This window comes from Shinella sp. GW821-FHT10F02, from assembly GCF_058809275.1.
In genome coordinates, this window is the sequence record NZ_JBXASL010000011.1 from 113029 (window position 1) to 161817 (window position 48789).

38 protein-coding genes (1 of these 38 only partly in view) are annotated in these 48789 nt (G+C 65.1%); 23 read left to right on the top strand and 15 right to left on the bottom strand.

Features of this window, described 5'->3' with window-relative positions:
* Positions 1 to 2139, top strand: the 3' portion of a protein-coding gene (locus AC1RWL_RS29450) for a TonB-dependent siderophore receptor (protein WP_493096910.1). 306 nt of this gene lie to the left of the window's left edge; the window shows 2139 of its 2445 coding nt (coding positions 307–2445); its start codon lies beyond the left edge, outside the window; it ends in the stop codon at positions 2137 to 2139.
* Here AC1RWL_RS29450 and AC1RWL_RS29455 read toward each other — a convergent pair.
* The 4 genes from AC1RWL_RS29455 to AC1RWL_RS29470 all read right to left on the bottom strand — a co-directional run bounded on the left by AC1RWL_RS29455 (position 2111) and on the right by AC1RWL_RS29470 (position 6376).
* Complete coding sequence (locus tag AC1RWL_RS29455; protein WP_493096909.1) at positions 2111 to 3109, bottom strand: acyltransferase family protein; 999 nt, start codon at positions 3107 to 3109, stop codon at positions 2111 to 2113. The genes AC1RWL_RS29450 and AC1RWL_RS29455 overlap by 29 nt on opposite strands.
* Positions 3106 to 4368, bottom strand: a complete 1263-nt coding sequence (locus AC1RWL_RS29460; protein ID WP_493096908.1) for an O-antigen ligase family protein — start codon at positions 4366 to 4368, stop codon at positions 3106 to 3108. Before AC1RWL_RS29460 ends, AC1RWL_RS29455 begins: the two co-directional genes overlap by 4 nt.
* A 7-nt stretch (positions 4369 to 4375) precedes the next feature.
* The gene (locus tag AC1RWL_RS29465; RefSeq protein WP_439629556.1) at positions 4376 to 5593 is read right to left on the bottom strand and encodes a polysaccharide biosynthesis/export family protein; all 1218 of its coding nucleotides are present in this window, start codon (positions 5591 to 5593) and stop codon (positions 4376 to 4378) included.
* 102 nt (positions 5594 to 5695) lie between these two features.
* Positions 5696 to 6376, bottom strand: coding sequence for a sugar transferase (locus tag AC1RWL_RS29470; RefSeq protein ID WP_435268136.1), 681 nt, complete (start codon positions 6374 to 6376; stop codon positions 5696 to 5698).
* Positions 6377 to 7087: 711 nt separating this feature from the next.
* Here AC1RWL_RS29470 and AC1RWL_RS29475 point away from each other — a divergent pair.
* On the top strand, positions 7088 to 7399 hold the full coding sequence (locus AC1RWL_RS29475; protein ID WP_493096907.1) for an exopolysaccharide production repressor protein: 312 nt from the start codon (positions 7088 to 7090) through the stop codon (positions 7397 to 7399).
* A 108-nt stretch (positions 7400 to 7507) separates the two neighbouring features.
* Positions 7508 to 8512, top strand: coding sequence for a glycosyltransferase family 2 protein (locus AC1RWL_RS29480; protein ID WP_493096906.1), 1005 nt, complete (start codon positions 7508 to 7510; stop codon positions 8510 to 8512).
* Here AC1RWL_RS29480 and AC1RWL_RS29485 read toward each other — a convergent pair whose 3' ends face one another.
* Both AC1RWL_RS29485 and AC1RWL_RS29490 read right to left on the bottom strand, forming a co-directional pair.
* A complete protein-coding gene (locus AC1RWL_RS29485; RefSeq protein ID WP_493096905.1) occupies positions 8513 to 9448 on the bottom strand; it encodes a polysaccharide pyruvyl transferase family protein in 936 nt (311 codons plus the stop codon).
* A gap of 42 nt (positions 9449 to 9490) precedes the next feature.
* The gene (locus AC1RWL_RS29490; protein ID WP_493096904.1) at positions 9491 to 10450 is read right to left on the bottom strand and encodes a glycosyltransferase family 2 protein; all 960 of its coding nucleotides are present in this window, start codon (positions 10448 to 10450) and stop codon (positions 9491 to 9493) included.
* A gap of 121 nt (positions 10451 to 10571) precedes the next feature.
* Here AC1RWL_RS29490 and AC1RWL_RS29495 point away from each other — a divergent pair, with 121 nt between their 5' ends.
* The 9 genes from AC1RWL_RS29495 (at position 10572) to AC1RWL_RS29535 (ending at position 21797) form a co-directional block, all read left to right on the top strand.
* The gene (locus tag AC1RWL_RS29495; RefSeq protein WP_493096903.1) at positions 10572 to 12050 is read left to right on the top strand and encodes a lipopolysaccharide biosynthesis protein; all 1479 of its coding nucleotides are present in this window, start codon (positions 10572 to 10574) and stop codon (positions 12048 to 12050) included.
* Positions 12051 to 12423: 373 nt separating this feature from the next.
* A complete protein-coding gene (locus AC1RWL_RS29500) occupies positions 12424 to 13542 on the top strand; it encodes an acyltransferase family protein (RefSeq protein ID WP_493096989.1) in 1119 nt (372 codons plus the stop codon).
* A gap of 3 nt (positions 13543 to 13545) precedes the next feature.
* Positions 13546 to 14319 (top strand): endo-1,3-1,4-beta-glycanase ExoK, encoded by a 774-nt coding sequence (gene exoK, locus AC1RWL_RS29505; protein WP_493096902.1) that lies wholly within the window; start codon positions 13546 to 13548, stop codon positions 14317 to 14319.
* A gap of 13 nt (positions 14320 to 14332) precedes the next feature.
* A complete protein-coding gene (locus AC1RWL_RS29510) occupies positions 14333 to 15538 on the top strand; it encodes a glycosyltransferase (protein ID WP_493096901.1) in 1206 nt (401 codons plus the stop codon).
* The gene (locus tag AC1RWL_RS29515) at positions 15528 to 16526 is read left to right on the top strand and encodes a glycosyltransferase family 2 protein (RefSeq protein WP_493096900.1); all 999 of its coding nucleotides are present in this window, start codon (positions 15528 to 15530) and stop codon (positions 16524 to 16526) included. Before AC1RWL_RS29510 ends, AC1RWL_RS29515 begins: the two co-directional genes overlap by 11 nt.
* The gene (locus tag AC1RWL_RS29520; protein WP_493096899.1) at positions 16523 to 17434 is read left to right on the top strand and encodes a glycosyltransferase family 2 protein; all 912 of its coding nucleotides are present in this window, start codon (positions 16523 to 16525) and stop codon (positions 17432 to 17434) included. The genes AC1RWL_RS29515 and AC1RWL_RS29520 overlap by 4 nt, the downstream gene beginning before the upstream one ends.
* The gene (locus AC1RWL_RS29525; RefSeq protein WP_493096898.1) at positions 17431 to 18444 is read left to right on the top strand and encodes a glycosyltransferase family 2 protein; all 1014 of its coding nucleotides are present in this window, start codon (positions 17431 to 17433) and stop codon (positions 18442 to 18444) included. Before AC1RWL_RS29520 ends, AC1RWL_RS29525 begins: the two co-directional genes overlap by 4 nt.
* 6 nt (positions 18445 to 18450) lie before the next feature.
* Complete coding sequence (locus AC1RWL_RS29530; protein WP_493096897.1) at positions 18451 to 19356, top strand: UTP--glucose-1-phosphate uridylyltransferase; 906 nt, start codon at positions 18451 to 18453, stop codon at positions 19354 to 19356.
* A gap of 95 nt (positions 19357 to 19451) precedes the next feature.
* Positions 19452 to 21797 carry a polysaccharide biosynthesis tyrosine autokinase gene (locus AC1RWL_RS29535; RefSeq protein ID WP_493096896.1) on the top strand — a complete coding sequence of 782 codons (2346 nt, stop codon included), beginning with the start codon at positions 19452 to 19454 and terminating at the stop codon, positions 21795 to 21797.
* Between the two features lie 186 nt (positions 21798 to 21983).
* On the opposite strand, the gene AC1RWL_RS29540 is transcribed toward AC1RWL_RS29535, so the two are convergent.
* On the bottom strand, positions 21984 to 22916 hold the full coding sequence (locus tag AC1RWL_RS29540; protein ID WP_493096895.1) for a LysR family transcriptional regulator: 933 nt from the start codon (positions 22914 to 22916) through the stop codon (positions 21984 to 21986).
* 143 nt (positions 22917 to 23059) lie between these two features.
* Between AC1RWL_RS29540 and AC1RWL_RS29545 the strand changes: the two genes are divergently transcribed.
* The 3 genes from AC1RWL_RS29545 (at position 23060) to AC1RWL_RS29555 (ending at position 28427) form a co-directional block, all read left to right on the top strand.
* Positions 23060 to 23857 (top strand): alpha/beta hydrolase fold domain-containing protein, encoded by a 798-nt coding sequence (locus AC1RWL_RS29545; RefSeq protein ID WP_493096894.1) that lies wholly within the window; start codon positions 23060 to 23062, stop codon positions 23855 to 23857.
* A gap of 58 nt (positions 23858 to 23915) precedes the next feature.
* The gene (locus AC1RWL_RS29550) at positions 23916 to 25106 is read left to right on the top strand and encodes an efflux RND transporter periplasmic adaptor subunit (protein ID WP_435268121.1); all 1191 of its coding nucleotides are present in this window, start codon (positions 23916 to 23918) and stop codon (positions 25104 to 25106) included.
* A 120-nt stretch (positions 25107 to 25226) separates the two neighbouring features.
* A complete protein-coding gene (locus AC1RWL_RS29555; protein WP_435268120.1) occupies positions 25227 to 28427 on the top strand; it encodes an efflux RND transporter permease subunit in 3201 nt (1066 codons plus the stop codon).
* A gap of 73 nt (positions 28428 to 28500) precedes the next feature.
* Here AC1RWL_RS29555 and AC1RWL_RS29560 read toward each other — a convergent pair whose 3' ends face one another.
* Both AC1RWL_RS29560 and AC1RWL_RS29565 read right to left on the bottom strand, forming a co-directional pair.
* Entirely contained in the window at positions 28501 to 29754 is a 1254-nt protein-coding gene (locus AC1RWL_RS29560) for a D-tagatose-bisphosphate aldolase, class II, non-catalytic subunit (protein WP_493096893.1), read from the bottom strand.
* On the bottom strand, positions 29751 to 30740 hold the full coding sequence (locus AC1RWL_RS29565) for a tagatose kinase (protein WP_493096892.1): 990 nt from the start codon (positions 30738 to 30740) through the stop codon (positions 29751 to 29753). Before AC1RWL_RS29565 ends, AC1RWL_RS29560 begins: the two co-directional genes overlap by 4 nt.
* A 306-nt stretch (positions 30741 to 31046) precedes the next feature.
* Here AC1RWL_RS29565 and AC1RWL_RS29570 point away from each other — a divergent pair, with 306 nt between their 5' ends.
* The 5 genes from AC1RWL_RS29570 (at position 31047) to AC1RWL_RS29590 (ending at position 36354) form a co-directional block, all read left to right on the top strand.
* Positions 31047 to 32357 (top strand): ABC transporter substrate-binding protein, encoded by a 1311-nt coding sequence (locus AC1RWL_RS29570; protein ID WP_493096891.1) that lies wholly within the window; start codon positions 31047 to 31049, stop codon positions 32355 to 32357.
* A gap of 121 nt (positions 32358 to 32478) precedes the next feature.
* Positions 32479 to 33249 (top strand): L-iditol 2-dehydrogenase, encoded by a 771-nt coding sequence (locus AC1RWL_RS29575; protein WP_493096890.1) that lies wholly within the window; start codon positions 32479 to 32481, stop codon positions 33247 to 33249.
* Entirely contained in the window at positions 33249 to 34259 is a 1011-nt protein-coding gene (locus AC1RWL_RS29580; RefSeq protein ID WP_493096889.1) for a zinc-dependent alcohol dehydrogenase family protein, read from the top strand. Before AC1RWL_RS29575 ends, AC1RWL_RS29580 begins: the two co-directional genes overlap by 1 nt.
* Positions 34260 to 34375: 116 nt before the next feature.
* Entirely contained in the window at positions 34376 to 35386 is a 1011-nt protein-coding gene (locus AC1RWL_RS29585) for a LacI family DNA-binding transcriptional regulator (RefSeq protein ID WP_493096988.1), read from the top strand.
* Positions 35387 to 35481: 95 nt separating this feature from the next.
* Positions 35482 to 36354, top strand: a complete 873-nt coding sequence (locus AC1RWL_RS29590; protein ID WP_493096888.1) for a hypothetical protein — start codon at positions 35482 to 35484, stop codon at positions 36352 to 36354.
* A gap of 63 nt (positions 36355 to 36417) precedes the next feature.
* Here the strand turns inward: AC1RWL_RS29590 and AC1RWL_RS29595 are convergent, their stop codons facing one another.
* Positions 36418 to 37746 carry a dicarboxylate/amino acid:cation symporter gene (locus AC1RWL_RS29595; RefSeq protein WP_439629203.1) on the bottom strand — a complete coding sequence of 443 codons (1329 nt, stop codon included), beginning with the start codon at positions 37744 to 37746 and terminating at the stop codon, positions 36418 to 36420.
* Between the two features lie 222 nt (positions 37747 to 37968).
* On the opposite strand from AC1RWL_RS29595, the gene AC1RWL_RS29600 reads away from it, so the two are divergent.
* From AC1RWL_RS29600 to AC1RWL_RS29610, 3 genes are all read left to right on the top strand, one after another.
* The gene (locus AC1RWL_RS29600; RefSeq protein ID WP_493096887.1) at positions 37969 to 39807 is read left to right on the top strand and encodes a sensor histidine kinase; all 1839 of its coding nucleotides are present in this window, start codon (positions 37969 to 37971) and stop codon (positions 39805 to 39807) included.
* Positions 39804 to 41153 carry a sigma-54-dependent transcriptional regulator gene (locus tag AC1RWL_RS29605; RefSeq protein WP_493096886.1) on the top strand — a complete coding sequence of 450 codons (1350 nt, stop codon included), beginning with the start codon at positions 39804 to 39806 and terminating at the stop codon, positions 41151 to 41153. Before AC1RWL_RS29600 ends, AC1RWL_RS29605 begins: the two co-directional genes overlap by 4 nt.
* 127 nt (positions 41154 to 41280) lie before the next feature.
* On the top strand, positions 41281 to 42585 hold the full coding sequence (locus AC1RWL_RS29610) for a tetratricopeptide repeat protein (protein WP_493096885.1): 1305 nt from the start codon (positions 41281 to 41283) through the stop codon (positions 42583 to 42585).
* Between the two features lie 3 nt (positions 42586 to 42588).
* On the opposite strand, the gene urtE is transcribed toward AC1RWL_RS29610, so the two are convergent.
* From urtE to urtA, 5 genes are all read right to left on the bottom strand, one after another.
* On the bottom strand, positions 42589 to 43284 hold the full coding sequence (urtE, locus tag AC1RWL_RS29615; RefSeq protein WP_435268110.1) for an urea ABC transporter ATP-binding subunit UrtE: 696 nt from the start codon (positions 43282 to 43284) through the stop codon (positions 42589 to 42591).
* A 229-nt stretch (positions 43285 to 43513) separates the two neighbouring features.
* On the bottom strand, positions 43514 to 44278 hold the full coding sequence (gene urtD / locus AC1RWL_RS29620) for an urea ABC transporter ATP-binding protein UrtD (protein ID WP_435268109.1): 765 nt from the start codon (positions 44276 to 44278) through the stop codon (positions 43514 to 43516).
* Positions 44279 to 44283: 5 nt separating this feature from the next.
* The gene (gene urtC, locus AC1RWL_RS29625) at positions 44284 to 45447 is read right to left on the bottom strand and encodes an urea ABC transporter permease subunit UrtC (RefSeq protein ID WP_493096884.1); all 1164 of its coding nucleotides are present in this window, start codon (positions 45445 to 45447) and stop codon (positions 44284 to 44286) included.
* The gene (gene urtB, locus AC1RWL_RS29630) at positions 45444 to 47075 is read right to left on the bottom strand and encodes an urea ABC transporter permease subunit UrtB (RefSeq protein WP_493096883.1); all 1632 of its coding nucleotides are present in this window, start codon (positions 47073 to 47075) and stop codon (positions 45444 to 45446) included. Before urtB ends, urtC begins: the two co-directional genes overlap by 4 nt.
* Before the next feature lie 85 nt (positions 47076 to 47160).
* The gene (urtA, locus tag AC1RWL_RS29635) at positions 47161 to 48453 is read right to left on the bottom strand and encodes an urea ABC transporter substrate-binding protein (RefSeq protein ID WP_023512565.1); all 1293 of its coding nucleotides are present in this window, start codon (positions 48451 to 48453) and stop codon (positions 47161 to 47163) included.
* Between the last annotated feature and the right edge of the window lie 336 nt (positions 48454 to 48789).

A 48789-nucleotide genomic window follows, 5' to 3' on the forward strand; every position in this document is an offset into this window, starting at 1 on the left:
ACCGGGCTAAACTATGCCTTCACCGACCCCTCCTCCATCCTCGTCACCGCGGGAGGCGCCGATATGGGTGGTGTGCCCGCCGATGGCTCGACGGTGCTGGAGCGCATCACGGTCGATGGCGACGGCGAGTCCGCCTTCGGGGCGGTGGACGGCTATGTCGCCAAACGCACGGCGACCGCCTCCAAGACCGACGCTTCGCTGATGGAAACGCCGCAGGCCGTCAACATCGTCACGGCCGACCAGGTGGCCGACCAGAGCGCGCAGACCCTGACGGAAGCGCTGCGCTACACGCCCGGCGTGCTCGGCGGCCTGGAAGGGGCCGGCGATACGCGGCGCGATCCGATGACGGTGCGCGGCTTCGAGCCGGTGCTCTATCTCGACGGCATCATCGCAACGTCAGGCGGCGCCTTCACCGCCGTCACCAAGCCCGAGCCCTACAATTTCGAGCGGCTGGAAATCCTGAAAGGCCCCGCTTCCGTGCTCTACGGCGCCAATTCGCCGGGCGGCCTGGTGAACGTCGTCAGCAAGCGGCCGACAGAGGAGGCGCGGGGCGAGGTCGTGCTGGAGGTCGGCAGCCATAACAGGATCCAGGAGCAGATCGACATTTCCGGCCCGCTCGATGCCGACGGCACGCTGCTCTACCGGCTGGTGGGCGTCAATCGCAATGCCGATACGCAGGTCGACTTCCAGCCGGACGACCACCGCTTCCTCGCGCCGAGCCTCACCTGGAAGCCGGACGAGGACACGTCGCTGACCCTGCTCGGGCAATATTCCAAGGACGACGGCGGCGTCTACCAGTCGCTGCCGATCCAGGGCACGCTGCTGCCGAACCCCTTCGGCAAAATCCCCCGCCACCGCACCGGCGGCGACAAGGAGTTCGACCACTACGACAGCGAATACTGGAACGTCGGCTATGTCTTCGATCACCGTTTCAACGACGTGGTCACCTTCAGCCAGACGGTGCGCTACGGTGAGCACGACAACGACTATGCCGGCGCCTACATATCCGGGCTGCGCGAGGACATGCGCACGGCCGACCGCGTCGCCTATATCTACCGCAACCAGGTGCAGTCCTTCGCGATCGACAATCGCCTGGGGTTCGAGTTCGATACCGGGCCGGCCTCGCATTCGCTGCTGGTCGGGCTCGACTACAACCGGCTGAAGAGCGCGAACCAGAACGGCGAGGTGGCGACCGACCCGATCGATATCTTCAATCCGGTCTATGGTGATATCGACCCGGTCGCGATCGCCTTCCGCAGCAACAATCTTTCCGAACAGACGGGCATCTACCTGCAGGACGTCGTGCGCCTGGACGCGCTGACCCTGATGGCCGGCGTGCGCCACGACTGGGCGCGAAGCGACGCCAAAAACGCCTTCTATGCCTATGACACGACCGACGAGGCGACGAGCTACCGCGTCGGCGCGACCTATCAGTTCGACAACGGCATTGCGCCCTATGCGAGCTATTCCGAATCCTTCGCGCTGAAGGACGGCATGCGGGCGGATGGCGGCACCTGGAAACCGACGACCGGCCAGCAATACGAAATCGGCATCCGCTACGAAATCCCCGGCACCGATACGATGCTGACGCTCTCGGCCTTCGACCTGAAGCAGCAGAACATCGTCTCCGCCATCCCGAACACGCCCTTCTCCGTGCAGACCGGCGAGGTGAGGGTGCGGGGCATCGAGGCGGAGGTGAAGGCGAGCCTCGATTCGGGCTGGGACCTGACGGCCAGTGCCGCCTATCTCGACGGCGAGATCACCAAGGACGAGGACCCGAGCCTTGTCGGCGACCCGGCGCCCAACACGCCGGATGTCACGGCCTCGCTGTGGGTCGACTACACGTTCCAGGAGGATGGCGTGCTCGGCGGGCTGACGCTCGGCGGCGGCGTGCGCCACATCGGCAGCTACTTCTCCCAGCAATATGAAAAGCCCTATCGCAAGACGCCGGCCGCAACCCTCGTGGACGCGCATGTGAAATATGATTTCGCGGCCCTCGGGAAGGACTATGAGGGGCTGAGCCTCAGCCTCAACGTGTCCAACCTCTTCGACAAGCGCCATTACAGCTATGTCGACAATGCCTTCACCACCGACGCGCCCGGCCGCGAGATCAGCGCCCGGCTTGGCTATAAGTGGTGATCTTCGGTGCCCTGCCGGCTTTGCCGGCCGGGCGCTCGATCAGGATATAGCCGCACAGGCCGACCAGCGTGCCGACGGCGATCGACGTGACGAAGATCAGCGGTGGGGGAAGGCCGAGCATGGCCCCCGCCTTGGCCGCGACGGAAATCGCGAAGGTGTGCCAGAGATAGATCGAGTATGAGGCGTCGCCGAGCAGCGCCGGGAGCCTGAAACGGGCGATCCGTCCGTGTTTTTCCAGCGCTACGGTGCCGTAGACCAGGGCTATGGCGAGTGGGCCGCAGGTCCATTCGTCGAAGGGCAAGCGTAAAATGCCGATCGCGGCGAAGCCCGCCAGTGCCGTGCCGATCAGGGCGATTGACACGGTCCGGTTCGGCAGCCAGCCGGCGAGCGAGAGCCGGCCGATCAGCATGCCGGCAACGAATTCCAGGATGACTGGGCGGGTGTAGGTGAGGAAGAGCGGGTTGTCGCTCTCGACGGCAAAGCCGATCCCGACGAGCGCGATGAAGACCGTCGCCATCACCGGCAGCCGCAGGCGCGCGGGCAGGAGCAGGCAGGCGGCGAAGACGGCGTAGAAGAACATTTCGTAGTTGAGCGTCCAGCCCTGCACGAGCACCGGCCAGACCTCGCCGCTGCTCGGCGAGCGCCAGGGCACGAAGAACAGCGATGCGGCGACATGCTCCGCCGTCAGCAGCAGGTTGGGAAAGAGGCCGGCGAGTGCCCCGGCCACCATGACGGCGGTTGCCAGCCAGTAGACGGGCACGATGCGGCGGATGCGGTCAGCGAGGAAGCGGCCGGGCGAGACCGGGCGGCGCGCGACGATCACCCACATGATGAAGCCGCTGATGACGAAGAACACGTCGACGCCGGCAGCCCCGATGGCGAAGGCATAGCCGCTGCGCTCGGCCGCGTGGAAGACGACGACCGCGAGCGCCGCAAACGCCCTCAGATACTGGATGCCGTAGAGCGTCATGCGGGCACGGCTTCATGGCGGCGCAACGCCACGGGATGGCGGGCGAGGTTGCGGCGCGTATCGGCCAGCTTGCCGGCGGCGAAATAAAGCAGGAACGAGCCGACGTGATAGGGGTTGAGGATATCGATTTCCACGAAGGTGCGCACCGCCAGCAGCGCCGCGACGGTGAAGAGCACCAGCGCCTCCAGGTCGTGCGCGGTCGAGAGCAGCCGGCGCAGGTGGCCGGCCATGGTGACGAGCAGCACCATGGTCAGCAGCAGGCAGCCGATCAGCCCCGTCTCGACGGTGGCGGCGATGAAGGTGTTGTGGAAGTGGAAGCCGCTGCGAGTGCCGATGAAGAAGGCATCCCACAGCCGTTCGGCTTCCGCGAAACCCTGCACCCAGAAGGCCTGGTAGCCGAGGCCCACGGCGGGCGCCTGGTGCGCCGCCTCGATGCCCTGCTGCCAGAGATAGGTGCGGCCGGTGAGCGTCGCATCCTTGCCGAAGGCGCCGAGCACCATCTCGTATCCGCCGCCATAGGCACCGGCGACCAGCACCAGCACGGCGGTGACGGCGAGCACTAGGAACAGCGTCTTGCGCTGTTTCGGCGCCAGCATTTCCAGCGCGCGCAGCGCCAGGCACAGGCCGGCAATGGCGACGGTGGTCAGAACCGATGTCGCCGACTGCGAGGCCTTCAGGCAATAGAGCGCGATCAGCACCGAGCCGCCGGCCCCCAGCTTCCAGATGCCGCGCTCCGCCCCGAGGAAAAGGGCCGAGAAGGCGAAGAGCACGGCGAGCGAGGCATAGAAGCCGAGCTGGTTCTTCGACGCGAAGGCGCCGACGAAACTGTAGGTGCCGTCGAGCGGATCGAGATGGTAGACGCCGAAGGCCAGCGAAAAGAGCAGCACCAGCCCGGTGCCGATCAACCCGCCGCGCACCAGCGTCCTGGTATCGACGACGCGCATGGCGATGAGCGCGCAGACGACATGCGAGAGATATTGCAGCCCGGCCCGCGCGCTGACGCCCGGGGCCTGCGACCAGAAGACCGAGAGGCAGGCGAAGATCGCGAAGGCGAAGATCCAGCCGTAGCGCGTATAATTGCCGAGCACGCGCCGGTAATCGACGGCGACGAGCGGCAGCCACAGCGCATAATAGGCGAGGATCGACACTTGCCCGAAGCGGAACGAATAGGCGAAGACGAAGAACGACAAGGCGACGGCGGTCGCGGCATAGGCCTCGTTGCCGATGGGTCCGATCAGGCGCGCCCTGGCGATCTTCACGAGCGCCTCACTGCGTGCCGAGGTTCAGCTCCACCTTGACGATATCGCCCGGCAGGACCGGCGTCGTCTCGGTGGCTCGGATGAGCTCGGCCTTGCCCTCGACCGTGCGCAGGATCGAATAGCCGATATTGTCGGCCGAAAGACCGCCCTTTAGCGCCGCCGCATCGGCCGACTGCATCAGCGCCTCCGACATCAGGTCGCGGCTCGTGCCGAGCTTCAGGGTCAGCGTGTCGAGCTCCTGCTCGGTGTTCTGCAGCTCCTGCGCCAGCTGGGCGTCCCAGTCGTTTTGCAGGTTGGTCTCGTCCTGCGTCGCCTTGTTGATGTCCTGCTTGGCCTTCAGCGACGATGTGTCGATGTCGAGCAATGCTGCTTGCAGGTCGGCGGTGCGCTGTTCGAGTGCCAGCCGCCTTGAGCTGATGGCCAGGCCCTTTTCGGCAAGCGAATCGACCTTGTCGAGATCGCCCTGCACCAGTTCGAGCTGGCGTGTCTGGGTTTCCGCTTTCTTGCCGAGCGAGGTGATCTCGCTGTCGAGCAGCGCCTTGAGGTCGGCAAGTGCCGTCAATTGCAGCCGGAGCCGCTTTTCGCGCGAGGTCATCAGCGCGGTCTCGCTCGCCATGATGGCGCGGGCCTCATCCGCCTTGCCGAGTTCCTTCGGCATCTCGATGTCCTTGGCGCCGCTCATTTCCGCGACGATGCGGGCGCGGCGGATCAGCAGGCGGTTGCGCTCGGCGAGATAGACGGCGGCATCGCCTTCCGAGCGCAGGAAATCGCGGGCAAAGCGCTGCCCGGCCTCCGCACGGCGAAGCCCGCCGCCGAAGCTGACGGCCTTGAGCACCGTGAGGCCCGGCGCAAAGGGATAGGCACCCGGCGTCTGCACCTCGCCGGCCAGATAGACCGGCCGGTATTCGGCAATCTCCACCGAGGCGGAGGGACGATCGCGCAGGCCAAACAGGATCTGCATCTTCTTGCCGATCTCCTCGGCAAGTTCGCCCGACGTGCGGCCATCGGCCGGAAGCTGGCCGATGAAGGGCAGCGAGACGGAGCCGTCGGCGCCGACGCTGTAGTCGCCGCTGACGGCGCTCCAGTCGCGGATGGCGCCCTCGGCCGTCTGCCATTCCGCGACGCGGATGCGCAGCTTGTCCATCACGCCCAGCCGGTATTCTGCGGCGAACGCCGGCCCTGCCGCCAGCGTCAGAGCGAGGCAGAACGGGGCGAACAACCGCATGGACAAGGCAATCGCGGCCACCCGGGCCGCGTTCGAAATTCTCTTCATGGGAATCCCTCTCTCTGGCCGCCCGCCACCCTTGGATCGCGGGCGTGCCTAGGATCAGTAGCTGCCGCGTGACAGGCAGACGGCCGGGATGGTGCGGGCAACGATGACCAGGTCGCTGACCAGCGACCAGTTGCGCACATAATGGGTGTCGAAGGCGACGCGGCTCTCATAGGAGACGTCGTTGCGCCCGCTGACCTGCCAGAGGCCCGTCAGGCCGGGACGCGTCTGGAGGTAGTAGACGGCGGAAGCCTCGTAGAGCTCCAGCTCGTCCTCGACCACCGGGCGCGGTCCCACGATGCTCATCTCACCCCTGAGGATGTTGAAGAGCTGGGGCAGTTCGTCGAGGCTTAGCTTGCGCAGCACGGTGCCCACCACGGTGACGCGGGGATCGTGTTGCAGCTTGCGCGTCGTGCGCCATTCCTCATAGGCCGCCGGGTTCTGCTCCAGGTACTGGTGCAGAAGGGCATCGCCGTTTTCCGCCATGGTGCGGAATTTCAGGCACCGGAAGGTCGTGCCGTTATAGCCGATGCGGCGGTGGCCATAGAAGATGCTGCCGCCGCCATCCGAATATTTCACGAGCGCCATGATCAGCACGAAGATCGGGCTGAGCACGACAAGGGCGGCCAGCGCCACCAGAATGTCAAAGCTCCTTTTCGATATTCCCCCTACCGGTGGAGCACCGGTCGTTACAGAACTAAAAAACGGCGAGATGGCCGATCGACTCGCGGACTTCATAGAGGTCGCTCCATTGGCTTGCGATTAGGTCGGGTCCTTCGGACGCGTTCTGACATCCAATGCGGAGTGTATGGTCACAGTTTGTTTTTTGAAGCGTGAAGAATCGACCAAAAAACAGGCAATGCGTATATCAGAAGATTTGAATGTCCTAATCTGAAGTTCTTTTGGAGAAAAGGCGGGCGGCCGGCGCTTCTATAGAGACAGCAAAACGCAAATGTTTCAGCCGAAATACGCCGGATAACACTTTGTATCACTTCTTCTGACGACGGGCACCCGGCATGGTTACAGGGATTTTGGACGTTTCTATGTAATCGGTCCGTCTATGCGGGGCCATATACCTCTGGCGGGCGTAAATTTTTGCACTGCAATATTATTTTGCAGCGCACATTTTTTCGTGAAGCGTTGCTGATATTGTAACAAAAGTTGATCGGAAGCCCCCCAACGCGCAACCCATCGGGTGCGACCCTCATCGACAAACTCGCGTCATCGGCGTAACCGCAGGTTTTTGAGGCAGAAAGCATGGCTGAATCTGGGCAGGAAGATGGCGGCGATTCTGTCTGGAGCCTCTTCCGGCGCCTTAACGGAAGCACAAGACAAATGAACGAGGATCGGAACCGGTCCCGCATTCGACTGGTTAATACCAATGATTGCACGGACCAAAATGGCACCCTATAGTCCGACGGAGCCTCAGAGGAGAAGGCGGACCCACCGATGAAACGCGCGCCCGAAACCAAATCGCGGGATAGCCTGGCCTACGCGCCACGCTTCTTCCTCAGCATGCTTCTTGCGCTCGTCGCCTTTGCGGTCGTGACCTATTTCGCCACCGGTTCCTTCGTCACGACCGCCATCCAGACGCTGGTCTGTGCGGTGCTCATCCAGGTCGGCTATTTCCTCACCATGCTCTACCTCGTCCGCCAGGAAGCCAAGGCCCGCAAGAGCGAGCTCGACGGCAAGCAGGAGCTCGACAAGGCGAAGCCGAAAGTCCCCGTGACGATGAACGAGCCCGGCCACTCGAAATTCTGATCGCGCGCGCCGCTTTTCCGCAAAGCCGTTTTTGTGCCCTTTTCGCCTTTCATGCTGCATTGCAGCGTGGGTTCGCCCGCACTGCGATGTTCAACGCGTGAAAGGGGTATGATCGTGACCGAGGACAACAGGGTCTGCGTCATCATTGCCGCGAAGAATGCGGAAGAGACGATCGGGCGGGCCGTGCGCTCAGCGCTGGCGGAGCCCGAAGTGGCGGAAGTCGTGGTGGTGGACGACGGCTCGAACGACGGCACGCTGGCCGCCGCACAGGCGGTCGACGACGGCAGCGGCCGGCTGGAGCTCATCCGCTTCAAGGTCAACCGGGGGCCATCCGCCGCCCGCAACCACGCGATCGCCATTTCCCGCGCGCCGCTGATCAGCATTCTCGATGCGGACGATTTCTTCTTTCCCGGCCGCTTCCGCCAGATGCTCGCCTGCGAGGGCTGGGATTTCATCGCCGACAACATCGCCTTCATGGAGAAGGCCGACCTTTCCCGACAGCCGGCGCAGTTTGCGCCCCGCCCAAAAAAGCTCGATCTGAAAACCTTCGTGCTCGGCAATATTTCGCGCCGCGGCGCGCCGCGCGGCGAACTCGGCTTCCTGAAGCCCGTCATGCGCCGGGCCTTCCTCGATACGCACGGGCTGCGCTACCGCGAGGAGATGCGGCTTGGGGAGGATTACGAGCTTTATGTGCGCGCCCTCGTCGCCGGTGCGCGCTATACGGTGATCGAAAGTTGCGGTTATGGTGCGGTGGTACGCGCCAATTCGCTGAGCGGCCAGCACCGCACGAAGGACCTGGAGGCGCTGCGCGATGCGGAACGTGCCATCCTCGCCACGGGCGACGTGCCCTCCGAGGCTGCCGCCGTCATGCGCCGGCACTGCCGGCAGATCGCCGACCGCCATGCGCTGCGCCACTTCCTCGACAGCAAGCGGGAGGCCGGCGCCGGTGCCGCCCTCGGCTACGCCTTCGCCAACCCCGCCGCCATGCCGGCCATTGCCGGCGGCATCCTGCGCGACAAGCTGGACGCGGCGCGCCGGCGCGTGCGGCCGGACAAGCGCGTGGCGCCGGGCGACGGGCTGCGCTACCTGCTGCCCGCGCCCTCGGCCGACTGACTAGAGGTAGTCGCGCCGCACGTCTTCCAAGACGGCGTAGAGCCGTGCCTTGCGCTCGGCGAGACGCGCATCGCTGCTGAGCTGCGGCGTGGCGCGGCTGGCCTGCCAGAGCGCCAGCGTCGAGGGTGCGGCGAGCACCTGCTTGGCGGCGAGGCGCAGGCCGGATTGTTCCTCCACCTTCACGGCGACATCGCCCTCGTCGGGTCTGCGCGGTGCCGCGGCACTGGACCGGTCATAATCGACGCCCCAGAAGCGGGCGCCCTTGACGATCGCCTCCGCGCGGCTGGAGATCGGGATGCGCCGCGGGCGATGCTCGACGCCGACGGTCGCGGCCCAGTCGCGCCATTTGAAGCTGTTGATACTGTCCGATGTGGCGACGGCGACCCACGGCACGCGAAAGGCATCGGCGAGGATCGCGCCATGCATGGATTCGGCGACGATCAGCTCGGACTGGGCGATCTCGCGGATCACGTCCTTCGCCTCGCCGCGCGGATCGATGTAATGCATGCCGACCGTGGCGCAGGTGACCGGCCAGAGGCCCGCCACCGCGGATTCCCAATGGGGCACGAAGGTGCGCTTGTGGCGCTTCGGCAGGTTTTTGAATTCCGGCATGTCGGGCACCAGCACGGCCGGATCGACGATGCCGAGCGCCTCCGGCACGCCGACCTTTTCGGCCGTCAGCGGCCCGCGCACGCAGCGGATGTCCCACAGGCTGCGGTCGGCCATATCCGGCAGCGCGCCATAGCCGAAGCCGCTGCCGAGCACGAGCTTGCGGCCCTCCTCCGGCAGCAGCGCCTTGTTCAGCACCGTGCCGACGCCGACGAGAAGCACGTCCGGATGCACATCGCGAAAGCCCGGCAGCAGGAAATCCCAGAGCCAGAGATTGAGGTCGTCACCGAAATTGCCGTGCTGCGATTCCCAGTAATAGGGCTTCATGTCCTGCTCCTTCGAAAGGGCCGATGGGGAAAGGGCTGATGGTCAGCGGGAGAATTTGCCGACGGCAAGGCCGACGGCGCTGGTGAGGATGCGCGGATCGCGCATCGCCCAGCGCGCCAGCATGTCGAATTGCGGCAGCTTGCGGCGCTTGAGAAGCCGCGCCTGGCTCCACAGCGCCTGCCGCCGCGCCGTCTGCTTGTAGGCGCGCAGCGACTGCACCTCCGCCGGCCGTTCGGCAAAACGCGATTCGAGCCGGTCGAGCGCCACCCAGGTGTTGAACTGCTGGCGCAGGAATTGCGGCGAATCGTTATCGACACCGTGGAAGATGTTGAGCCCCTCGCCGCGCAGGGCACCCGCCGTGCCGCTCAGCACCGTGCGGCGCGACGCCAGCACGCAATCGCAGAAGAACAGCACGTCTTCCGCCGCAAGCCGCAAGGCCGCATCGAAGCGCACGTTCTCGAACAGCGGCCGGCTGATGACCATGCAGGAGAGGTGCAGGAAACTCCAGTTCTTGAGCATGACCTGGGTGAGATCCGGGATCTCGATGAGCAGCGGATCATCGTTCAGCCGCGTAACCGCCTCGGTCTTTTCGAGGTCGGCCACGCCGAAATGGTAGTAGAAGGCATCGCCCCCGGTGATCGAGGCGAAGTAGCAATCGGCGCCGAAACGCGTCATCGCGTCATGGGCGTTGGCGAGGTGGTCCGGGGTGAACGTATCGTCCGAATCGAGGAAGGCGACGAAGTCGGTTTCGGGCGACACATGGTCGAGCCCGGTGTTGCGCGCGCCGCCCGGCCCGGCATTCTCCTGGCGGATGATTCGCACGCGCGCCTGCTCCTCGTCCGAAAAAGTCACGATGTCGCCATCGGCCGGATAGGGCGATTCGTCATCGACGACGATAACGTCGAAGTCCTTGAATCCCTGGGCAAACACGGAGGCTAGCGCACGCGTGAGGATGCCCGGCTCCTTCTGGTAGAAGGGGATGATAACTGTCAGCTTCGCCATCTTTTCGTCCCTGTGGTTTCTCTAGAAAGAGTTTCGTCTGGTCTCCTCCCACCGGGGCGCGGCCGTTTCCGGCGCAGGCTTTTGGTCTCGTCAAAGCTCCTTTTTGCAGCAGGAATCCGCCATGTCCCAGCACGTCAACGCGAAGTCGGTTACCCGAAACGTCGGCTGGAGCGTCCTATCCAAGACAAGTACATTCGGGCTTAAATTTGTCACGGTGCCCATTCTGGCAAGGCTGTTGACGCCCGAAGAGTTCGGCGCGGTGGCCGTGGCACTCGCTGTCGTGCAGTTCCTGGCGATGATCGGCGGGGCCGGTCTTGCCTCCGCCTTGATCCTCGAACCGAACGAGGACGAGGAGACGATCCACTCGGTTTTCTGGGCGAATCTGGCCTTCGCCTGCCTGATGGCGGCGGGGCTCTACATCTGGGCGGAGCCGCTCGCCGGCTGGTTCGGCGCGGCCGACGCCGCCTATCTTCTGCGCCTCATGTGCCTGCTCATTCCCTTGCAGCTTGCCGGTGACGTCGCCTATGCGCTGGTCGCGCGCCGCATGCAATTCAGCAAGGATGCGCTGTGGAGCATGATCTCCGAATCGATCGCGGCGATTGCCGCCGTCATCCTGGCGCTGGCCGGTTTCGGCGTGTGGGCGCTCGTCGCACAGCTGTTCGTGTCGGGCGTCATCCGCCTTGCCGGCCTGTTCTTCGTGTCGCGCTACCTGCCGCGGTTCCGCTTTCGCCTTGCCGGCGTGGTGCGGCTCGCGCGCTTCAGCCTGGGCCTGATGGGCTCGGAGATTGCCAATTTCGTCACCTTCCAGTCGCCGATGGTGGTCATCTCGCGTTTCCTTGGCCTTGCCGATGCCGGCGCCTATTCCGCCGCCAACCGCTTTTCCAGCATTCCCAACCAGGTCGTGCTGTCGGGCGTCATGGGCGTGCTTTTCCCGGCCTTCAGCGCGATGATGCACGACCGCGAACGCCGCTCGCAGGCGCTGATGCTGAGCACGCAGGTGACGACGCTGCTGCTGGCGCCGATGATGTTCGGCCTCTGGGCGCTGGCGGAACCCTCCATGCTGCTGCTCTTCGGCCCGCAATGGGCGGCCGCCTGGCCGGTGCTTGGCCTGCTGGCGCTCTCCAAGGGGCTCTTGACGCCATGCAGCACCTTCATCCCCTATCTCAAGGGCTCCGGCCATGGCGGCGCGCTGTTCTGGTGGGCGGTCGGGCGCGCGATCGTCACCACCGCCGCCGTCGCCTATGGCGCCTATGACGGCACACTGATCGAGGCGATGGTGGCGCTCTGCCTCGTCAATGCGGCGATCCTCGTCGGTTATTCCTGGGTGGTGTTCCGTGCCGACGGCACGCCGTTCCTCTCCGGCTTCTACCGCTCGATCCGCCCGATGCTGACCGCGGCCCTGATGGCGCTCGCCGTGCGCTACGCGCTCGAACACTACCTCGCGCAGCATTTTCACCCGGTCTTGCAGGTCGGCCTCGGCATGGCGCTCGGCGGCGTGATCTACACCGTGCTCGTGCTCCTGACCGAACGTCCACTCATCAGAAAACTCGTCGATCTCGTGCGCCGTCCCAAGGCGGCGCCCGCTGCCGCATTGCCCTGACCCTGCCCCAATTCGGCATCGCCCGGGCCGAATCGCCGCCGCGACCGCATAAATCGATTAAGCAGATCGAAAAAAGTTTCGGGGTCCTTGCAGCCAGCAATTGCAGATAGATCAGTATATTCGAATGTTATGCAAAGTATTGGTGGACTAGCGCCTGAACTTCCCCGGCGGCGCCGTTCACGACACTTTTCCGGACCATCCGTCCACATCGCCTATGCTGCAATGCAACCAAACCATCACGAAAATTTGCTGCGTTGCCATATTTTCCTCCGTACCGTCACCCACACTCGGTTCCCGTAGGCTCGAGTCTGCTCTTGTTTGAATGGCCGTCCGGGGGGAACGGCCCACTAGAGGGGTGACATACACCGTGGATATCGACGCGACCGTTTCCGCGCGCATCAACATGATGCGCATCGTGCTGATTACCGGGATCATCTTCGTGCATGTTCCCTATGATCCGGCGACCAGTCCCTATCTCGGCCAGTTCGGCGGGCTCGACTGGCTGCGCGTGTTCCTGGCCGACAGCCTGTTTCGCATCGGCGTTCCCTGCCTCAGCGCGATCTCGGGCTTCCTGCTGTTCCACCGCGGCTGGCAGGCCTTCGATTATCGCAAGACGCTGCGCACCAAGGCTTCGACCATCCTCGTGCCGTTCCTGCTGTGGAACACGGCCTTCCTCGTGCTGGTTTATGCCGCGCAGTCGCGGGGCATCGGCTTCGGCTACCTGCCGGATGTCGTCAACGCCACGCCGCGCGACTGGATGAACCTTGCCCTCGCCATCGAGACCTGGCCGATCAACATCCCGCTCTATTTCCTGCGCGACCTGCTGCTCTGCCTGTTGCTGTCACCGCTGATCGCGCTTGCCATCCTGCACTATCCGCGCACCGTGCTGGCGCTGATGCTCGCCTATGCGGTGCTTCCGCTGCCGAACGGCATCTTTCTCAAGAAATCCATCCTGTTCGGCTTCAGCTTCGGCGTGGCGATGGCCCTGCACCGCGTCGATATCAAGCGCCTCGATCGCTTCGCCGCTCCCGTCGTGGCCGCGGTTCTGGCCATAGCGGTGGCCCTGTCGCTGGCGCTCTATGCCTTCGGCCCGGAATTCCCGGCCTGGCTCGACATGCTGCGAAGCCTCGCCGCGATTGCCGGCATCTTTGGTGCCTGGGCGCTTTCGGCACTGCTGATCCGGACGAATGCGGGACAGGCGCTGTCGCGCATGGGCGGCCTCAGCTTCTGGATCTTCTGCGGGCACTATCCGCTGCTCATCCTGTTCTGGATGGTCTGGAACCGGCTCGGCATTGCCGATTACCCGTTGTTCTACGCCGCAAGCCCCATCCTGGCACTCGCCATCCTCGTTGCGACCCATTCCGCGGCGCGGCGCTTCCTGCCGTCGCTGCACGCCATCCTCACCGGCCGCCGCATCGGCGGTCCGAAACGGCTCGCCACAGAGCCCCACCCGCCGATGAAGCCTGCCGGCTCCATCGCGCAACGGAGGTGACCCATGAAAAACACCCTCAGCGCCACCGCGCTTATCGCGGTCCTTGCCGCCGCCGGCCCGCTCGCCGCGCAGGAAGGCGCCAACGGCACGTCCTTCGTGGAAGAGTTCGACACGCTCGACAAGGCGATCTGGTACGTCTCCGACGGCTGGAACAACGGCGCGCACCAGAACTGCACCTGGTCGAAGGACCAGGTCGCCGTCACCGGCGGCAAGCTGGAACTCTCGTTCGACGCGAAGAAACTCGGCGAGCGCGACTATGCCTGCGGCGAGGTGCAGACGAAAAAACGCTTCGGCTACGGCACCTATGAGGTGCGCATGAAAGCCGCCACCGGAACGGGCCTGAACTCCGCCTTCTTCAGCTATATCGGCCCTGCCGACAAGAAGGCGCATGACGAGATCGACTTCGAGGTGCTCGGCAAGAACACAGCACGCGTGCAGCTCAACCAGTATGTCGCCGGCAAGGGCGGCAACGAGAAGCTGGTGGATGTGGCCGGCGGCGCGGACGCCGATTTCAACGACTATGCCTTCGTCTGGCAGAAAGAGCGCCTGCGCTACTACGTCAACGGCGCGCTGGTGCATGAAGTGACCGACCCGAAGGCGCTGCCGGGCAACGCCCAGAAGATTTTTCTCTCGCTCTGGGGCACCGACACGCTTTCCGGCTGGATGGGCAAGTTCGCCTTTGCCGGCCCGACGAAGCTGGAAGTCGAGCGCCTGGCCTTCACCGCGGAAGGGGACGCCTGCCAGTTTTCCGATTCCGTCGCCTGCCTGCTGAACTGATCGGATCGTGCCGATGCTGCGTGTCCTGTATCTCGTCCACGACCTTTCCGACCCGGCGGTACGCCGCCGGGTACTGATGCTGCAGGCCGGCGGCGCCGAGGTGGTGCTCGCCGGTTTCCGCCGTGGCGAAAACCGGCTTGCCGATATCGAGGGCATCGCGCCGGTGGAGCTTGGCGCGACCAAGGACGCGCAATTCGCCCAGCGCCTGCTTGCGGTGGTGGATGCCTCAATGTCGCTCGGCCGGCGGCTCAAGGGCATGGCGCGGCCGGATGTCATTCTCGCGCGTAATCTCGAAATGCTGGCGCTGGCCGGCCGGGCGGCGGCGCAGTTCGGCGGCGCGGTGCCGGTGGCCTATGAATGCCTCGACGTGCACCGCCTGCTGCTGCGCAAGGACGCTGTGGGCCGGGCGCTGCGGGCGGCGGAAAGCCATTTCGGCAAGCGGGCCAAGCTGCTCGTCACCAGTTCGCCGGCCTTTGTCGAACACTATTTCAAGCCGCTCTCCGGCATCCGCGCGCCAACGCATCTGCTGGAAAACCAGGTGCTGGAGCTCGACGGCACCGACGCCGGCCCGCCCGCCCGGCAAAGGTCGGAAGGCCAGCCCTGGCGCATCGGCTGGTTCGGCGCGATCCGCTGCCGCAAGTCGCTTGCTCTGCTCTCCGAATTCACCCGCCGCATGGACGGCCGCTTCGAAGTGGTGCTGCGCGGCCGGCCGGCGCGCTCGGAATTCGAGGATTTCGACGGGCTCGTCGCCCGCGAACCCTTCATCCGCTTCGAAGGCCCCTATCGTAACCCGGAGGACCTCGCGGGCATCTATGCCGAGGTCGATTTCGCCTGGGCGATCGATTTCTTCGAGGAGGGGCAGAATTCGCACTGGCTCTTGCCCAACCGGCTCTACGAAGGCTGCCGCCACGGCGCGCTGCCGATCGTGCTGTCCGGCACCGAGACGGCGCGGTTGGCGGGCGAGCGCGGCGTCGCCGTCACGCTCGACGATGCCCGGCTCGAAACCCTGATGACCCGCTTCTCGGCCTTCGACGACAGCGCCTACCGGGCGCTGCACGCCCATCTCGTGGCCCTCGGCCCCCGGCCCTGGATCGTCGACCGTGCCGATTGCGCCGCCTTCGTCCAGCGCCTCGCCGCCCTCCGCCAGCCGGGCGTGCAGCCGGTGGCGCATCCCATTCCCTCCCACGTCACAAACAAGGTGGATTGCCATGACCGTTGACGCTGTAACGTCCGTGCGTTGCCTGATCGTGATCCCGTGCCTCAACGAGGCCCGCTACCTGGAGCCGCTGGTCCGCCAGCTCGAACCGACGCTGAACGCGCTTTCCGCGACGCTCGTCGTGGTGGACGGCGGCAGCACGGACGGCACGCGCGACATCGCGGCAAGCCTTGCCGCGAGCGTGCCGAACATGCGCGTGATCGACAACCCGAAGCGCATCCAGAGTGCGGCCGTCAATCTCGCCGTCGCGACCTTCGGCATGGATCACGACTATCTCATCCGCATCGACGCGCATGGCACCTATCCGGAGGACTATTGCCGCGTGCTGGTCGAGGAGGCGATGGCGACCGGGGCGGATTCCGTCGTCGTCGCCATGCAGACCGTCGGCTTCGGCCTGTTCCAGAAGGCGACCGCCGTGGCGCAGAATTCCGTGCTCGGCAATGGCGGCGCGAAACACCGCGTCGGTGCCGAAAGCCATTGGGTCGACCACGGGCACCACGCGCTGATGCGCATCTCCGCCTTCCGCACGGTCGGCGGTTACGACGAGACGTTCAACGCCAATGAAGACGCAGAGTGCGACTTTCGCCTGGCCAAGGCCGGCTACCGCATCTGGATGACCGCGCGCACCAGCATGATCTATTACCCGCGCGCCAGCGCCTCGCTGCTCTTCAAGCAATATTTCCGCTACGGCCGCGGCCGGGCGCGCAACTTCCTGAAACACCGCTCGCGTCCGAGCATCCGGCAGATGATCCCGCTGATGGTGGCACCCGTCGCCGTGGGTGCTGCGCTTGCCGCGATTAACTGGCTGGCGGCGGTGCCGGTCGTGCTGTGGGCGGCGGCTTGCCTCGGCTACGGCGCCTGGATGGCGCTCGGCCAGCGCAACCCCTACGGCCCGCTCGCCGCCGTCTCGGCGATGATCATGCATTTCGCCTGGTCGGCCGGTTTCTGGCGCGAGCTCCTGGATATCCGCCAGCGGAGGGTCGCGACATGACGCGTATCGACATCGCCGTCTGCACCTTCCGGCGCGAGGCCGTGAGCGAGACGCTGGCTTCGCTCGCGCGGCTGACCGTGCCGCAAGGCGTGCACCTGCGCGTCATCGTCGCCGACAACGATGTCGAGCCGAGCGCCCGCGAGCGCGTCGCCGCCGTGCGGCTGCCGATGCACATCGCCTATGTGCATTGCCCGGCCGGCAATATTTCCATCGCCCGCAATGCCTGCCTCGACCATGCGGACGCCGATTTCATTGCCTTCGTCGACGACGACGAGACGGTGGAGCCGCAATGGCTCGACCGGCTGCTGCGCGAAGCGGAAAAGAGCGGTGCCGACGTCGTGCTGGGGCCGGTGCGCGCAATCTACGCCGCAGACGCGCCGGTGTGGATGCGGCGCGGCGACTTTCATTCCACCCTCCCCGTCTGGGTCGGTGGCGAGATCCGCACCGGCTATACCTGCAATGTGCTGATGCGCCTCGCCGCGCCGTCGATCGCCGGACGGCGCTTCGATCTGGCGCTGGGGCGCAGCGGCGGGGAAGACACCGCCTTCTTCGACGCGGTGCATGCCGCCGGCGGTCGTATCGCCTTTGCCGAGGAGGCCTGGGTGCAGGAGCCGGTGCCCGCCAACCGCGCCCGCTTCGCCTGGCTCGCCCAGCGCCGGTTGCGCATGGGCCAGACGCATGGCCGGCTTCTCGCCGAGCGGCATGAGGGTTTTGCGCGGCTCACCGCGGCGGCGCTGGCGGCGACGAAATGCGCCACCTGCTTTGCCGGTGCGGCTGCCCTCCTTCTCCTGCCGGTGCGGCGCAATCGTTTTGTCCTGCGCGGCCTGCTGCATGCCGGCGCCGTCGGCGGCCTGTTCGGCGCCCGCGCCATCGAACCCTATGGAACCGTGGAGGCAACCGCCCGATGATGGAAATGCCCGAGGTCAGCGTCGTCATCGCCGCCTATAACGCGGCCGATACGATCGAACGCGCCATCCAGAGCGCGCTCGCGCAGCGCGACGTGGCGGTGGAGATCCTCGTCGTCGACGATTTTTCCACCGACGAGACGCGCGCGGTCGTCGCCTCGCTGGTTGAACCCGCCGTGCAGCTCATCGCGCTCAATCGCAATCTCGGCCCCGGCGGCGCGCGCAATGCGGGTTTTGCCGCGGCGCGGGGAAAATGGATCGCGGTGCTCGATTCCGACGACACGATCCGGCCCGACCGGCTTCGCCGCCTCGTCGACCTCGCCGAGCGCGAGGACGCGGCCGTCGCGGTCGACAATCTCGACGTGCTCACGCTCGATGGCCGCGTGGAGCGGATGTTTGCGGAGGACCTGCTTGCCCGCACGCCCTACCTGACGCTCGCCGACTTCATCGATTCCAACCTGATTTTCCAGAGCACGCACAATTTCGGCTACATGAAGCCGATGTTCCGCCGGGCGTTCCTGGAGGAAAACCAGCTCGCCTTCGATACGGCGCTCAGGATCGGCGAGGACTATCTGCTGCTCGCCTCGACGCTTGCGGCCGGCGGCAAATGTGTGGTCGCGCCGGAAGTGGGCTACACCTATCACATCCGCGAAGGCTCGATTTCGCGCGTGCTGCACCCCCACCATGTCGATGCCATGCTGGCCGGCGACGGGCGGTTTCTCGCGCGCTTTGAACTCGAAGGGGCGGATGCCGCCGCGCAGCGCCGCCGCACGCGCAACCTGGAAGAAACGCGCGCCTTCCTGGCGCTCATCCAGCATCTCAAGAATCGTTCGTTCGGGCCTGCCCTCAAGGTGGCGCTCGGCGATCCCGTCGCGCTTCGGCATCTGAAGATGCCGCTCGCCGCCGGATGGCGCCGTCTCACGGCCCCATCGTCCCATCGCACGATGGCCGCGCCCCGCGCGGCTCCCTCCCCATCGACAGCGCAAGACCTGGCGCTCAAGAACAAAGGATAAAATGCCATGGAGCGAACCAAGACCGTCCGTAAGGCCGTCATCCCCGTTGCCGGCAATGGAACGCGTTTCCTGCCGGCCACCAAGGCCATGCCGAAGGAAATGCTGACCATCGTCGACCGCCCGGTCGTGCAATATGCCCTCGACGAGGCCCGCGAGGCTGGTATCGAACATGTCGTCTTCGTCACGAGCCGCAACAAGCAGGTCATCGAGGACCATTTCGACGACACGCCGGAACTGATCTCGTCGCTGGAAAAATCCGGCAAGGACGACAAGGTGAGCGAACTCGGCCGGCTCTTGCCGGCGGCGGGCTCCGTAAGCTTCACCCGCCAGCAGGCGCCGCTCGGCCTTGGCCATGCGGTGTGGTGCGCGCGGGACGTGATCGGCGACGAGCCCTTCGCGCTGCTGTTGCCCGACATGATCTCCTTCGGCCCGCGCGGCTGCCTGTCCGGCCTGATGGATCTCTATAACGAGGTTGGCGGGAATGTGGTGGGCGTGGAGCAATGCGCGCCGGAAGACACCTCGCAATATGGCATCGTCGGCAAGGGGGAGGCCGTGCGCCATGGTTTTGCCGTGACGCATATGGTGGAGAAGCCGCGGGCGGGAGAGGCGCCGTCGAACTTCTTCCTCAACGGCCGCTACATCCTCCAGCCGCAGGTCTTCGACCATCTTGCCCGCCAGCAGCGCGGCGCGGGCAACGAGATCCAGATCACCGACAGCATGCTGAAGCTCTCGCAGGCCCAGCCCTTCCACGCCCATGTCTATGAGGGGCGGACCTATGACTGCGGCTCGAAGCACGGCTTCATCGAAGCCAATGTCGCCTTCGCGCTGTCGCGGCCGGATATCGGCGCCGCCGTCTACCAGTCGCTGCGCGACCTGGTGATGGCCCATGAGGGCGGCGTTCGCGCCGCCTAAAACCTTGGGGTCCCGGGCCGCTACGGTCCGGCCCGGGACCCTCGCCTGCGGGAGGACGCAAGCACCCACCGAGCCGAAAGGCAGAACGGAGCCCCATGCATCAACGCACCGTGCCGCACAGCAGTGTTTTCCGAAGGGAACCGGACCCGTCCGATTCCTTCATCGACCTCAATCGCCTGCTGGCCATTCTCGCCCGCCATGCCCGGCTGATCGCGCTTTCCGTCGCGCTCGCCGTGGCTTTGGGCGTGACCTATCTCGTCTTCGCGACGCCGATCTATACCTCGCAGACGCAGGTGCTGCTCGACGAGGACCTGTCGCGTTATGCCGAGGACACGGAACCTTCGCCGCAAAGCAGCCAGCAGGCGGACATGCGCATTTCCAGCGCCGTCGAGATCCTGAAATCGGGACGCATGGCGCTGCGCGTGGTCGATGACCTGAACCTTGCCGACAACGAGATCATCCTCAACCCGCCGCAATCGCCCGTGTCGATCGCCAAGGGCTGGGTGAAGTCGCTGACCTCGCTCGTCTCGACCACGCCCGAGCCCTCGGAAGAAGCGCTGCTCAACGGCCGGCGCCAGAAGGCTGCGGCACTCTTGCAGCAGGCGCTGACCGTCGAGCGCGTGGCGCGCTCCTCCGTCGTCGCCGTCTCCTTCCGCTCGTCCGATCCGCAGCTTGCCGCCGGTATCACCAAGAAATATGCCGACGCCTATCTGGAAGACCAGCTTAACGCCAATTTCGACGCGACGGAACAGGCGACGATCTGGCTGCAGGAGCGCCTGACGGACCTGCAGGGCCGCGCCCAGGCGGCCGCCCTTGAGGTGGAGCGCTACAGGAACGAGAACGGGCTGACGTCCGCACGCGGCGAGCTGATGTCGGAACAGCAGCTTTCCGATCTCAACAGCCAACTCATCGTCGCCCAGGCCGATACGGCAAGCGCCTCGGCACGCTACAACCAGTTCAAGGCGATCATCGAGCAGGGCGCCGAAAAGGCCGTCGACAATGCGACGATCCCGACGAAGACCACCGACAATTCGCTGATCCAGGACCTGCGCAGCCGCTACATCTCCGTCGTCAAGCGCGAGCAGGAGATCACCCAGAATTTTGGCGCGGACCATCCGCAGGCAGCCGCCCTTCGCACCGACAAGGCGGATCTCACCCGGCAGATTTTTCAGGAGCTTCAGCAGCTGACCGCCAGCTATCGCAACGAATACGAGGTCGCGCGCTCGCGCGAGGATTCGCTGCGTGAGAGCATCGAGAAGGTCGCGGGCAACAATGCGGTGGCCAACCGCTCGCTGGTGCGGCTGCGTGAGCTGGAGCAGAAGGCGACGGCGCTGAAGGTGCTGTCGGAATCCTATCTCAGCCGCTACGAGCAGGCCTCGCAGCAGCAATCCTTCCCGATCGCCAAGGCGCGTGTCATCTCGGATGCCGGCGTGCCGGTCTCGCCGTCGAGCCCGAGCCGGACGATGGTGATCGGCCTGTCGCTGGTGCTGGGCCTGATGGCGGGCGGCGCGCTGACCTTCGTGCAGGAAATGCGCGAGCGCTACTTCCGCGTCGAGGGCGACATCCGCACCGTGCTCGGGCTGAAGCCGCTCGGCTATCTGCCGCTGGTCGGTGGGCAGAAGAAGCGCAAGCCGGCGATGATTGGCGCCAAGGTGGTCAAGACCGAACACGGGCCGCCGGAGGAAGAGGAGGTCATTCCGTTGGAGCGCATGACGCGCGTCGTGCTGGATGCGCCCCGCTCGGCCTTTGCCGAGACCCTGCGCAATGCCAAGCTCGCCAGCGACGTGATGCTGCAAGGCCTGGAAAGCCGGGTGATCGGTGTCGTCTCGGCGCTGCCGGGCGAGGGCAAATCCACGGTCGCGACCAATTTTGCGGCTCTGCTCGCGGCAAGCGGCAAGCGCACGCTGCTGATCGACGCGGACCTGCGCAAGCCGAGCCTCAGCGCCATGCTGAAGCCCGCCCCGCAGGCCGGCCTCGTCGAGACCATTCTCGGCGAAATCCCCTGGAACCAGGCGATCAAGATCGACCGCCAGACCAAGCTCGCCGTGCTGCCGATCGCGCTGCGCTCCAGCGGCGGCGCGCTGCACCACACCAACGAACTGGTCTCCTCGCCGGGCATGAAGCGGCTGATCGCCGAGGTCCGAAAGGCCTTCGACTATGTCATCGTCGATCTCGCACCGCTCGGCCCCGTCGTCGATGCCAAGGCCTTCGAGCCGCTGGCCGATGGTTTCGTCTTCGTGGTGGAATGGGGCCGGACCCCCTCGGCGCTGGTGCGCGACCTGCTCGCCGCGGAAAACCGCATCGAGGCAAAGGTGCTCGGCGTCGTGCTCAACAAGACCGACATGGCCGTGCTGCCGCGCTACAGCGATTTCGGCGGCGCGGAAAAGTATCGTCAGCTTTATGACGAGTATTATACGGAGTCGGTGAACGGGGCGTCTTGAGCGGGGTGCGCGGGGAACCCCCCTCTGCCCTGCCGGACATCTCCCCCTCAAGGGGGGAGATCGGCAAGCGGCAGAAACCCCACTTAAATTGCACCGTTCGTGATGGGCGAAACGGTGCTCCATCCAATCTCCCCCCTTGAGGGGGAGATGTCCGGCAGGACAGAGGGGGGTAGCCCCACCCGCCACCTACTGCCGAGTACCCTTCACCGCCGCAGCACCCAGCTCCGTTCGCGCCAGCAGCCTTACGAGCCAATCCACGAAGACGCGGACCTTGTTGGAGAGGTGGCGGTTCGGGGGGTAGACGATGTAGAGCGGGATCGGCTCCGAGCGCCAGCCGGGCAGCACTGGCACGAGTTGGCCGCTGGCGAGCGCCTCCGTCGCCATGAAGTGCGGCAGGGGGGCGATGCCGAGGCCGGAGAGCGCGGCGGCGAGGTAGCTGCGCGCGTCGTTGACGGCCAGCAGGTAGCGGCTGTTGACCTCGACCTTCTCGCCGTCCCTTTCGAATTCGAAGGGCATGGTGCGGTTGGTCTGCGCCAGGAAATAGTTCACGCAGTGGTGGGCCGATTCGAGCTCGGACGGATGCTGCGGCATGCCGAAGGTCTCTATATAACTGGGCGCCGCGCAGGTCGTGACGTCGATCTCGGCGATGCGGCGCGCAATCAGCGACTGGTCCCCCGGCGCGCCGCCGCGCAGCGCGCAATCGACGTTTTCCGCGAGATAATCCACCGTGCGGTCACCGACGCCGAGGTCGATATGGATATCCGGATAGCTGTCGTGGAAATCGCCGAGCGCCGGAATGACCAGAAGGTCGGCGAAGGCGCCGGCCATCTCGACGCGTAGCCGGCCGCTCGGATTGGTGCGCGAATGGGAGAGGCTGCCGTCGAGCTCGTCGATCTCGGTGACGATCTGGATCGCCCGCTCATAATAGAGGGCGCCGTCGGTCGTCACCATCACGCGGCGGGTGGTGCGGTTCAGGAGCTTGGTCTGGAGGTGGGTCTCCAGATTCTGGATGAGATTGCTGACGGTCGCCTTGGGCATGCCGAGCGCGGAGGAGGCGCGGGTGAAATTGCCCATCTCCACCACGCGGAGGAAGGCACGCATTGCTGAAAGCTGATCCATGGAACATTCCCACGTTGTAAGGCACTATTGTTCGAAAATTTGGATAGTGAAGTCAGTTTTCCCACACTTATCTGGGCGAAATCAATTACGATATAAATGGTGAGGCCCCATTGTATTTCCAAGCCGGGGCAAGGACGAAAACGATGCCCGTAGAAATCAAGGATATGACGTTCGACAAGGTGGCCAGCGGCCCCGTGTCGGTGCGCGTCTACCAGGGCGCGGACTACACCAAGGGCGCGCCGATCCTGCTCTATTTCCATGGCGGCGCCTTTCTGACGTCCGGCATCGTCCATTGCCCGCTTGCCGAAACCTTGGCCGCGACCGGCGCCATCGTTGCCGTGCCGGATTACAACGCGCCGGGCGGCGGTGTCTTTCCGCAGCCGCTGGAAGTGGGTTTCGAGGTGTTCTCCTATCTCGCCAAGAAGCGCGCCGGCCTCGGCGACCGCAAGTCGGCGCTGCTCATCGGCGGCGAGGAAGCCGGTGGCAATATCGCAGCCGGCGTGGCGCTCAAGGCGCGCGACCACTTTGCCAACGAGCTTGACGGCCAGGTGCTCATCTCGCCGCTGCTCGATCCCTTCATGGGCACCACGTCCTTCCGCAATGCCGACGCAATCGGCATGCGCGAGCGCTGGTCCGATGGCTGGAGCCATTATCTGAGCGGTGGTGTGTGCCACCCCTATGCGGCGCCCAGCCTCTGTTCGCGCCTTTCGGGCCTGGCCCCGGCGCTCGTGCTGTCGGCGGCGGACGATCCGCTGCTCGACGAAGCGCAGGGTTATGCCGACCGCCTGAAGGCATCGGGCGTCAAGGTTCAGCAGCATGTTCTGCCCGCGGGAACAGGCTGGTCTTCGATCTACAGCGGAAAATCCGATGTAACCGGGGAATGGAAGGACTGTCTGGCCGGCCATTTTTCCGATTTCGTTCATAACATAAGCGTTCACTAATTTAAATTGAGAACAAGCCGATAGAGCGTGGCCTGGAAGGCCACAAGGAGAAGAGAACATGATGTCGAAGCGCAAACGCTGGGCCCTGACGGGCGCCGGCCTGGGACTGGCTGTGTCCGTTTCCGCCGCAGCCCTGATCTTCCAACTGCCGGGCAACGTCGCCCAGGCCGAAGCAACCGTGACCGCGGAAGTGCCGGCCGTGCCGGTCACCGTCACCGTCGTCGAGAACCGCGACGTGGTGACCTGGCAGGAATTTTCCGGCCGCCTGGAGGCAATCGACCGGGTGCAGATCCGCTCGCGCGTCGCCGGTGCCATCCAGTCGGTGAATTTCCGCGAGGGCGCGCTGGTGAAGGCCGGCGACCTGCTGTTCACCATCGACCAGGAGCCCTTCAAGACCGCGGTGACCCAGGCCGAAGGCCAGTACGCCTCGGCTGAAGCCCGGGTGAAGCTTGCCACCACCGAGCTTGAGCGCGGGGAACGCCTCGCCAAGAGCAACAGCATCTCGCAGAGCGACGTCGACACGCGCCAGAACGCGCTTGCCGAAGCCCGCGCTGCGCTGAAGACGGCGGAAGCCACGCTGCACGCCGCCAAGCTGGAACTCGGCTATACCGAAGTGCGCGCCCCGGTTTCCGGCCGCGCCGGCCGTGTCGAGATCACAACGGGCAACCTCGTCGCCGGTGGCTCGACCTCGCCTGCCCTGACGACGCTGGTCTCGGTCGATCCGATCTATGCCGGCTTCAATGTCAGCGAGGAGATCGTCGCCAAGGCGCTCGCCACCCTGCCGGTCTCCGACGGCGCCCTGCCGCCGATCGAGCAGATCCCGGTCGAAGTCGGCACGCTGGCCGACGAGGGCACGCCGATCCGCGGCAAGCTCCAGCTCATCGGCAACGAGGTCGATGCGGCGAGCGGCACGATCACCGTGCGCGCCGTCTTCGACAATCCGGGCGGCAGGCTGATCCCCGGCCAGTTCGTGCGCATCCGCATGGGCGAGCCGAAGGCCGAAAGCAAGATCCTCGTCAGCGAGAAGGCGATCGGCACCGACCAGGACAAGAAGTTCGTCTTCGTCGTCGACAAGGACAACAAGGTCACCTACCGCCCGATCGTTCTGGGCAGCCTTGCCGGCAGCGACCGCGTCGTCGAAAGCGGCCTGGCCGGCGGTGACCGCATCGTCGTCAACGGCCTGCAGCGCGTGCGCCCGGGCGTCGTCGTCGACCCGCAGATCCAGGAAAACGTCGCCTCCGCGAAGTAAGCGGAAGCAGGCGGGGCGCTGAAGGCGCCCTGCCACCCAGAAACAATCAACACTTCAATGCCTGCCGGCGGCGCGTTCGCCGCCGGATAGGCCCGTTCATCCCTGGAGAGGGGTATAGTCATGAACATCTCCCGTTTCTTCATCGATCGCCCGGTCTTTGCCGGGGTGCTGTCGATCCTCATCGTGGTCGCAGGCCTGATCGGCATGCGGGCGCTCCCGATTTCCGAGTATCCCGAGGTGGTGCCGCCGTCGATCGTCGTGCGCGCCACCTATCCGGGTGCCAACCCCGTCGTCATTTCCGAGACCGTCGCGACGCCCCTTGAAGAGCAGATCAACGGCGTCGAGGACATGCTCTACATGAACAGCCAGGCGACCTCCGACGGCGTGCTGACGCTGACGGTGACCTTCAAGCTCGGCACCGACCCGGACAAGGCCCAGCAGCTCGTGCAGAACCGCGTGTCGCAGGCCGAACCCCGCCTGCCGGCGGAAGTGCGTGCGCTCGGCGTCACCACGGTCAAGAGCTCGCCGGACTTCATCATGGTGGTCAACCTCGTCTCGACGACGGACCGCTATGACATCACCTATCTGCGCAACTACGCCACGCTGAACATCAAGGACCGCCTCGCTCGCATCGAGGGCGTCGGCCAGGTCCAGGTCTTCGGCGCCGGTGACTATGCGATGCGCGTGTGGATCGACCCGCAGAAGGCGGCCGAACATGCGCTGGCCGCCAGCGACATTTCCAACGCCATCCGCGAGCAGAACGTGCAGGCCGCCGCCGGCATCATCGGCGCCTCGCCGACGCCGACCGGCGTCGACCTCCAGCTCAACGTGAACGCCCAGGGGCGTCTGCGCACGGCGGAGGAATTCGGCAACATCATCGTCAAGACCGGTGCGGAAGGCCAGATCACCCGCCTTCGCGACGTCGCGCGCATCGAACTGGGCGCTGCCGACTACACGCTGCGCTCGCTCCTCGACGGCGAGCCGGCCGTGGCCATCGCCGTGCTCCAGGCGCCGGGCTCCAACGCCATCGAGATCGCCGACAATGTCCGCGCCACGATGGACCAGCTCCAGATCGCCATGCCGGAAGGCGTGAAATACGAGATCGTCTACGACACGACGGAATTCGTGCGCGCCTCGATCGAAAAGGTCGTCGATACGCTGCTCGAAGCCATCGCGCTGGTGGTCCTCGTCGTCATCGTCTTCCTCCAGACCTGGCGCGCCTCGATCATCCCGCTGCTCGCCGTCCCGGTCTCCATCATCGGCACGTTCGCCGTGATGTATGCCTTCGGCTTCTCGGTGAACGCCTTGACCCTCTTCGGCCTCGTGCTGGCGATCGGCATCGTGGTGGACGACGCGATCGTCGTCGTCGAAAACGTCGAGCGTAACATCGAGAACGGGCTCACCCCGCGCGAAGCCACCTATCGGGCGATGCGTGAAGTGTCCGGCCCGATCATCGCGATCGCGCTGGTGCTCGTCGCGGTCTTCGTGCCGCTCGCCTTCATCAGCGGCCTGTCCGGCCAGTTCTACCGGCAGTTCGCGCTGACCATCGCGATTTCGACCGTCATCTCGGCCATCAACTCGCTGACGCTCTCGCCGGCGCTGGCTGCCCTTCTGCTGAAGGAGCACAATGCGCCGAAGGATTGGCTGACGCGCTTCATGGACGGCCTGTTCGGCTGGTTCTTCCGCGGCTTCAACCGGTTCTTCGGGGCTGCCTCCAACGGTTACGGCCGCAGCGTCGGCGGGCTCGTCTCGCGCAAGTCGCTGGTCATGATCGTCTATCTTGCCCTCGTCGGCGCCACCTACACGGTGTTCAACGCCGTGCCGGGCGGCTTCGTGCCGGCGCAGGACAAGCAGTATCTCATCGGCTTTGCCCAGCTTCCGGACGGCGCGACCCTCGACCGCACGGAAGAGGTGATCAAGAAGATGAGCGAAATCGCGCTGGAACAGCCGGGCGTCGAGCACGCCATCGCCTTCCCGGGCCTGTCGATCAACGGCTTCACCATCGGCTCCAACTCGGGCATCGTCTTCGCAGCGCTCGCCCCCTTCGAGGAGCGCACGACGCCGGAACTCTCCGGCGGCGCGATCGCCATGCAGCTGAACCAGAAGTTCGCCGGCATCCAGGACGCCTTCATCGCCATGTTCCCGCCGCCGCCGGTCAACGGCCTCGGCACGACGGGCGGCTTCAAGCTCCAGATCGAAGACCGCGCCGGTCTTGGTTATGGCGCGCTCAATGAAGCAACGCAGGCGTTCCTGGCGAAAGCCTACCAGACGCCGGAGCTGGCGGGCCTGTTCTCCAGCTTCCAGATCAACGTGCCGCAGCTCTATGCCGACCTCGACCGTTCCAAGGCGCAGCAGCTCGGCGTGCGGGTGACGGATGTCTTCGAGACCCTGCAGATCTATCTGGGCTCGCTCTACGTCAACGACTTCAATGCGTTTGGTCGTACCTACTCCGTGCGCGTCCAGGCCGACTCCGCCTTCCGTGCCAAGCCAGAAGACATCGGCCAGCTGAAGGTGCGGTCGCAATCGGGCGAGATGATCCCGCTTGCGGCCCTCCTCAAGGTGGACGCCACGACGGGGCCGGAGCGCACCACGCGCTATAACGGCTTCCTCGCCGCTGACATCAATGGCGGGCCGGCGCCGGGCTTCTCCTCCGGCCAGGCGCAGGCCGCGGTGGAAAAGATCGCCGCCGAAACGCTGCCCGCGGGCATCGACTTCGAGTGGACGGACCTGACCTACCAGCAGATCCTTGCCGGCAATTCGAGCATCTTCGTCTTCCCGCTCGCGCTGCTGCTGGTCTATCTCGTGCTCGCCGCGCAATATGAAAGCCTGACGCTGCCGATCGCCATCATCATGATCGTGCCGATGGGCGTGCTCGCGGCGCTTGCCGGGGTCTGGTACACGGGCGGGGACAACAACGTCTTCACCCAGATTGGCCTCGTGGTGCTGGTGGGACTGTCGGCGAAGAACGCCATCCTCATCGTCGAATTCGCGCGCGAGCTGGAATTCGAGGGGAGGACGCCGGTCCAGGCCGCAATCGAGGCCAGCCGCCTGCGTCTGCGCCCGATCCTCATGACCTCCATGGCCTTCATCATGGGCGTCGTGCCGCTGGTCCTGTCGACGGGTGCCGGTGCCGAAATGCGCGCCGCCATGGGTCTTGCCGTGTTCTCCGGCATGATCGGCGTCACCTTCTTCGGCATCTTCATGACGCCGGTCTTCTACGTCCTGATGCGGCGCCTGACGGGCAACCGCCCGCTGGTGCAGCACGGCAAGTCGACGATGGAAGGCGATGAGCCCAAGGTCGCCGCGGTCGCCCATCACTGATGGGCGGCAGGCAGGAACGAACAAAGAAGGGCGGCCAATCGGCCGCCCTTTTTCGTGTTCAGTGTTTGGCGTTTTACGGACGGCAGGCGCCGTCATAGACGGCGAGCACCCGGTCCACGGCGTCGACGAGGATGTCCCCGGCATTGTCGCCCTCGATCTGCGGCACGTACTGGTGCAGCACCGTTTCGGGGATGCGCACGCCCGCAAGCGCCGTCATCAGCGCCGCGACCGCGGCCTCCGCCTCGGGACGCGTCCAGTAATAGCGGATGCGGTCGCTGTAGCTGAAATGGCGCTGGATGCGCAGCGCCGTCTCGTCGCCGTGATAGTAGCCGCTCCAGTATCCGGGTGCCGCCGTCATCAGGGCTTCCATGGCCTTGGCGAGCGGGCGGTCGCCGTAGCCGGGCACGATGTCCGAGGCGACGAGGTCGAGGGCGTAGAGTGCTTCCCGGTAGGCGAAGGTGAGGCCGGGGCCGACCTTCAGGATGGGATAGCCGTCGCGCACGAGCGCGGCGAGTGCGGCCTCCGTCTGGTAATCAGTGGAATGGGCCTCGAAGACCAGCGCCGGCTCCTCGTCAAGCAGGGCGCTCAAGGCGGCGGCGCGCGGCGGATCGTAGGCGATGACGTTGTCGCTGCCGAATTCGACTCCGGGCTGTACGACGAAGGCGATGACCCGGGCGAAGGCCGCGTCGAGCCCCGCCTTGGTGAAAGCCGTGCGGTGCACGGCGATGGTTTCGCGGGCCGCGGCGGGCGATGTCGGTTCGACGGTCGAAAGCGCGTGATCGGCGCCGCCCGGCACGGGCACTTCCGTGCCGAGGATATAGACGGGCGGGGCGAGGCCGGCGCGCGCGGCCGCTTTTTCGGCGACGGCGCAGAGGGCCGCGGCGCGCTCGGCCACGGTGGCGTCGTCGAGGGCTACGGGTTCACCTGCGCAGCCCATCGAAGCGTCGAGATGGATTTTGGTAAACCCGGCCGTGACATAGGCATCCACCATGTCGGCTGCCTTTTTCAGCGCGATCTCCGCTGGCTCCTTGCGCCACGGATTGGGGCCGAGATGATCGCCTCCGAACAGGATCTGCTCGCGTGCGACGCCCTCCTCGCGGGCGATGCCCTCGACGAAACCGATGAAATCGGCGGGCGTCGTGCCGGTATAGCCGCCGAACTGGTTGACCTGGTTGCAGGTCGCCTCGATCAGCACCGGCCCCCCACTTTTCGCGGCACGGCGCAGCGCGGCGCGCAGCACGGTCGGATGGGCGGAGCAGACGGAGGCGATGCCGTAGGGACGGCTGGAGCGGCGGGCGCCGGCAAGGCCGGTGAGGATAGTGCTCATGCGTCGATCTCCCGGCCGGCGGCGGCTATGAACCGGTCGAGTTCGGCTTTGCCGGAAACACCCTCCATCGGCCCCTGTCTGGTGACCGTGCGAGCCCCCGCGGCATTGGCGTAAAGCAGTGCTGCGGCCGGCGGCAGCCCGGCGCGGCGGCAGGTGAGATAGGCGGCGCCGAAACAGTCGCCCGCCCCGGTCGGATCGATCTCTTCCACGCTGAAGGCGGCGCAATCGACGCGGCCGAACACCTTGCTGAAATGGCTGGAGCCGTCGCTGCCGCGCTTCAGCACGATCTCGCCGATGCCGAGCGCCAGCAGGCGTTCGACGGCTGCTGCTTCGGTCACCTCACCGGCCGCGACCAGCAATTCATCGCCCGACGGCAGCAGCAGGTCGGTGGCGGCGAGCACGTCGTCGATCAGCCTGCGCCCCGCCTCGCCCTGCACCAGCTCCTTGCGGATGTTCGGATCGAAGGAGACCGAGCCGCCGCGCGCCTTCACCACGGCGATCGCTTCGAGGAGGATTTCGGCAATGCCCGGAATGGCGAAGGCCGAGCCCATGACATGCACATGGCCGGCGCGGGCGATGAGGGCGCGCGCTGCCTCGGTCATGAGCGTGTCGCCGGCGGCGGAATGGGTGATGTTGAAGACGAAGTCGCGCGCGCCATCCGGCCGATAGCGCACGAAGGCGCTGCCCGTGGGCTTGCCCGCGATGGTGGCGATGGCGGAGACGTCCACGCCGTCCGCCCGCAGGCGCGCGACATTGAGCGTGCCGAAATCGTCGTCGCCGACGGCCGAGACGATGCCGGCCGCCCCGCCGATCTTCGCCACCTGGTCTATGAAGATGGCCGGCGCGCCACTCGGGAACGGCCCGATGAGGGATTGCGGCGCCAGGAACCCCGCGCCGATGGTGGTGGCCATGATTTCGACGAGGATTTCGCCGACCGTGACCGTCGGCCCCAGGGCCTCCGGCGCCAAAACGCTTTTTCCTGCCAATGCTCTCTCCCTGCGGGCGCATCCATTCTGTCCCGGAGAGTGCGGATTGGTGACGGAAAAGTCAAGGTAATTTGACGCGCGTAAACAATTCTTCAGGATCATATTATGCGGCAACGCAGCAAATCAGATTCCGCGCTGCAAAATGGAACGGAAATTACCGCTTTATTATCAGATATTTAGAAAATCGCCGCGACAAACGATGAAAAACCGGCCGATTTTGTCGCTTGACAACTTACCCCGTCTTGCCTGATAAAAATTTACGCATGTAGCTTTATGCGTGTGCATCCGTAAAGGAGGAACGGACTCATGAGGACCCTTACCCGCATTCTCTCGTCGACTGCCATGTTTGCCCTTGCAGCCGGGCTGGCGCAGGCCGAGGAGATCAGCATCGCCACCGTCAACAATGGCGACATGATCATCATGCAGAAGCTGTCGGCCGCCTGGGAGAAGGAAACCGGCAACAAGATCAACTGGATCGTTCTGGAAGAAAACGTGCTGCGCGAGCGCGTGACGACCGACATCGCCACCAAGGGCGGCCAGTTCGACATCATGACCATCGGCGGCTACGAAGCGCCGATCTGGGGCAAGCAGGGCTGGCTGACGCCGGTCGACGATCTCGGCGACGACTACGACTACGCCGACCTTCTGGAGCCGATCAAGGCGGGCCTGACCGTCGACGGCAAGCTCTATGCCGTGCCGTTCTACACGGAAAGCTCGTTCACGCTCTACCGCAAGGACCTGTTCGATGCCGCCGGCCTGACCATGCCGGAACAGCCGACCTACGAGCAAATCAAGGAATTCGCCGCAAAGCTCACCGACAAGGACAAGCAGCAATATGGCATCTGCCTGCGCGGCAAGCCGGGCTGGGGCGAGAACATGGCCTTCGTCGGCACCATGGTGAACGCCTATGGCGGCCGCTGGTTCGACATGGACTGGAAGCCGCAGCTCAACTCCGAGCCGTGGAAGAAGGCGATCACCGACTATGTTGCGCTGCTCGGCGGATACGGCCCGGCGGGCGCCACCGCCAACGGCTTCAACGAGAACCAGACGCTGTTTGCCACCGGCCATTGCGCCATGTGGATCGACGCCACCTCGGCGGCGGGCCGCGTCTATGATCCGAAGCAAAGCCAGGTCGCCGACAAGATCGCCTTCACCCGCTCGCCGACGGCCGAGACGGCCAACGGATCAAGCTGGTCCTGGTCGTGGAACCTCGCCATTCCGGCAACCTCGCAGAAGGCCGAAGTCGCGAAATCCTTCCTGAAATGGGCGACGTCGAAGGACTATGTGAAGCTGGTCGGCGAAAGCGAAGGCTGGGTCGCCGTGCCGCCGGGCACGCGCAAATCCACCTACGCGCTTGCCGAATACCAGAAGGCCGCGCCCTTCGCCGAAACCGTGCTGCAGGCGATCCTGTCGGCCGATCCGTCGAAGCCCACCAAGGATCCGGTGCCCTATACCGGCGTGCAGTTCGTCGCCATTCCGGAATTCCAGGCGATCGGCACCTTCGTCGGCCAGCAGATCAGCGCGGCGCTCGCCGGGCAGCAGACGGTGGATGCGGCGCTGGACGCCTCGCAGACCCAGGTCGAGCGCGATATGACGCGCGCCGGCTACATCAAGTAGGGTTCCAGCCTGCGGCGTCGCCGCAGGTCCTCCCGGAAGCCCGGCGCCTTGGCGCCGGGTTTCTCGAATGCCAGACTATGCTTGTGAACCGGCCTCGCCAGGCGACCGGATGGAGAGACACATGAGATTGCAGGACAAGATAGCCCTCATCACCGGCGGCGCACGCGGCATCGGCCTCGGCTTTGCGGAAGCCTTCGTGGCCGAGGGCGCGCGCGTGATCATCGCCGATATCAACCTGGAACGCGCCAGCGAAGCGGCCGCCTCGATTGGTCCTGCGGCCAGCGCCATCAAGCTCGACGTCACCAACCTCGCCGACATCGACGCCGTCGTCAAAAAGATCGACGCGGATTTCGGCGGCATCGACATCCTCGTCAACAATGCCGCGATCTTCGACATGGCGCCGATCCAGGCGATCACCGAGGAGAGTTACGATCGCGTCTTCGACGTCAATCTCAAGGGGCCGCTGTTCACCATGAAGGCGGTCGCCAACGTCATGATCGCGCGCGGGCGCGGCGGCAAGATCATCAACATGGCAAGCCAGGCCGGCCGGCGCGGCGAAGCGCTGGTGACGCTTTACTGCGCTTCCAAGGCCGCGATCATTTCCGCGACGCAATCGGCGGCGCTCGCGCTCGTCAAACACGGCATCAACGTCAACGCGATTGCACCGGGCGTCGTCGATGGCGAGCACTGGGATGTGGTGGATGCGAAATTTGCCGAATGGGAAGGCTTGAAGCCGGGCGAGAAGAAGGCTTCGGTCGCGAAATCCGTGCCGATCGGCCGCTTCGCCACGCCGGATGACATCAAGGGCCTCGCCGTCTTCCTCGCCTCCAAGGACAGCGACTATATCCTCGCCCAGACATACAATGTCGACGGCGGGAACTGGATGAGCTGATGCAGGCGATCCGCTTCACCGGCAAGGGCGAGGCGTCGCTTGCCGAGCTCGACCTCGGCGACCTGCCCGCCGGCCATGCGCTCATCCGCGTCAAGGCCTCCGGCCTTTGCCACACCGATATTGACGTGCTGCACGCGCGCTATGGCGACGGCGCCTTTCCGGTGGTGCCGGGCCATGAATATGCCGGCGAGATCGCGGCCCTTGCCGCCGACGTCACCGGCTTTCGCACCGGCGACCGCGTCGCCGTCGATCCCAACCTGCCCTGCGGCAACTGCCCGTCCTGCCGCAAGGGGCTGACCAATCTCTGCCGCGACCTCAAGGCCTATGGCGTCTCGCACGATGGCGGCTTTGCCGAATACAGCGTGGTGCGCGCCGAACACCTGCACGGCATCGGCGACATGCCCTATTCCGTCGCAGCACTTGCCGAGCCGCTCGCCTGCGTGCTGAACGGGCTGGGTGCCGCGGGCCTGCGCCACGGCGCGCCGATGCCCAAGGACGCGCTGGTCATCGGCGCCGGGCCGATCGGCCTGTTTCTGGCGCTGTCGCTGAAGGCGGAGGGGGCTGAGAACGTCACGGTCGCCGACATCAACGAAAGCCGCCTTGCCTTCGCCGCCGAACTCGGCCTTGGCGGCATCGTCTCTGGCTCCAAGGAACTGGCGGCCAAGCGGCGCTCCTATGATTTCGTGGCCGATGCCACTGGCATTGCCAGCGTCGTGGAAGGCATGATCGATCTTCTCGCCGATGGCGGCACGGCGCTCATCTTCGGCGTCTGCGCGCCGGATGCCCGCATCTCCGTGGCGCCCTTCGAGATCTTCCGCCGGCAATTGAAGCTCGTCGGCTCCCATTCGCTGAACCGCAACATCCCCGATGCGCTGGACATCCTCAAACGGGACGACGGCCGCATGGCGAAACTCGTCTCGCACCGGCTGCCGCTCGCCGACATTCTCCCCTTCTTCACGAAGAAGCCGACGGACCCCGCCACGATGAAGGTGCAATTCGTCGCCGACTGATCGCCAACCTCCTGTGGCCGGCTAGGATTTCGGCTTTGCGCGCGAAATCAGGCCGGTTAAGAAGGCGAGAGCAGAACCCGCAAGGAGCGCCAGGCTTGGCCAAGTCGATCAGGACAATGGAGGATTTTTCCGAGTTCGTCGGCCTGTCCCGGCCCACGGTGTCGAAATACTTCAACGACCCCTCCTCGGTGCGCAAGCGCACGCGCGACGCCATCGAGGAGGCGCTGAAGAAATCCGGCTTCCGGCCGAACATTTTTGCCGTCAACCTCAACCGCCGTCGCTCCAACATCCTCGGCGTGGTCATCCCGAACTCCACCGATCCTTTCTACATGGCGCTGACGCGGCGCATCGAGCTTATCGCCAACGAGGCCGGCTTCCTCGCCTTCGTTCTCTCCTCGGATGGGCGCAAGGAGATGGAGGACAATGCGATCAAGACCTTCAAGTCGATGAACGTGGCGGGCGCCATCATCGCTCCGCTCGGTGTGGGCGCGCGCCAGACGACGCTGGAGCAGCTCGGCCAGTCCATCCCGCTGGTCTATGTCGATTCGCCGATCGACGAGACCTCCGCCTTCGTCGGCACGGACAATCGCCAGAGCTTCGGGTTGATCGTCGACTATCTCTGCCGCTCCGGCGAGCCGCCCTGCTATTTCGGCATGCCCAACGTCAACACCAATGCCGCCACCCGCCTCAGCGCCTATCGCGAGGCGATGGCGCGGCTGAATGTCGAGCCGCACATCCTGCCCGTCGCAAACGCCACGACCTGGGATTTCGAGCGCTTCGCCTTCGAAGAGGCAAGCCGTCTTTTCGAGAAGCCGGACGCGCTCGCCTCGCGCACCATCCTCTGCGCCAACGATCGCCTGGCCTTCGGCGTCATTGCGGCCGCCTGGCAGAAGGGGCTGAAGGTTGGCCACGGCGCGGATTACGACCTGCGCGTCGCCGGCCATGACGACCATCCCCTGTCACAATATGCCTGCCCGCCCATCACAACGGTGGCGCAGAACTACAACGAGATCGGCCGGCTGGCGATCGAGCTCCTGCTGCGCAAGCTCAGCGACACGGAGGACCCCACCTCCAGCAAGGACCAGATTCTCCTGAAATCGGACCTGATGCTGCGCCGCTCGGCGTGACAGCCGCGGGTTGCATTGCCTCAAATTGAACGAAGCACGACGAAACTCTTTTAAGGCCCGGATGCTACAACGGGCCAAAACGGGGGCCTTCGTCCATGACTGTCGATCCTGAACGTGTCCGGCTGATCGAGGAATTCCGCGATTGGAAGAAGACGATTTTCGCCATTACCAGGGAGATTATCGAACGGCGCGCCTTCGCGGATGGAAAGGACCATCTCGCCGGCGTGCTGAAGGACCTTCCGGTGCGCGCCTTCGATGCCGTTCTCGGGCTGCGGATCAGCGACGCGAGCGGAGACATCCAGCGCGCGACGGAGCTGATGTTCAACATCGCGCACCATCGCCATGGCGCGATCGAGACTTTCACCGGCCTGGAGATCGACCTGTCGGTGCATGAGCGGGCGCGTGCTGCGGACGGTCGCTTCGTCCAGGGCGTCGAGCTCAGCCTCTACCAGCGCAGCACCTACGACTTCCTCGCAAGATCCGATGCCGAGATTGCCGGCGAATACAATGCGACCGCAAGCGCCTGGCAGGGCGGCTTCGATGCGCTCGAATCCACAGGTCTCGATGGCATGCAGGAGGTGCTGGCCGTGGCGCATGTCATCCCGCGCGGCGACGACTATTATTACGGCATCGTGCGGGAGCCGCTGGACCGCGATCTCGTCGCCTATGCGGAGGTGGTCTTCGACGCCCTGATCGCCGTCGAGTTCCATCGCTGCATGCACGATATCGTCGCGGCGCTCGTGTTGCCGCAGGAGATGGTCGTCATCGTCGGCGAGCACGACATTCTCTCCGTGCCGCACACGCATTATCGCCGGCCGGGAAGCCCGGCGTGGCGCTCTGCACCGATGCGCGACCCGCGAATGGAGCAGATCCGCCAGCAGGCGCTCGCCAGCCTTGCCGGCATCGCCGAGACGGCGCGAAACCTGCGCCCGGCCGGGCAAAAACCCTTCGGGCGCCGGACGTCCTGATGGTCCCCCAAAAAAAGACAACCCCGCTTTCGCAGGGTTGTAAATTTGTTCAAAGGCTGAGGATCACTCGGCCGGCTGGAGCGCCGGCGTGTCGGCGATGGGCTCGCGGCCGCCGCTGAGTGCGGCGTTGAGCTTCTCGACGTCGAGTTCGTTTTCCCAGCGGGCGACGACGATGGTGGCGACCGCATTGCCGATGAAGTTGGTGAGCGCGCGGCATTCCGACATGAAGCGGTCGATGCCGAGGATCAGCGCCATGCCGGCGACCGGCACGGAGGGCACGACCGAGAGCGTGGCGGCCAGCGTGATGAAGCCGGCACCCGTGATGCCCGCGGCACCCTTGGAGCTCAGCATGGCGACGAGCAGCAGCAGCACCTGGTCGCCGAACGACAGGTTGATATCGACCGCCTGGGCGATGAAGAGGGCTGCGAGCGTCATGTAGATGTTGGTGCCGTCGAGGTTGAACGAATAGCCCGTCGGGATGACGAGGCCGACGACCGAGCGCTTGCAGCCGGCGCGTTCCATCTTCTGCATCAGGCCCGGAAGGGCGGCCTCGGACGACGAAGTGCCGAGCACCAGCAGCAGCTCTTCCTTGATGTAGCGGATGAGCGCCAGGATGGAGAACCCGTTGTACTTGGCGACGGCACCCAGCACGACGAAGACGAAGACGAAGGCGGTGAGGTAGAAGGTGGCGATCAGGAAGGCGAGGTTGGCGACCGAGCCGATGCCGTATTTGCCGATGGTAAAGGCCATGGCGCCGAAGGCGCCGATGGGGGCGGCCTTCATGAGGATGGCCACCAGCCGGAAGATCGGGTTCGTCAGCGCCTGGAGAAAATCGACGACCGGCTTGCCCTGTTCGCCGACCATGCCGAGCGCGATGCCGAACAGCACGGAGAAGAACAGCACCTGCAGGATATCGCCCTCGGCGAAGGCGCCGACGATGGTCTGCGGGATGATGTTCATCAGGAAACCGGTGATGGTCGATTCATGCGCCTTGGAGGCATAGGTCGCCACCGCATTGGCATCGAGCGAGGCGGGGTCGATATGCATGCCCGCACCCGGCTGGATGACATTGGCGACGATCATGCCGACGACCAGGGCCAGCGTCGAGAAGGTGAGGAAGTAGAGCATCGCCTTGCCGGCGACGCGGCCCACCTTCTTCAGGTCCGACATGCCGGCAATGCCGGTCGCGACGGTCAGGAAGATCACCGGGGCGATGATCATCTTGACGAGCTTGATGAAGGCATCGCCGAGCGGCTTCAGGCTGGCGCCGAAATCGGGATAGTAGTGGCCGACCAGCATGCCGGCGACGATGGCGACGATGACCTGGACATAGAGGTGGCGGTAGAACGGGATTTTGGCACGCGGTTGCGCGTCTGCAGACGGGATATGCATGACTTCCTCCTTTTACACCCCAACCGGAAAACCGGCTCTTCCCAGGGTGACTTGCTGAAACTGGCACAAGCTCAGCAAGGGGCGTGCCAGTTCGCATTGGTGAGGTTAAGTGCATGTAATAGCTTTATTTTATTTTCGACTGCACGAACTGTGATCCGCGTCTGTGCGGATATCCGCACGAAAATCCTTGAGTGTCGTGCGGTTTCATGCTCAAAATCCGCGATGGACGCGCTAGCGCAAACCAGCACGCAAAAGACCCTCTCCCGCGCAACGCGGCGGCAGTGGGTGGCGTTTGCCCTCGTGCTGCTGCTGGTGTCGATCGCGGCGCTTTATGCCGCCGGGGTCTATGGCCGCTCTGCTGCCCTTTCAACGCTGGAGGCGCAGGGTCGCACGGATGCGAACCTCAAGGTGGCGCTGCTGCGCGCGGTGCTGGAGCGCCCGCGGGCGCTGCCCTTCCTGCTGTCGCGCGACCGGGATGTCACGGAGGCGCTGGCGGGCGCCGACCCAGCCAAACGCAGCTTCCTCGACCGCAAGCTGGAAGACCTCGTCGCCGGCACCAGCGCCGCGGTGATCTATGTGATCGACCCCAAGGGCGTGGCGATTTCCGCGAGCAACTGGCGCGAGCCGACCAGCTTCGTCGGCAACGACTATTCCTTCCGCGCCTATTTTTCCCGCGCGATGGCGGAGGGCACGGCCGAGCATTTTGCGCTGGGTTCGGTTAGCAAGCGGCCCGGGCTCTATATCTCGCACCGCATCGGCCCGGCGCAAACGCCGCTCGGTGTCGTCGTGGTCAAGATGGAGTTCGACCAGCTCGAACGGGACTGGCACGAGACGCAGCGCCCCTCCTATGTCGTCGATGCCGACCATGTGGTGCTGATCACCAGCATCCCCTCCTGGCGTTTCATGACCACCGAGCGGCTGCCGGCCGAAAGCCTTGCGGCCATTCGCGAAAGCCTGCAATTCGGCGAGGCGCCGCTGGCGCCGCTGCCCTTCGAGGAGACGGCGGACAGCCGCGTCATCCGCGCCGTGCAGCCGGGCGGCGGTGCGGAGGCCTATCTGCGCATCACCACGCCGGTCGCCACCACGCCCTGGCAGTTCGAATATCTGGTGCCTGTCGCCGATGCCGTCGCGACCAGCATGCGCGAGGCGCGCCTTCTGGCCGTGTTGGCGCTTGGCGCAATCACGCTTGCCGCCGCAATCTGGCTGCGCCGCCGCCAGATGGCGCTCGCCACCATCGCCCGCGACCAGGCGGCGCGCGAGGAGCTGGAACGCCGCGTGATCGAGCGCACCCGCGACTTGAGCCTCGCCCGCGACCACCTGCAAGCCGAAATCGCCGACCACCGCGAGACCGAGACGAAGCTGCAGGCCGTGCAGCAGGATCTGGTGCAGGCGAACCGTCTCGCCATTCTCGGCCAGGTGGCGGCGGGCGTGGCGCATGAAATCAACCAGCCGCTCGCCACCATCCGCGCCTATGCCGACAATTCCAAGGTTTTTTTGGCGCGCAGCAAGCCGGAGCCGGTCTTGGAAAACCTCGATCTCATCGCTGGCCTCACCGACCGCATCGCGACGATCACCGAAGACCTCAAGGCGCTCGCCCGCAAGGGCCGCTCCGGCGAGGAGCCGGTGGCGCTGCGCGACGTCGTCGACGGCGCGATCATGCTGCTGCGCAGCCGTTTCACCGGCCGGCTGGAACGCCTGATCATCGCGCCGCTGCCGGAAGGGCTGAGCGTGATGGGCAACCGGTTGCGGCTGGAGCAGGTGTTCATCAACCTCTTCCAGAATGCGCTGGAGGCCGTGGGGGACCAGGCGGACGGCCGCGTCGACGTGTCGGTCGTCGCGAATGGCGAGGTCGTCATCGCGGTCGCCGACAACGGCCCCGGTCTCTCGCCCGCCATCCTCGGCTCGCTGTTCGAGCCCTTTAACACGTCGAAGGAAAAAGGCCTCGGTCTCGGTCTCGTCATCGCGAAGGACATCGTCTCCGATTATGGCGGACGGCTGGAGGTGGAGACGGGCGAGCGTGGCGCCTGCTTCAAGGTCCATCTCAGAAAGGCGCCGGCATGACGACGCCCGTCCTCCTCATCGACGACGACCGGCAGCTCCTGCGCGCCACCGCGCAGACGCTGGAGCTGGCGGGTTTCGACGTCTCGCCGCTCGGTGCGGCCACGGACGCGCTCGGCATGCTCGACCGGGATTTTGCCGGCGTCGTCGTCTCGGATATCCGCATGCCGGGCATGGACGGGCTCCAGCTTTTCGAGCGTATCCAGGGCCTCGACGCCGAAATCCCGGTGATCCTTGTCACCGGCCACGGCGATATTCCGACCGCCGTCAAGGCGATCCAGGATGGCGTCTACGACTTCATCGCCAAGCCCTTCCCGGCCGAGCGGCTGATCCAGTGCGTGCGCCGCGCCGCGGAAAAGCGCGGCCTCGTTCTCGAAAACCGCCGGCTGCGCGAGGCCGCACGGCAGGCGGAGGATGATTTTCCGCTGATCGGCCAGACGCCGGTGATGGACCGCCTGCGCCAGACATTGCGGCAGATCGCCGATACCGATGTCGACGTGCTGGTGACGGGCGAGACGGGCAGCGGCAAGGAGGTCGTCGCCCGCCTGCTGCACGGCTGGAGCCGCAGGGCGAAGGGCCATTTCGTGGCGCTCAATTGCGGGGCGATGCCCGAACAGGTGATCGAGAGCGAACTGTTCGGCCACGAGCCCGGCGCCTTCACCGGCGCGCAGAAGAAGCGCATCGGCCGCATCGAACATTCGAGCGGCGGTACGCTGTTCCTCGACGAATTGGAAAGCATGCCGCTCTCCACCCAGATCCAGATGCTGCGCGTGCTGGAACTGCGCGAGGTGACGCCGCTTGGCACCAACGAGGTGCGGCCGGTCGACATCCGCATTGTCGCCGCCGCCAAGGTGGACCTTGCCGATCCCGTGCAGCGCAAGGCCTTTCGCGAGGATCTCTATTATCGTCTTAACGTCGTGTCGCTCGCCATTCCGCCGCTGCGCGAGCGGCGCGAGGACATTCCGCTGCTCTTCAGCTATTTCGCCGAGCGCGCCGCCCGGCGCTTCCAGCACGCCGCACCCGGGCTTTCGGCCGAAATCCTGCGTCATCTGCGCGAACACGACTGGCCGGGCAATGTGCGCGAGCTTTCCCATTTCGCTGAGCGCGCGGTGCTGGGCCTGATGCCTTCGGCCGCCACGCCTGTCCCGTCCGTTGCCGCCGCGGGCGGCACGCTGCCCGAGCGGCTGGAGCGGCTGGAGGCAGAGATCATCCGCGACACGCTGTCGGCCCATGGCGGCGACGTGCAGGAGACGATCGCGGCCCTCGGCATCCCGCGCAAAACCTTCTACGACAAGCTCCAGCGCCACGGCATCGTGCGGCGGGAATTTTCCGCAAAGGGCGAGTCCTGAGCACAATCATCAGCAACAGTTGCACCTTCGCCACGGCGAAGCGGTTCGGAATGTCCTAACATCCGGCTGGATCATTCGGGGGGCCTGACGGACGATCCGCGAAACTTGCCGTAAACGGAGGATCGGCATGAAAGCTGCAATTGGCGCAATCGCGCTCTGGCTGGCGCTTTCGCCTGCCGCCGAGGCCCAGCAAAGTGGCGGCAATGCCGCTGCCGGCCAGACGATCGCCGACTTCGACCGGGCGATCCGCCTCGATCCGAAGAATGCCATCCCCTATAACGAACGCGGCAAGCTCCATTTGCAGGCGGGCCAATTCGACAAGGCGATCGCCGATTTCACGGCCGTCATCGACCTCGTGCCCGACAACGCGACCGCCCGCCACAACCGCGGCATGGCCTATCTGCTGGCCGGCGACGTGGCAAAGGCGCTGCCGGATTTCGACGCGGCCCTGACGCTCGATCCGACCCGCGCCGACACCTACCAGAACCGCGGCGTCGCCCATGTGCGGCTCGGCGATGTCGACAAGGGCATTGCCGATTTCGACGAGGCGATCCTGCGCCGGCCGACCGCCAATTCCTACAATTCGCGCGGCTCGGCCCATGCAATGAAGGGTGATTTTTCGCGCGCCATGGCCGATTACGACCAGGCCCTGACGCTGGAACCAAAACGCGCCGAGACCCTGCAAAGCCGCGGTTCCACCCGGCTGGAGATGGGAAAGGTGGAGGCGGGCATCGCCGATCTCTCCGAAGCCATCCGGATCGACGCCCGGAACCCCGGCTATTACGACATGCGCGGCGTCGCCTATCTGCGGAAGCGGGATTACGCGGCGGCGATTGCGGATTTCAACCGGGCGCTCGACCTCGATCCCGCCCGCGTCGTCTCGCTGCGCAATCTCGGCGTGGCGCAATCGGAAAGCGGCGAGGGGCGGCTTGCCGTTGCCAGTTTCGACAAGGCCCTGGCGCTCGATGCGAAGGATGACGGGTCGCTGTCGGCCCGCGGCTTCACGCTCTACCGGCTCGGCGAATTCGACAAGGCCTATGCGGACCTCAACGCCGCGCTTGCCCTCAATCCCAGGAATGCCGACACCTACAACAACCGCGCGGAAGTCTACCGGCGCGACGGCAAGCTCAAGGAGGCGATGGCGGACCTCGACCAGGCCTTGGCGCTGAACCCGCGGCAAAGAAATGCCCGGCACAATCGCGGCATCGTGCTGGTGGAAACCGGACGCTACGACGAGGCGATCGCCGATTTCGAAACGGCCATCCAGATGAAATTCGACGACGAGGAAACCTATTACGCCCGCGCCACCGCCTACCGGAAGAAGGGCGAGACGGCGAAGGCGCTGGCGGACCTGGAATACGCCCTGCGGCTCAACCCGAATTTCCTGAAGGCGCGCGACCTGCGCACCGAGATCAAGAGCGCGGTGAAGTAAGCCTCACACCGTCAGGTGCCGACGGGCTTCCGGGGTGTCGAGCGTCTCGGCGGCGCCCTCATGCACGATCTCGCCGCGGTCCATGATGTAGACGTGGTCGGCAAGCTCGCGGCAGAAATCGAGGTACTGCTCGACGAGCAGGATGGCCATGCCGGTGGAATCGCGCAGATATTTGATCGCCCGGCCGATATCCTTGATGATCGACGGCTGGATGCCCTCGGTCGGCTCGTCGAGCACGAGGATTTTGGGCCGCGTCACCAGCGCCCGGCCGATCGCCAACTGCTGCTGCTGCCCGCCCGACAGATCGCCGCCGCGCCGGCCGAGCATGGATTGCAGCACCGGGAAGAGGCTGAAGATCTCGTTCGGGATGAAACGTTCCGAGCGCTTCACGGGGGCGTAGCCGGATTCGAGGTTTTCCTTGACGGTGAGCAGCGGAAAGATTTCGCGCCCTTGTGGCACATAGCCGATGCCGTGCTTGGCACGATTGTAGGGGGCCATGCCGTCGAGCTTCACATCGTTGAACGTGACGGTGCCGGCGGAGAGCGGGTGCTGGCCGGTGATGGCGCGCAGCAGGCTGGACTTGCCGACGCCGTTGCGGCCGAGCACGCAGGTGATCTTGCCCATTTCGGCGGTGAGCGAGATGCCGCGCAGCGCCTGCGCGGCGCCGTAGTGGAGGTTGGCTTTTTCGACGGTCAGCATGCTTGGGCTCCTGTGGTGGTGGAGGCCGTGTCACCCCCCTCTGCCCTGCCGGGCATCTCCCCCACAAGGGGGGAGATTGGATGGGGCGAGGTCTCGCCCATTACGAACGTCGCGTGGGAGCAAAGCGTCTGCCACTTGCCGATCTCCCCCCTTGTGGGGGAGATGCCCGGCAGGGCAGAGGGGGGCATCACCGCCGCAAATTCCAAGGACAAGAACACCGAATACACCCTCACCTCCCCAGATAGTTTTCGATGACCTTCTGGTCGGCGCTGACGAAGTCGATCGAGCCTTCCGCCAGCACGGAGCCTTCGGCAAGGCACGTCACCTTGACGCCGAGGTCGCGGATGAAACCCATGTCGTGCTCGACGACGACGACCGAGCGGGTCTTCGCGATCTCCTTCAGCAGGATCGCCGTTTCCGCCGTCTCGGCGTCCGTCATGCCGGCGACGGGTTCGTCCACCAGCAGCAATTCCGGCTCCTGCGCCAGCAACATGCCGATCTCCAGCCATTGTTTCTGGCCGTGGCTGAGGTTGGCCGCAAAATCGTCCTTGCGGTTCATGAGCCGCACGGTGGAAAGGATCTCCTCGATGCGCGCCTTGTCCTCGGCGGTCAGGCGATAGAACAGCGTCGAGAAGACGCCGCGGTTGCGGTTGAGCGCCAGTTCCAGGTTGTCCCAGACGGTGTGGCTCTCGAAGACCGTCGGCTTCTGGAATTTTCGGCCGATGCCGAGCTGGGCGATTTCGGCTTCGTCCTTCTGGGTGAGGTCGATCGTGCCCTTGAAGAAGACCTCGCCGGAATCCGGCCGCGTCTTGCCGGTGATGATGTCCATCATCGTCGTCTTGCCGGCGCCGTTCGGGCCGATGATGGCGCGAAGCTCACCGGGCTCGATGACGAAGGAGAGCGAATTCAGCGCCTTGAAGCCATCGAAGGAGACGGAGACGCCGTCGAGATAGAGGATGCTGGTGGGTTTTGCGTTGCTTGCGAGCGTGTTCATGCCAATTACTCCGCCGCCTGGGGTTCTGCCGCCGCAAAGGCGCGCGCCTCTTCAACAGCCTTCGCCTTGCGGTATTCCTTGCGTCGCTCGAAAAACTGCCGCGCGGTGCCGACGATGCCCTTGGGCAGGAACAGCGTGACGAGCACGAAGAGCCCGCCGAGCGCGAAGAGCCAGAATTCCGGGAAGGCGGCGGTGAAGATGCTTTTTCCCCCGTTGACGAGGATGGCGCCGACGATCGGGCCGATCAGCGTGCCGCGCCCGCCGACCGCCGTCCAGATGACGACCTCGATGGAATTGGCCGGATCGAACTCACCGGGATTGATGATGCCGACCTGCGGCACGTAGAGCGCGCCGGCAACGCCCGCCATCATGGCGGAGACCACGAAGGCGAAGAGCTTCATGTGCTCGACGCGGTAGCCGAGGAACCGCATGCGGCTCTCCGCATCGCGCACGCCGACGAGGATCTTTCCGTATTTCGAGCGCACGATGCCCGAGGTGATGATGAGCGAGAGGGCGAGCGCGATGGCCGAGGCCGCGAAGAGCGCCGAGCGCGTGCCGTTCGACTGGATGTTGAAGCCTAAAATGTCCTTGAAGTCGGTGAGGCCGTTGTTGCCGCCGAAGCCCATGTCGTTGCGGAAGAAGGCGAGCAGCAGGGCGAAGGTCATCGCCTGGGTGATGATCGAAAGATAGACGCCATTGACGCGCGAGCGGAAGGCGAACCAGCCGAAGACGAAGGCGAGCAGGCCCGGCACCAGCACCGCCATCAGCGCGGCGAACCAGAACATGTCGAAGCCGTGCCAGAACCAGGGCAGTTCCTTCCAGTTGAGGAAGACCATGAAATCCGGCAGCAGCGGATTGCCGTAGGAGCCGCGCGCGCCGATCTGGCGCATCAGATACATGCCCATGGCATAGCCGCCGAGCGCGAAGAAGGCGGCGTGGCCGAGCGAGAGGATGCCGCAGAAGCCCCAGACGAGATCGAGCGCCAGCGCCAAGAGCGCATAGGTGAGGTATTTGCCGAACAGCGAGACGATGTAGGTCGGCACATGCAGCGGGTGGTCCGGCGCGGTCATGAGGTTGAGCGCTGGAATGAGCGCAGCAAGCGCCAGCAGGATCGCGACCGTGATGACGATGTTGCGCCCGAGGGCCTTCGCGAGAAACGAGGTGATCATGCTTCCACCGCCCTGCCTTTGAGTGCGAAGAGCCCGCGCGGCCGCTTCTGGATGAAGAGGATGATGAGGACGAGCACGAGGATTTTACCCAGCACGGCGCCGGCATAGGGCTCCAGGAACTTGTTGAGGATGCCGAGCGTGAAGGCGCCGACCAGCGTGCCCCAGAGATTGCCGACGCCGCCGAAGACCACGACCATGAAGCTGTCGATGATGTAGCCCTGGCCGAGGTTCGGCGAGACGTTGTCGATCTGGCTCAGCGCCACGCCGGCAATGCCCGCGATGCCGGAGCCGAGCGCAAAGGTCAGTGCGTCCACCCAGGGCGTGCGGATGCCCATGGAGGAGGCCATGCGGCGGTTCTGCGTGACGGCGCGCATCTGCAGGCCCATCGGCGTCTTCTTCAAGAGGAAGAGCAGGAAGGCGAAGACGGCGAGCGAGAAGACGATGATCCACATGCGGTTCCAGGTGACCGTGAGCCCGCCGAGTTCGAAGGCGCCGGACATCCAGGAGGGATTGGCGACCTCCTGGTTGGTCGGGCCGAAGATCGAGCGCACGGCCTGTTGCAGGATCAGCGAGACGCCCCAGGTGGCGAGCAGGGTTTCGAGCGGCCGGCCGTAGAGGAAGCGGATGATGCCGCGCTCCATGACGAGGCCGACGGCGCCGGTGACGAGGAAGGCGAGCGGCAGCGCGATCGCCAGCGACCATTCGAACAGGCCCGGCCAGGCAGCGCGGATATAGGCCTGCACCACGAAGGTCGTGTAGGCGCCGAGCATGACCATCTCGCCATGCGCCATGTTGATGATGCCCATCACGCCGAAGGTGATGGCAAGGCCGATCGCGGCAAGCAGCAGCACCGAGCCGAGCGACAGGCCGTACCAGATGTTCTGCGCGCCGGCCCAGAGCTCAAGCTGGTCCTCGATCTGCTGGATGCCGGCTTCGATATCGGGCCGCAGGCTTTCATCGGCAGAGGCGAGTGCCCCGGAGAGCAGCGACAGCGAGTCCCGCCCGCCGGTCTGGACGACGGTCGCGACGGCCGCCTTCTTCTCCTCCACCGGGCGATCGGACACCAGGATGGCGGCGGCGCGGGCCTTTTCGAGCACGGCCTTGACCGCGCCGTCGGTTTCGGCGGCAAGGGCGGCGTCCAGGCCTTCGAGCGTATCGGCGGATGGCGTGCGCAGGATGGTGCTGGCGGCCTGGAGGCGTACGGACGTGTCGGGGCTCATCAGCGTCAACCCGCCGAGCGCGGCGCGGATCACCCGGCGCAGCCCGTTGTTGACCTTGACCTTTTCGAGCGCGGCCTTGGCTTCCTCGCCGGCCGCATCGCCCGTCAGGGCATCGACGAGCGCGAAATTGGCGCCGGCCGGCTTGACGATGAAGACGGTGCCGTCGGCCTTGCGCTGGTAGAGATCGCCCTCGGCGAGTGCTTCAAGGGCGGGCACGATCTTCGGGTCGCCGGTCTTCGCCAGCGCTTCGACCTGTTTCTGGTTTTCCTGGAAACTGCCGCCGCCCAGCGCATTGACCATGCTGCGCAGGTCGTCTGCCGCGCGCAGGTCGGTGGCGAGCAGCGTCACCATCACGCAGACGGCGATGAGCAGGCATTGCAGGAAACGATGGATGAGCCGCATGTGCATCTCATGGCCTCGAAGCACTGGTCGTCAGGAAAGGGAAACATCCCGGCGCGTGGAACGCCGGGATGCAATGCGGTTGCCGTGAGGATCAGGAGCCCTTGCCGCCGCACTTGCCGGTGGCGACGTTGAAGTTGCCGCATTCCATGGGCTTGCGCCAATCGGCGATCAGGTCCTTGGAGTCGGGCAGGAAGTCCGACCATTCGTCGCCGACGACGAGGCCGGAGGTCTGCCACACGGTTTCGAACTGGCCGTCGGCCTGGATTTCGCCGATCAGCACGGGCTTGGTGATGTGGTGGTTCGGCATCATGGTGGAGAAGCCGCCCGACAGGTTCGGCACGGAGACGCCGATCATTGCGTCGAGCACGGCGTCCGTATCGGTCGTGCCGGCCTTTTCGACAGCCTTCAGCCACATGGCGAAGCCGATATAATGAGCTTCCATCGGGTCGTTGGTGACGCGCTTGTCGTTCTTGGTGAAGGCCTTCCACGTCTTGATGAACTCGGCATTCGCCGGGTTGTCGACAGACTGGAAGTAGTTCCAGGCGGCGAGATGCCCGACGAGCGGCGCGGTGTCGAGGCCGGCGAGCTCTTCCTCACCCACCGAGAAGGCGACGACCGGAATGTCTTCCGCCTTGACGCCCTGGTTGCCGAGTTCCTTGTAGAAGGGAACGTTGGCGTCGCCGTTGATGGTGGAGACGACGGCCGTCTTCTTGCCGGCTGAGCCGAACTTCTTGATGTCGGAGACGATCGTCTGCCAGTCCGAGTGACCGAACGGCGTGTAGTTGACCATGATGTCCTCGGGCTTCACGCCCTTGGAGATCAGGTAGGCTTCCAAAATCTTGTTGGTCGTGCGCGGATAGACATAGTCCGTGCCGGCCAGAACCCAGCGCTCGACGCCTTCGTTCTCGGCGAGATAATCGACGGCCGGGATCGCCTGCTGGTTCGGTGCGGCGCCCGTGTAGAAGACGTTGCGCTGGCTTTCTTCACCCTCGTACTGGACGGGGTAGAAGAGGATGGAATTCAGCTCTTCGAAGACCGGCAGCACCGACTTGCGCGACACCGAGGTCCAGCAGCCGAACACGGCCGAGACCTTGTTGACGGAGACTAGCTCGCGCGCCTTTTCGGCGAAGAGCGGCCAGTCGGAGGCCGGGTCGACCACGACGGCTTCGAGCTTCTTGCCCAAGAGACCGCCCTTCTTGTTCTGCTCCTCGATGAGCATCAGCATGGCGTCCTTGAGCGTCGTCTCGGAGATCGCCATGGTGCCGGAAAGCGAATGCAGGATGCCGACCTTGATCGTGTCGTCGGCCGCGAAGGCGCCGTGGAAGGCGGTTGTCGAAAGAATTGCAGCAAGCAATGCGCCGGTGGCGCGCGCCTTGATGGACATTGTCGGAACCCCTCTCGTTCTTTTTGACCGCAACGGGGGCGGAAGCTGTTTAACCGTTGCTTAAGAAACTATCCGCCGGGGATGCTGCGCTGCACATACGTCATTCTACGTAGTTGCCGGGGGGAAGCGGGAAGTTTTGCGGCGCTGCACCAATTTCAGGGGCGGTATATCCGTGCTAGAAAGGCCTTGTGTGTTGAGGCCACTGCCCTCTCCTCCGTCATCCTCGGGCTTGACCCGAGGATCCACGGCACCCGCGGCTTGGATCCTCGGGTCAAGCCCGAGCAACTGTGTTGTGTGATGTCAAGACAGGAACGCTCTGTTGTCCCTCACGGCTGC

What these genes read in the sequence shown, in the direction of transcription:
- AC1RWL_RS29455 (WP_493096909.1), bottom strand. Translation starts at nt 3,109, where the DNA reads ATGACGCTCTACGGCATCCAGTATCTGAGGGCGTTTGCGGCGCTCGCG.
- AC1RWL_RS29465 (WP_439629556.1), bottom strand. Translation starts at nt 5,593, where the DNA reads ATGCGGTTGTTCGCCCCGTTCTGCCTCGCTCTGACGCTGGCGGCAGGG.
- AC1RWL_RS29470 (WP_435268136.1), bottom strand. Translation starts at nt 6,376, where the DNA reads ATGAAGTCCGCGAGTCGATCGGCCATCTCGCCGTTTTTTAGTTCTGTA.
- AC1RWL_RS29475 (WP_493096907.1), top strand. Translation starts at nt 7,088, where the DNA reads ATGAAACGCGCGCCCGAAACCAAATCGCGGGATAGCCTGGCCTACGCG.
- AC1RWL_RS29480 (WP_493096906.1), top strand. Translation starts at nt 7,508, where the DNA reads ATGATCGTGACCGAGGACAACAGGGTCTGCGTCATCATTGCCGCGAAG.
- AC1RWL_RS29485 (WP_493096905.1), bottom strand. Translation starts at nt 9,448, where the DNA reads ATGAAGCCCTATTACTGGGAATCGCAGCACGGCAATTTCGGTGACGAC.
- AC1RWL_RS29490 (WP_493096904.1), bottom strand. Translation starts at nt 10,450, where the DNA reads ATGGCGAAGCTGACAGTTATCATCCCCTTCTACCAGAAGGAGCCGGGC.
- AC1RWL_RS29495 (WP_493096903.1), top strand. Translation starts at nt 10,572, where the DNA reads ATGTCCCAGCACGTCAACGCGAAGTCGGTTACCCGAAACGTCGGCTGG.
- exoK (WP_493096902.1), top strand. Translation starts at nt 13,546, where the DNA reads ATGAAAAACACCCTCAGCGCCACCGCGCTTATCGCGGTCCTTGCCGCC.
- AC1RWL_RS29510 (WP_493096901.1), top strand. Translation starts at nt 14,333, where the DNA reads ATGCTGCGTGTCCTGTATCTCGTCCACGACCTTTCCGACCCGGCGGTA.
- AC1RWL_RS29515 (WP_493096900.1), top strand. Translation starts at nt 15,528, where the DNA reads ATGACCGTTGACGCTGTAACGTCCGTGCGTTGCCTGATCGTGATCCCG.
- AC1RWL_RS29520 (WP_493096899.1), top strand. Translation starts at nt 16,523, where the DNA reads ATGACGCGTATCGACATCGCCGTCTGCACCTTCCGGCGCGAGGCCGTG.
- AC1RWL_RS29525 (WP_493096898.1), top strand. Translation starts at nt 17,431, where the DNA reads ATGATGGAAATGCCCGAGGTCAGCGTCGTCATCGCCGCCTATAACGCG.
- AC1RWL_RS29530 (WP_493096897.1), top strand. Translation starts at nt 18,451, where the DNA reads ATGGAGCGAACCAAGACCGTCCGTAAGGCCGTCATCCCCGTTGCCGGC.
- AC1RWL_RS29535 (WP_493096896.1), top strand. Translation starts at nt 19,452, where the DNA reads ATGCATCAACGCACCGTGCCGCACAGCAGTGTTTTCCGAAGGGAACCG.
- AC1RWL_RS29540 (WP_493096895.1), bottom strand. Translation starts at nt 22,916, where the DNA reads ATGGATCAGCTTTCAGCAATGCGTGCCTTCCTCCGCGTGGTGGAGATG.
- AC1RWL_RS29545 (WP_493096894.1), top strand. Translation starts at nt 23,060, where the DNA reads ATGCCCGTAGAAATCAAGGATATGACGTTCGACAAGGTGGCCAGCGGC.
- AC1RWL_RS29550 (WP_435268121.1), top strand. Translation starts at nt 23,916, where the DNA reads ATGATGTCGAAGCGCAAACGCTGGGCCCTGACGGGCGCCGGCCTGGGA.
- AC1RWL_RS29555 (WP_435268120.1), top strand. Translation starts at nt 25,227, where the DNA reads ATGAACATCTCCCGTTTCTTCATCGATCGCCCGGTCTTTGCCGGGGTG.
- AC1RWL_RS29560 (WP_493096893.1), bottom strand. Translation starts at nt 29,754, where the DNA reads ATGAGCACTATCCTCACCGGCCTTGCCGGCGCCCGCCGCTCCAGCCGT.
- AC1RWL_RS29570 (WP_493096891.1), top strand. Translation starts at nt 31,047, where the DNA reads ATGAGGACCCTTACCCGCATTCTCTCGTCGACTGCCATGTTTGCCCTT.
- AC1RWL_RS29575 (WP_493096890.1), top strand. Translation starts at nt 32,479, where the DNA reads ATGAGATTGCAGGACAAGATAGCCCTCATCACCGGCGGCGCACGCGGC.
- AC1RWL_RS29580 (WP_493096889.1), top strand. Translation starts at nt 33,249, where the DNA reads ATGCAGGCGATCCGCTTCACCGGCAAGGGCGAGGCGTCGCTTGCCGAG.
- AC1RWL_RS29585 (WP_493096988.1), top strand. Translation starts at nt 34,376, where the DNA reads ATGGAGGATTTTTCCGAGTTCGTCGGCCTGTCCCGGCCCACGGTGTCG.
- AC1RWL_RS29590 (WP_493096888.1), top strand. Translation starts at nt 35,482, where the DNA reads ATGACTGTCGATCCTGAACGTGTCCGGCTGATCGAGGAATTCCGCGAT.
- AC1RWL_RS29595 (WP_439629203.1), bottom strand. Translation starts at nt 37,746, where the DNA reads ATGCATATCCCGTCTGCAGACGCGCAACCGCGTGCCAAAATCCCGTTC.
- AC1RWL_RS29600 (WP_493096887.1), top strand. Translation starts at nt 37,969, where the DNA reads ATGGACGCGCTAGCGCAAACCAGCACGCAAAAGACCCTCTCCCGCGCA.
- AC1RWL_RS29605 (WP_493096886.1), top strand. Translation starts at nt 39,804, where the DNA reads ATGACGACGCCCGTCCTCCTCATCGACGACGACCGGCAGCTCCTGCGC.
- AC1RWL_RS29610 (WP_493096885.1), top strand. Translation starts at nt 41,281, where the DNA reads ATGAAAGCTGCAATTGGCGCAATCGCGCTCTGGCTGGCGCTTTCGCCT.
- urtE (WP_435268110.1), bottom strand. Translation starts at nt 43,284, where the DNA reads ATGCTGACCGTCGAAAAAGCCAACCTCCACTACGGCGCCGCGCAGGCG.
- urtD (WP_435268109.1), bottom strand. Translation starts at nt 44,278, where the DNA reads ATGAACACGCTCGCAAGCAACGCAAAACCCACCAGCATCCTCTATCTC.
- urtC (WP_493096884.1), bottom strand. Translation starts at nt 45,447, where the DNA reads ATGATCACCTCGTTTCTCGCGAAGGCCCTCGGGCGCAACATCGTCATC.
- urtB (WP_493096883.1), bottom strand. Translation starts at nt 47,075, where the DNA reads ATGCACATGCGGCTCATCCATCGTTTCCTGCAATGCCTGCTCATCGCC.
- urtA (WP_023512565.1), bottom strand. Translation starts at nt 48,453, where the DNA reads ATGTCCATCAAGGCGCGCGCCACCGGCGCATTGCTTGCTGCAATTCTT.